Annotated in this window: 47 protein-coding genes and 1 tRNA gene (2 of these 48 running past the window's edge); 20 read left to right on the top strand and 28 right to left on the bottom strand. The window is 34.6% G+C overall.

Annotated features, from left to right (window positions below):
• The 7 genes from PQF96_RS24260 to PQF96_RS24230 all read right to left on the bottom strand — a co-directional run.
• Nucleotides 1-338, bottom strand: partial view of an AAA family ATPase gene (locus PQF96_RS24260; RefSeq protein WP_143916955.1) — the 5' portion only. The gene continues 619 nt to the left of window position 1, outside the view; the window shows 338 of its 957 coding nt (coding positions 1-338); the start codon lies at nt 336-338; its stop codon lies off the left edge, out of view.
• Nucleotides 339-371: 33 nt separating this feature from the next.
• Nucleotides 372-4,652, bottom strand: a complete 4,281-nt coding sequence (locus PQF96_RS24255; RefSeq protein WP_271769116.1) for a strawberry notch C-terminal domain-containing protein — start codon at nt 4,650-4,652, stop codon at nt 372-374.
• A gap of 97 nt (nt 4,653-4,749) precedes the next feature.
• A complete protein-coding gene (locus tag PQF96_RS24250) occupies nt 4,750-5,172 on the bottom strand; it encodes a hypothetical protein (protein ID WP_140591455.1) in 423 nt (140 codons plus the stop codon).
• Nucleotides 5,169-9,641, bottom strand: coding sequence for an Eco57I restriction-modification methylase domain-containing protein (locus tag PQF96_RS24245; protein ID WP_271769113.1), 4,473 nt, complete (start codon nt 9,639-9,641; stop codon nt 5,169-5,171). The genes PQF96_RS24250 and PQF96_RS24245 overlap by 4 nt, the downstream gene beginning before the upstream one ends.
• Nucleotides 9,642-10,641: 1,000 nt before the next feature.
• Nucleotides 10,642-10,854 carry a hypothetical protein gene (locus PQF96_RS24240; RefSeq protein WP_140591462.1) on the bottom strand — a complete coding sequence of 71 codons (213 nt, stop codon included), beginning with the start codon at nt 10,852-10,854 and terminating at the stop codon, nt 10,642-10,644.
• Nucleotides 10,855-10,954: 100 nt separating this feature from the next.
• Complete coding sequence (locus PQF96_RS24235; protein ID WP_271769109.1) at nt 10,955-11,251, bottom strand: hypothetical protein; 297 nt, start codon at nt 11,249-11,251, stop codon at nt 10,955-10,957.
• Nucleotides 11,252-11,333: 82 nt separating this feature from the next.
• Nucleotides 11,334-11,927 (bottom strand): C2H2-type zinc finger protein, encoded by a 594-nt coding sequence (locus tag PQF96_RS24230; protein WP_271769106.1) that lies wholly within the window; start codon nt 11,925-11,927, stop codon nt 11,334-11,336.
• A 372-nt stretch (nt 11,928-12,299) separates the two neighbouring features.
• Here PQF96_RS24230 and PQF96_RS24225 point away from each other — a divergent pair, with 372 nt between their 5' ends.
• Together PQF96_RS24225 and PQF96_RS24220 are read left to right on the top strand one after the other, a co-directional pair.
• Nucleotides 12,300-12,863, top strand: a complete 564-nt coding sequence (locus tag PQF96_RS24225) for a GNAT family N-acetyltransferase (protein WP_271769103.1) — start codon at nt 12,300-12,302, stop codon at nt 12,861-12,863.
• Nucleotides 12,864-12,867: 4 nt separating this feature from the next.
• Nucleotides 12,868-13,956, top strand: a complete 1,089-nt coding sequence (locus tag PQF96_RS24220) for a helix-turn-helix domain-containing protein (protein ID WP_140591476.1) — start codon at nt 12,868-12,870, stop codon at nt 13,954-13,956.
• Between the two features lie 49 nt (nt 13,957-14,005).
• On the opposite strand, the gene PQF96_RS24215 is transcribed toward PQF96_RS24220, so the two are convergent.
• The 5 genes from PQF96_RS24215 to PQF96_RS24195 all read right to left on the bottom strand — a co-directional run bounded on the left by PQF96_RS24215 (nt 14,006) and on the right by PQF96_RS24195 (nt 17,920).
• Nucleotides 14,006-15,163 carry a glycosyltransferase gene (locus PQF96_RS24215; protein ID WP_271769099.1) on the bottom strand — a complete coding sequence of 386 codons (1,158 nt, stop codon included), beginning with the start codon at nt 15,161-15,163 and terminating at the stop codon, nt 14,006-14,008.
• A gap of 36 nt (nt 15,164-15,199) precedes the next feature.
• Complete coding sequence (locus PQF96_RS24210; RefSeq protein ID WP_140591485.1) at nt 15,200-15,499, bottom strand: hypothetical protein; 300 nt, start codon at nt 15,497-15,499, stop codon at nt 15,200-15,202.
• Nucleotides 15,496-15,987, bottom strand: a complete 492-nt coding sequence (locus PQF96_RS24205) for a hypothetical protein (protein ID WP_140591488.1) — start codon at nt 15,985-15,987, stop codon at nt 15,496-15,498. The genes PQF96_RS24210 and PQF96_RS24205 overlap by 4 nt, the downstream gene beginning before the upstream one ends.
• A 20-nt stretch (nt 15,988-16,007) precedes the next feature.
• Nucleotides 16,008-17,444: a hypothetical protein gene (locus tag PQF96_RS24200; RefSeq protein ID WP_271769094.1), complete on the bottom strand. Its 1,437-nt coding sequence runs from the start codon at nt 17,442-17,444 to the stop codon at nt 16,008-16,010.
• Nucleotides 17,445-17,620: 176 nt separating this feature from the next.
• Complete coding sequence (locus PQF96_RS24195) at nt 17,621-17,920, bottom strand: hypothetical protein (RefSeq protein ID WP_140591496.1); 300 nt, start codon at nt 17,918-17,920, stop codon at nt 17,621-17,623.
• 249 nt (nt 17,921-18,169) lie between these two features.
• Between PQF96_RS24195 and PQF96_RS24190 the strand changes: the two genes are divergently transcribed.
• The 4 genes from PQF96_RS24190 to PQF96_RS24175 all read left to right on the top strand — a co-directional run bounded on the left by PQF96_RS24190 (nt 18,170) and on the right by PQF96_RS24175 (nt 21,720).
• Complete coding sequence (locus PQF96_RS24190; protein ID WP_140591499.1) at nt 18,170-18,937, top strand: hypothetical protein; 768 nt, start codon at nt 18,170-18,172, stop codon at nt 18,935-18,937.
• A 166-nt stretch (nt 18,938-19,103) separates the two neighbouring features.
• Nucleotides 19,104-19,871, top strand: coding sequence for a MerR family transcriptional regulator (locus PQF96_RS24185; protein ID WP_271769087.1), 768 nt, complete (start codon nt 19,104-19,106; stop codon nt 19,869-19,871).
• 97 nt (nt 19,872-19,968) lie between these two features.
• Nucleotides 19,969-20,328 carry a hypothetical protein gene (locus PQF96_RS24180; protein WP_271769084.1) on the top strand — a complete coding sequence of 120 codons (360 nt, stop codon included), beginning with the start codon at nt 19,969-19,971 and terminating at the stop codon, nt 20,326-20,328.
• Between the two features lie 69 nt (nt 20,329-20,397).
• On the top strand, nt 20,398-21,720 hold the full coding sequence (locus PQF96_RS24175; RefSeq protein ID WP_271769081.1) for a hypothetical protein: 1,323 nt from the start codon (nt 20,398-20,400) through the stop codon (nt 21,718-21,720).
• Nucleotides 21,721-21,840: 120 nt separating this feature from the next.
• On the opposite strand, the gene PQF96_RS24170 is transcribed toward PQF96_RS24175, so the two are convergent.
• Nucleotides 21,841-21,913: transfer RNA gene (locus PQF96_RS24170), tRNA-Met, on the bottom strand.
• Between the two features lie 393 nt (nt 21,914-22,306).
• Between PQF96_RS24170 and leuC the strand changes: the two genes are divergently transcribed.
• From leuC to leuB, 4 genes are all read left to right on the top strand, one after another.
• On the top strand, nt 22,307-23,704 hold the full coding sequence (gene leuC, locus PQF96_RS24165) for a 3-isopropylmalate dehydratase large subunit (RefSeq protein WP_271769077.1): 1,398 nt from the start codon (nt 22,307-22,309) through the stop codon (nt 23,702-23,704).
• Between the two features lie 20 nt (nt 23,705-23,724).
• The gene (gene leuD / locus PQF96_RS24160; RefSeq protein ID WP_109434094.1) at nt 23,725-24,321 is read left to right on the top strand and encodes a 3-isopropylmalate dehydratase small subunit; all 597 of its coding nucleotides are present in this window, start codon (nt 23,725-23,727) and stop codon (nt 24,319-24,321) included.
• A gap of 221 nt (nt 24,322-24,542) precedes the next feature.
• Nucleotides 24,543-26,066 carry an alpha-isopropylmalate synthase regulatory domain-containing protein gene (locus PQF96_RS24155; protein WP_109434095.1) on the top strand — a complete coding sequence of 508 codons (1,524 nt, stop codon included), beginning with the start codon at nt 24,543-24,545 and terminating at the stop codon, nt 26,064-26,066.
• 15 nt (nt 26,067-26,081) lie between these two features.
• The gene (gene leuB, locus PQF96_RS24150; RefSeq protein WP_143916687.1) at nt 26,082-27,140 is read left to right on the top strand and encodes a 3-isopropylmalate dehydrogenase; all 1,059 of its coding nucleotides are present in this window, start codon (nt 26,082-26,084) and stop codon (nt 27,138-27,140) included.
• A 156-nt stretch (nt 27,141-27,296) separates the two neighbouring features.
• Here leuB and PQF96_RS24145 read toward each other — a convergent pair whose 3' ends face one another.
• From PQF96_RS24145 to PQF96_RS24120, 6 genes are all read right to left on the bottom strand, one after another.
• Nucleotides 27,297-27,479: a CPXCG motif-containing cysteine-rich protein gene (locus PQF96_RS24145; RefSeq protein WP_109434097.1), complete on the bottom strand. Its 183-nt coding sequence runs from the start codon at nt 27,477-27,479 to the stop codon at nt 27,297-27,299.
• Between the two features lie 77 nt (nt 27,480-27,556).
• Nucleotides 27,557-28,891 carry a TolC family protein gene (locus PQF96_RS24140; protein WP_271769074.1) on the bottom strand — a complete coding sequence of 445 codons (1,335 nt, stop codon included), beginning with the start codon at nt 28,889-28,891 and terminating at the stop codon, nt 27,557-27,559.
• Nucleotides 28,892-28,901: 10 nt separating this feature from the next.
• Nucleotides 28,902-32,129, bottom strand: coding sequence for an efflux RND transporter permease subunit (locus tag PQF96_RS24135; protein WP_271769072.1), 3,228 nt, complete (start codon nt 32,127-32,129; stop codon nt 28,902-28,904).
• Between the two features lie 2 nt (nt 32,130-32,131).
• Nucleotides 32,132-33,295: an efflux RND transporter periplasmic adaptor subunit gene (locus PQF96_RS24130; protein ID WP_271769069.1), complete on the bottom strand. Its 1,164-nt coding sequence runs from the start codon at nt 33,293-33,295 to the stop codon at nt 32,132-32,134.
• 164 nt (nt 33,296-33,459) lie between these two features.
• Nucleotides 33,460-33,918: a MarR family winged helix-turn-helix transcriptional regulator gene (locus tag PQF96_RS24125; RefSeq protein WP_109434100.1), complete on the bottom strand. Its 459-nt coding sequence runs from the start codon at nt 33,916-33,918 to the stop codon at nt 33,460-33,462.
• 222 nt (nt 33,919-34,140) lie between these two features.
• Entirely contained in the window at nt 34,141-36,063 is a 1,923-nt protein-coding gene (locus PQF96_RS24120; RefSeq protein ID WP_271769067.1) for an ABC-F family ATP-binding cassette domain-containing protein, read from the bottom strand.
• 57 nt (nt 36,064-36,120) lie between these two features.
• Between PQF96_RS24120 and PQF96_RS24115 the strand changes: the two genes are divergently transcribed.
• Nucleotides 36,121-36,507, top strand: a complete 387-nt coding sequence (locus PQF96_RS24115) for a DUF983 domain-containing protein (protein ID WP_109434102.1) — start codon at nt 36,121-36,123, stop codon at nt 36,505-36,507.
• Here the strand turns inward: PQF96_RS24115 and PQF96_RS24110 are convergent.
• The 8 genes from PQF96_RS24110 to PQF96_RS24075 all read right to left on the bottom strand — a co-directional run bounded on the left by PQF96_RS24110 (nt 36,499) and on the right by PQF96_RS24075 (nt 46,886).
• Complete coding sequence (locus PQF96_RS24110) at nt 36,499-37,545, bottom strand: NAD(P)/FAD-dependent oxidoreductase (protein WP_271769064.1); 1,047 nt, start codon at nt 37,543-37,545, stop codon at nt 36,499-36,501. The genes PQF96_RS24115 and PQF96_RS24110 overlap by 9 nt on opposite strands.
• 70 nt (nt 37,546-37,615) lie before the next feature.
• Complete coding sequence (gene porN, locus PQF96_RS24105) at nt 37,616-38,506, bottom strand: type IX secretion system ring subunit PorN/GldN (protein WP_109434104.1); 891 nt, start codon at nt 38,504-38,506, stop codon at nt 37,616-37,618.
• A gap of 18 nt (nt 38,507-38,524) precedes the next feature.
• On the bottom strand, nt 38,525-40,072 hold the full coding sequence (gene porM, locus PQF96_RS24100) for a type IX secretion system motor protein PorM/GldM (protein ID WP_143916681.1): 1,548 nt from the start codon (nt 40,070-40,072) through the stop codon (nt 38,525-38,527).
• A 51-nt stretch (nt 40,073-40,123) separates the two neighbouring features.
• Nucleotides 40,124-40,750 (bottom strand): type IX secretion system motor protein PorL/GldL, encoded by a 627-nt coding sequence (porL, locus tag PQF96_RS24095; protein ID WP_109434106.1) that lies wholly within the window; start codon nt 40,748-40,750, stop codon nt 40,124-40,126.
• A 79-nt stretch (nt 40,751-40,829) separates the two neighbouring features.
• A complete protein-coding gene (porK, locus tag PQF96_RS24090; RefSeq protein WP_109434107.1) occupies nt 40,830-42,203 on the bottom strand; it encodes a T9SS ring complex lipoprotein PorK/GldK in 1,374 nt (457 codons plus the stop codon).
• 110 nt (nt 42,204-42,313) lie between these two features.
• Nucleotides 42,314-43,477 carry a formimidoylglutamase gene (locus tag PQF96_RS24085; protein ID WP_143916680.1) on the bottom strand — a complete coding sequence of 388 codons (1,164 nt, stop codon included), beginning with the start codon at nt 43,475-43,477 and terminating at the stop codon, nt 42,314-42,316.
• 8 nt (nt 43,478-43,485) lie between these two features.
• Nucleotides 43,486-45,987, bottom strand: a complete 2,502-nt coding sequence (gene topA, locus PQF96_RS24080) for a type I DNA topoisomerase (RefSeq protein WP_109434109.1) — start codon at nt 45,985-45,987, stop codon at nt 43,486-43,488.
• A gap of 107 nt (nt 45,988-46,094) precedes the next feature.
• A complete protein-coding gene (locus PQF96_RS24075) occupies nt 46,095-46,886 on the bottom strand; it encodes a hypothetical protein (RefSeq protein WP_271769061.1) in 792 nt (263 codons plus the stop codon).
• A gap of 132 nt (nt 46,887-47,018) precedes the next feature.
• Here PQF96_RS24075 and miaB point away from each other — a divergent pair, with 132 nt between their 5' ends.
• The 7 genes from miaB to groL all read left to right on the top strand — a co-directional run bounded on the left by miaB (nt 47,019) and on the right by groL (nt 53,753).
• Nucleotides 47,019-48,464: a tRNA (N6-isopentenyl adenosine(37)-C2)-methylthiotransferase MiaB gene (gene miaB, locus PQF96_RS24070; RefSeq protein WP_109434111.1), complete on the top strand. Its 1,446-nt coding sequence runs from the start codon at nt 47,019-47,021 to the stop codon at nt 48,462-48,464.
• A gap of 43 nt (nt 48,465-48,507) precedes the next feature.
• On the top strand, nt 48,508-49,773 hold the full coding sequence (locus tag PQF96_RS24065; protein WP_109434112.1) for a sigma-54 interaction domain-containing protein: 1,266 nt from the start codon (nt 48,508-48,510) through the stop codon (nt 49,771-49,773).
• Nucleotides 49,774-49,777: 4 nt separating this feature from the next.
• Nucleotides 49,778-50,284, top strand: a complete 507-nt coding sequence (locus PQF96_RS24060; protein ID WP_271769058.1) for an LptE family protein — start codon at nt 49,778-49,780, stop codon at nt 50,282-50,284.
• A 21-nt stretch (nt 50,285-50,305) separates the two neighbouring features.
• On the top strand, nt 50,306-51,259 hold the full coding sequence (locus PQF96_RS24055) for a hypothetical protein (RefSeq protein WP_271769055.1): 954 nt from the start codon (nt 50,306-50,308) through the stop codon (nt 51,257-51,259).
• Between the two features lie 15 nt (nt 51,260-51,274).
• Nucleotides 51,275-51,604, top strand: a complete 330-nt coding sequence (gene secG / locus PQF96_RS24050) for a preprotein translocase subunit SecG (RefSeq protein ID WP_109434115.1) — start codon at nt 51,275-51,277, stop codon at nt 51,602-51,604.
• Nucleotides 51,605-51,752: 148 nt separating this feature from the next.
• The gene (locus PQF96_RS24045) at nt 51,753-52,028 is read left to right on the top strand and encodes a co-chaperone GroES (protein ID WP_025663354.1); all 276 of its coding nucleotides are present in this window, start codon (nt 51,753-51,755) and stop codon (nt 52,026-52,028) included.
• An 87-nt stretch (nt 52,029-52,115) separates the two neighbouring features.
• On the top strand, nt 52,116-53,753 hold the full coding sequence (groL, locus tag PQF96_RS24040) for a chaperonin GroEL (protein WP_109434116.1): 1,638 nt from the start codon (nt 52,116-52,118) through the stop codon (nt 53,751-53,753).
• A 131-nt stretch (nt 53,754-53,884) separates the two neighbouring features.
• Here the strand turns inward: groL and PQF96_RS24035 are convergent, their stop codons facing one another.
• Nucleotides 53,885-55,366 (bottom strand): helix-turn-helix domain-containing protein, encoded by a 1,482-nt coding sequence (locus tag PQF96_RS24035; RefSeq protein WP_109434117.1) that lies wholly within the window; start codon nt 55,364-55,366, stop codon nt 53,885-53,887.
• A 121-nt stretch (nt 55,367-55,487) separates the two neighbouring features.
• Here PQF96_RS24035 and aceB point away from each other — a divergent pair, with 121 nt between their 5' ends.
• Both aceB and PQF96_RS24025 read left to right on the top strand, forming a co-directional pair.
• A complete protein-coding gene (aceB, locus tag PQF96_RS24030; protein ID WP_271769053.1) occupies nt 55,488-57,086 on the top strand; it encodes a malate synthase A in 1,599 nt (532 codons plus the stop codon).
• Nucleotides 57,087-57,400: 314 nt separating this feature from the next.
• Nucleotides 57,401-57,671, top strand: partial view of a hypothetical protein gene (locus PQF96_RS24025; protein WP_271769050.1) — the 5' portion only. It continues 1,028 nt past the right edge of the window; 271 of the gene's 1,299 nt are visible here — the first part of the coding sequence; it begins with the start codon at nt 57,401-57,403; its stop codon lies beyond the right edge, outside the window.

The following is a 57,671-nucleotide window of genomic DNA, read 5'->3' as shown; positions in this document are numbered from 1 at the left end:
TCTAATTTTGGCATCTCATCAAGGATTATTATTTTTCCATCCCTCCAAGCTTCAATAAGCGCACCCTCTTTATATCCCGAAATTGTCTGACCGCCCTTAATATCAATTGGTGATGTCCATTGATTACAATTCACTACTACAAAAGGCAATGCTTTCTTATCATTTTCAGTTCTTCCGAATAGGGCATAGGCTACTTTTTCTCCCAACGTGGTTTTACCTGTTCCGGCACTTCCTACCAGAAATACATTGTTTCCGCTACTCAAATCATCCAATACCTTCATAAAATTTGGGATCTGCTTGATCTCTGGAATATCTAAGGTGTATGTTCTTCTTTTCATATCATTTTATTAACTGTTGTTTGCTACTAATCTTTAAGCGGTTTGAAGACTATGATATAGCCTTAACTGATCCAGTACTTCATCAATAGCATTAATTTCCTCTATCATATCTTCATAGGCAGTTCTACCTAAATCCTCCTCGTTATACCTTCCAAAAACAAATTCAGGATTGCCATCTTCGTGGGGATTATTAGTGATAAAGAATCCCAAAGTATCTTTGGCTTCGTAAAGCGCTTGCTTTGATGCTTCTTCTACGATAGTCTCAAATTCTTTCTCTACTGGAGTACCACTAATTGCTTGCTTCCATGCTCTATACGGAATCACCACATTCTTGAAAATGGGAATAAGTGAATAGTTGTATTTCTCTTTATCACTAAGGGGTCGGGTATAGGATACAGTACCAAAAGTATACTTCGTGTCCCCTGGTTCTTTGTACTCTTTGAATCCTGTAATTGGATTGCTTCCTTGCCCGTATGGTCTGCCCAATTCATAGGAATAGTTACCTTCGGATTGTTTTGTATTTCGATCCCAATCTTTTTGATTTTCAACTTCCCAATCTTCTAACTCTTTCGCTTTGCCTAAAAATTGTAAACCATAAGTATTCAATTGTTTTAGAAATGCGCTTAAGTTCTTCAGATGAAGTACTCCCGTCATTTCACCTCCATTTTGAACAAAATCTGGTAATTCATCCTCAGTCTGACCTTCCGCCCTTCGAATTAATTCACGTAGTTTGGGATCTATTGCCATTTTATAATTCTCCCCTTTATGGATATATACCTGTAAATAGTTCTCGCCAATACGTTTGAAGCGAAGCTGATCCTTTTGATCTGAAAAGAACTCATCTGTAGAAAGACCAACGATAATGTTAAACGCTTCTGAAATAGGCAACAAAGCTTTATTCACACCATCTTTACCAAATTCCTTATCCATCAGAATGCCATTTTTAATGACACCTGTTTTCGTATTGTATTTAACTAGTTTGTTTTCTCCTCCAATTGCTTGAGATGCGGCAACAATATTTTCAGTTAGAATGTGCCTTTGTTCTCGTTTGGATGATGCCTTTTTTATCAGTTCATTCCATTCTATTGGAATTTGTTTACGTTCTTCTTCTGAAATATCATTACTCTGTGTATAAATCAAACTTATGTATGCGTGTTCTTCAGGTTGCAATGAATACGAGATAAGTCTACGGGAATCTGCAACTGCAAATCGTAATTGTATGTTGCCGTAGGTGTATGGATTTTTAGCAGATGTACCTAACGAAATTCCTAAAAACATGCCCCAAGAAGGTTCTTTAGTAGGGTTCAGAAATGGTATTTTCAGTACTTGTCCGATATCAAAATACCCCACATACTTTACAATTTGTTTTTTGACATATTCTAACTTTTGTAGGTATTCATTTACTGCACTTAATTTTTCTTCGATCAATTCTTGCAGCTTTTCTCGGTCATTCGCTATTTTTTCATTTTCATCATCATCTTTTCCACTTCCTATATCAGGTAAATCCTTCAATTCTTCCCGAAGCTTATGAACAACTTCCATTCGCTTCTCCCTGCGTTCTTCTATTAGCAATGGGAATTTTTCATTGATGTCATTCACAAGTTCCGCACGTACTTGCTGCGGTTTTCTTCCATCCAATGCTTTGGTGATACGATTTTCTACATCTTGCTTGGTTAAGGGACGTTTTAAATTATTCACAATGCTTACCTCCCGAACGGTATCTTTTCCAAATGGAGTATTCCCACCATTCCCTTGTTTGAATAAGTATCTTTTTTTAATCTCAGCATCTAAAGGAAGAAATTCCGTTTCTAAATCATACGTTCCTTGTTGTTTCTCAAGCTTGATCTGGTGATCATAGCGCTCCAATAAAACATTGTATAGATTATCCTGATCTTCTACTAACAGTAAACCTGCACGTCCTGTAAGCTGTCTTATAGCTCCTTCTTTGCCATCATTACGTTCATAGTATTTTGCGCCTGTTTTTCTATCTGTTACTCTATGATAGGTAGGATGCCCTAATTTTGACATCATTTCAGGGTTTTCATTGATCCATTGCCAAGCAACTTTATCTCCGTATTTATTTAAGAAATCCGCACTTTTAAGGGTATCATCATTGGTATTTTGAGATCCGGTGGTGTTTGCATCCAAAGACTTTAATTTTGCCTTTAGCATCGTCATCAATCTTCGTTCTGTTGGGATATCACTTGTGATATAATAATACTCAGGTAAATTCACCTGACCTGTTCGATTAATACGCCCCCTTTTTTGTACTTCAATATTTATGTCCAACTCAAACTGATGAATAACCATAGAACGCTGTCGTTGATCAGCGAAATCTTCAGAAGCATGAGCAGATTGACCTGTACTTCCACTTTGATTAATTAATAACACATCATACTCACCAGAGTTGAACAATCGAAAAGACTTCTCCGAATCACTTCTAAAAGATGACACCACTACATCGTCACCATTATAGCGTACTTTTTGATTTCTTCCAGTAACTTCCGCCACTTTGAAATACTCATCATCGTGACCTCCTAAATTGGAAGGTTTTTTTTCATTTTCTATTAACTGCACAAGTTGGTCAATAGGGGAAATACTTAGTCCTGAACTTTCTAAAAGCATTGCCTTTTTAATCCTGGTATATTCCTCTTGACCTTTTTTAGATAATTCTTCAATCGCTATTCGTTGCCTGCTTTTTTTACCATCAATATCTGTATAGCTATAGAAAAAAATACTATCCAATCCTTTTATTAAGGTTCTTACAAAATCCAATTCTTCTTTTGGTAAAACATCACCACTTGATAGATTCAGATCCTTTAAAAATGCACCCATTGTGGATTTGAAAGCGATAACTACCTTCTTGTCCTCTCTTAAAAGTGAAAGTGTTTTCTTTGCCACTTCTTCAACTTTCAAAGCGAAAAGCATTTGATCTACGATATTAAATACTCTTGAAAAATAAGGAGCTTGTTTTACACCTAAACCTCTAGGTTTATCTCCCATTCTTTCTCCTTGGGCTTTTGCATCTGCATGAATTAAGCCGAGAATTGGAGCTACATATTCTTCCTCAAATCGAACTACCTCATTCATCAATTTGATAATCCGATTTACACTTGCCCTGTTTTTACTTCGGCTTGGTTCTTCATCCAAAGTGATATACTCCACTTTAATTCCCTCACTTGAGCGTTGCCTTCTAATCAGCTGACCACTTTCTGCAAGATTAGAAGCTACAATTTCCTGAAGCGCCAATCCTCCGCTACGCATAGCCGTAACAAACGCACCATCTTTTAATCCTGTTTCGGAAATAGCCGTTTTCTTGCCGTAAAAAGGCATTACCTCTGGATACTTTGCAAAAGTTGCACTTAAAAAACAACAAGAATGTGTTTTAGGCAGTACCCTACGCATCCAGTTTCCAATGATAGAATCAAATCCACCAGCACTATGAGATTCATCTAAAATGAACACTACTTTTTTATACCGTTTACTGCCAACAATACCACTCTCGCATATACTTTCTATCCAAGCACGTTTGTAATAACTAGCGGATTGGATCTGACTGTAGGTAGTAAATACCATATCATATCCACTTGGTAGGTAATCTATATTCTCATAGATAGTTACTGTTGGTGTGGTTTCAGGATTAGGTAGTTTTTTTCCTATCCTTTTATGCCATTCTATCGACTCTAAACTTTCCGTAGCTAAAGTCTTGGAAGTAGTAAGTAATTCCTCTTGAGCTTTACCTGATAATGGAGTAAAAATCACATTACCATCTGCATCTTTTATTTTAGCTCCTGAATCAGAACTGGAATTGACAATAAAGGGTTGGATATCTTCAAAACCAATTGCCTTTAAATCACGATACATATCCGTAAATAAACTAGGGCTTTTAGTAAAAAAAACAGGTAAATATCCTTGCATTACAGCATGACGAATAACGGCTGCTGCTTGTCTTCCTTTTCCGATTCCCGTTTGATCTCCTATGATAATCCCTTGTTGTCGCTCAAATTGTTTAAGGTATAAGGCTACTGCATCGACTTGCTCCGCAGCAAAAGCTTTCCATAAGGTTGCCGTAGATATATATTTTAATTCATTACGAACGTAGTTATCAATGTTTCCTTTTTCTTTCACAATACGGTTCAGCGCCTTTTGAACTTCGAAAGCCATATTTCTAGGAATAAGGGTATCCATTTTGAAACTTGCATTTGACTTCGGCACATAGGGAACAAGTGCAGTTTGATCTGCTGCCAGTTTTGCTACTTGGGCTGCATCCTGAGCGAACCCGTCTTGTTCTACCTGTAATTCAATATTCTCCATAATTCTCTTATTAATAGCTATCTTTTACTTTTTGTAGCGCCCAGCAAGCGACTTCTCCTTCATCATCATCACCTGCTGTGCAGCTACCTATCTATGATTACACATTTTCAAACCTTGATAGTACTTCTAAGTACCTTCGTAGAGTGGTATCCGCATATATTTGGACAGCTTCTTCCTTTTCCATCCCTCCATACATTAAGGAACTGTCAGGGACGGTATCGTCCAGTTTGCTCCAGTTTTCTTTGAGTGTCCAAATAGCAGTTTGCATTTTATCGTGGTACATCAGGAAATTTGCAATTTCTTCTACCGTTCTACTATCGGTATAGACAGTCTCCAAATATTCTTCAATAAGGGCAATAGGATCATCTCCTTCCTCCATTGACCAAGCTATTAAGTTGTGTAATCGAATAAAGATTCCTGTTTCGTGATCTTCGAAATTTTCAAAGGGTATTGGATTGCTAACCATAAATAAGGTTGCATTGCTATCCGAAGGCATTAATTGATTATTAAAAAATATCATAGTCCTAATTCTATTTTAAGTTGGGTGATAATCACCTCTAGTGTATATTCTTCTGCTTTTATATGGGAATTGATACGTTCCCATAATTCTGGAAAGCTATTCACCATTTGCTCGATTTCTGGGTTTTCACTCTTTGTGGGTGCAACACCTTCCGGTGTTTGTTTTCTTCCATTGATAAGGATCAACATCGTTTTAGTAACAGCTCCCTGTTTATTGTAAAGTTTATAGCTGTTCATATTGATAATATCATCCACACGATAATGGCGATATAACCAATTAAAAAAAGGCTTGTACTTCTCTATATATCCATCCTGACCGAAATACACATGCCCCATAATTATAATAGCTGCTTTTCCCGTATCCTTTAGCGTATGCAAAGCAAGTCCTGCCATAAAATGCTCTAAACGCATATGTTGTGCTACTCCGATTTGATTATTGAAGTATTTTTGCGTCCATCGCTCTTTGTCAAACTTTGAATCGTCCCAACTGGCAAATGGGGGATTGGTAACCATTACATCAAAAGAGTGTGTCAATTCTTCTGGAAAAGGTTCCGCAGCATTCAAATGAGTAATAGTATTGAACCTTTGTAATTCAAGAGAATATCTTCTACTCTTATCAATTTCATTTACGTGTGTTTTTTCTGGATCTGCACCAAGTACCAATAAGCCATTTCCAGCACTAGGCTCAAAAACCCATGTGGCATCAGACATTCGCGTATATTCGGCTACCATTGCTCCAATAGGACAGGGTGTGGAATATTGCTTAAATAATTCCTTACTACTATCCGAATAGGCATAGGTAGGTTGTACAGTATTCCAGAACTGGGTCATTTGAGCTAGGCGTTGTTCAAATGAAATAGGAAGGTTATATATCTGCTTATACCATAAAAGCCAACTGAGTTCAACGGCTTCCCATAAAACACCTAAATTCGGTGCGCCTGCTTCTTCCCTGATATTCTCTATTTTCTTTTTACTTAACCGTTCATTCCTGATATAGTGATCGTGCATAATTGCCACCACTTTATCCAAATAATCAGGATTCCATGATTCTTGTTCTTCTTCATTTTCCGAAGTCGCAAAGAAATCATCAATGAGAACTCTCGCCATTTTACATAAAGGTTCATCGGGATAGTTTTCTGCTATTCGACCTCCAAATAAATTGTTCAGAATAAAGTCACGAAAGTTGGCTATGTCACCCCTATCTATGACATAGCCATAATCTTTCGTCATCATTAAAAACTCAAAAAACAACTCGTCACGAAATACTTTGTCCTCTTTTCCAACTAATTTGTTAAGTTCCCTTGCTTCTTTTTTTAGGGCTAAAATTCGTTCTTCTCTATGCGCTTTACTATTCTTGCTTTTTTTGTCTTCTTTTTCTCCTATCGTGTGAATTTCCTTTTCGAGAATTGAAATCCATTTATTAAATTCTTTTTCTGTCTTCTCGTCCAATTTGATTTTATTAAGCTCATATCTATAGCCCAACTCAAATATTGATACATTGTCTATAAATGCTTGTTTCCCTGTGAAATCTATCGTAAAACCTTGTAAAGCAAACTTTTTTCGTATTTGATCTACTTCACTTGGTTTTATAAAAAAGAATTCTTCTAAAGATGATTTTTCAAGTTGTTCAGGTTCTTCCTCATTTTGAGCTGTTTCCTTTTTTTGCCGTTCTTCTATATACTCTTGTATTAGCTCTTTGGAATTATCAAGATCCTCAATTTTGAATTCAAGATCCCGATATAGTTCTTTGTCTTCTTTTTTGGATTTTGGCTTTCCTGTTTTTGGATTGGTATGTACTAGTTGCTGTTTCTTAAAATCGGCTTTTTCTTCTTCTATAATTCGTAGCGCCTTTTCAAAATCAGCAATAGGTCGATACATAGTAGCAGCGTGCCACCAAGATTGTCTTCCTCTTTCTTCATCTATAATACTTTGTAGCGGATAAACACTCTTGTAACCTCTATTTAGATTTACGAATAGATAATTTGGATCTGTTGGAAAACCTAATTCTTCGAACATTTCTTTACCACGTCTTTCCCATTCACGTAACATTGCAGATCTTGTTACTAAAAATCCATAGTCATTTGGATGCGCCATTTGAACCAATTCAAATAATTCTTTTGCACTCAATCCCGAAAGATTATCATCCGAAGCTTCTAACAAGTACGGAGCGATTTCCTGAATCTTTTTGGCATCTTTGATATATAATCCAGAATTAAATAGCGCTATGACCCTGTGAGGAGTTAAGACATTGGGAATCGTTGTTCCGTATCTTGTAATATCTGTGGTAACAGGATTCTTTTTTTCTATTTCAGTATTCTCTACATTTTCTTCAGGAACTATAATTTTCTCAGCGTTAGAAAGCATATATCGAATTGCCTTCTTAAGCTTGGTCATTGACATGGTACTGCCCCCATATATTACACCTTCGTTGATAGGTTTATGACTGCTTATAGCTATTCGCTTATTCTCAAGAACTTGAAAGCTAATCTCATCTTGATCAGATCTGATCCCATATCCATGTGGTTCTGACTCCTCTGGATAATATTTATGTTCGATAAGATCAGGTCGGGAATTGATAAACTTTTCAAAGTCCTTAACGATTTTAGCATCCAGTTTTGTCCAGGCTTGCTCTAATATATAACCAGAGCTGTGGGGAACTGTGAAAGGTGTGTATCCTAATGCTGCTGCATTTGAAAGGATCAAGTCTAAAAAAGTATTCCTGACAGCTTCTGGTTCTATATCATTAACCCAATCTTTTTGATCTGTAATAGTATTTTTAACTTCATCTAAAAATGTTATCTCATTTTCAACCTGTAATGCTTCTTCTAATGCTAATCGGAAAGTCGCTATTATTGTTTCAGTCTCGCCTTCAGTATCAATCTCTAAGTCGGTAAGTTTTTCAATCATTGATTGAACCGTAGTACGCTTTGAACCCGAATGTTTCGCATTAGTTTCTTCTTCTACTTCTACTGATTTGTCTTTCCCTAATTCTATTTCTTCTATTGAAAGTTCTATTCCTTGCTCCGTAGCAAACTCTTTTAGAGCTAACAAAGCAGATTGAACGGCTTTAAGCTTTTTCTTAGCCTTTATGGTGGTCGCTATAATTAATTCTGCACGTAGGTCTTTAGCAATCAATTCCAATGGACGCTGGATTGCTTCTTTTTTTGAATTGTATCTAGTATTTCCTCTTTTCGGTCTGAATTGATTATTACTTCCCGATCCAATTCGATTAAAAAATTCCAAACCATTCAAATAGTAGTCTTCTTCATCCCGAACTGTGGTAATAGATGCTTCCACTCTTACGGATTCAGGGAATGGAATTTCCAATACTTCTAATCGTTCTCCTGCGGTTTCAGATGTATATACTCCTTCCTCATCTGCGAGGGATCTTGATTCTATGGATTTAGAAAAATCATAATCGTTAAATGAAATGTAGTCTAAACCTAGTTCGCCTTTAGAGTTTGTTTGTCCTTCTATCAAATTAACTAGATCTAATACTTGCTCCCTAAAACCTTCAATTCCTATAAATGATGTCTTTCCTTTACTAACCAATGGATTATTGGCTGTCACTATTTTCAAGTTATCTCCTTCCCACAAAAAACCTGACCTTCCTCCATCAACCATCACACCTTCTATAAAATTACCCGTATTACCTATTCCTTTAAGTAATTCTAAAAATGCATTGCTCGTTTTAAAATCAGTACTATCAAACCCAAACTGGAAGTCCTCGGATTTTAAAAGTTCAGGGTGGTCTTGCAAAACAGGTTCAGGAACTTTCTTACCATTTCTTAAAGCTGTTAATACTGCAATTTTATGGTCGTGTTTTTCTTCTGCTAGAAAATCTGGATCAAGTAGTTGATCGTTAGAAATAGATTTCCCCGAAACCTCAAATAGATATGTAGCTTTTGTTTTAAGCCATACAAATTCCTCTTTTGGTGTATCTGTATTTTTTACTTCTTCTTGATTACTTTCAGAAATTCCTGTGATAATTCTTCCTTCATCAAATGCGTTTCTTGCTCTTTCTTTTAAATTCCTAGCAGTAACTTTAAGCCCTTTAAATTTATCTCCTAACTGAGATTTTAAAAACCGTTTTGCAATGTCCTCGGCTGAAACCCTGAAATCTTCAAAAACAACATAATCTTTATCTTTTATATCCTGATCTTCATTTTCAATCGAAACTGTCACCAAACTAAAAAGTTTGTGATCAATGTTACCTCTTACAACTTCATAAGATGGTTCAATTTTTACGGATATAAGATCTTTACTTTCTTTGTTAGCGTTTTCTAAAACACTTGTATACTTATCAAAAGAAGGACGAACCCCACGTATATACCAAATACCTTTGTTTCGATTTGCATTTTTAAATCCAATTGAAATAAGATATTTTTTTAAATCCGTATTAGATAATTCAGGATCAAATTCAAGCTGAATTCCTTTAGGAGTTTCGTTATATGATTTTGTTATTCTCATTTACTTCTTTTCTTTTCGTTAAATGAGATTATTGAACTTCACGCTTTACTAAAAACTCCGGTATCATCCCTATAGGAAATACTTGGTCATTGCTATAGTAAAAACACACGTGTCATCCTTATAGGAAATACTTAGTCATTGCTATAGTAAAAACTCACGTGTCATCCCTATAGGAAAAACCTAGTCATTGCTATAGTAAAAACTCACGTATCATCCTTATAGGAAATACTTAGTCATTGCTATAGTAAAAACTCACGTATCATCCTTATAGGAAATACTTAGTCATTGCTATAGTAAAAACTCACGTATCATCCTTATAGGAAATACTTAGTCATTGCTATAGTAAAAACTCACGTATCATCCTTATAGGAAATACTTAGTCATTGCTATAGTAAAAACTCACGTGTCATCCCTATAGGAAAAACCTAGTCATTGCTATAGTAAAAACACACGTGTCATCCTTATAGGAAATACTTAGTCATTGCTATAGTAAAAACTCCCGTGTCATCCTTATAGGAAATACTTAGTCATTGCTATAGCAAAAACTCACGTGTCATCCCTATAGGAAAAACCTAGTCATTGCTATAGTAAAAACTCACGTGTCATCCTTATAGGAAATACTTAGTTTTATAATCTCAAAATGTGTACAGAAATCTCCTTGTAGCGGGAGTAAAAATGTAGATAACGTAGTTGATCTATTCGATCATTAAAATAGTTTGGAATTCTCCTTGTAGCGGGAGTCGTTCCTATTTAGGCTTATATCAAAAAAACAAGCACTCAAAATGCCATAAATTGTATAAATCCAATGACTTATATACTCAAATATAGCGAGTCTTTTTTAATTTCTTCTTTACATAACAATGCTATCGTTGCGTAATTAAAAGTTGGAAAAACAGCATAATATAGGTTAGCCCAATAATAATGCTATTTCCCAATTTATACCCCCTATAAATTAAATTACCTAAACCGTAGTAAAAATAATTATTGGGGGTAAAAATAATTAGGCACTAATTGATCGAATCTTATTGATATCGTAACTAAAATCTCCAGCTCTAACCTTTATCGTTATAACTCCTTCTTCATCCTCATATAATTCTAGTATGGATAATATTTCAATAGGAATTACGGTTTCAAGATCGAATAATTCTCCTACTCCTGATTCGACTATTGCATCTTTTGATTCGTCTTTTACCGTATAATTATATAGTGTCATAATTCTAAAATTTCTTATTTTAAATGTTAACTTAAAGGAGTTTTAGTTCTATTTTGGTATACTTTTTTAAAGGGTACAAGAATACCTTGTGCTAAATAACTCAACCTTTATCTCCAACCAAAATATGTAGAAAAGTTGTTCCTTGGTGGTGATCCCATTTCACCATTTCAACTTCCCATCCTGTAGTATTTTCAACCCAATCAAATACATTTAATTCTATGTTGTTGTGCATAAACGTTTCATCCGATTGATAGTTTCCTCCTATGAATTTTGGAATGTTAATAGCTTCGCCTTCTCTTGGGAATCCTTCCCCATTGTTCCAATTGATAGTAAGGTCACGCTTCCCTGCGTTATAAAATCCTGTCTTACTCCAATTAATACTAAAATGTACCTTCATTTGTGATTGTGGTTTATTATGATTGTATTAGTTCCCCCCTGAAACTAAAAAGTAATAGTTCTTTTACTTGACCATTGAGTAATTACAATAGTTGTATTCTTTGATCATTTTCCAATTCCCAAGCTCCATATCTCTCAGGCTCCCATTCCTTACGAGACTTATGTGCTGAAATATGCCCGTTTAATTGTTTAGAATTCGAAAAAGGTTCATTACATTCTGGACATACATAGGGTTGCGGTTTAAAGCGCACACCCGCTTCAATAGCACGATGTATTTTTAAAGCTTCTTCAGAAAGTTGCACACCTACTTCTTCTGTTTTATGATCGACTTTTTTCTTTTTGAAAAAGAGATGACAAAAGCTAAATAGCGTAGCAGATTGAACGATACTAAGCAATACACTACTTACTACTCCTTCTGGCATAAATTGGTACACTAGATTGTGAGCAAGTGTCGCAAAAAGATAAATAAAAGCTGTGCGTAACCACCCTTTAACCGTAAAGATTAAAATAGCGAGATCTACACCAATTGCGTAGCACCACGAAAACCAAGGATGGTCATAGTGGCTATTCGCTTCAAAAACATATAACGTATGTGCAATTTGTGGAATCAATAAGATTGCCATTGCAATGATTCCAAATAAGTCCTTTTCTATTAATTTTTTCATGCTGCGCCCCATTAGCATTAATTAATACTGATTTACTAGTTTGTGTACATAAACAAGAAAAAACAATCCTCTTTATGTTGTTGAGTGTTGGAATTAGTTAGTTGTGAATTATAGTGGGTAGGCAGTTGTAAATTTAAGTGCATTATTCACTTAAAACCAAATAGAATTTCCCGCTTTTCTTGAAAAGCGGTATCGTTTTTCAAGAAAATCGACATATTCTACGCTAAAACCATAAACTTTATATGGTTTTGTGTTAATTTTAACAATAAAATGAAACAATAATTGTTAAAACCTGTTTTCTATGGTAACATAAATATCGACCAGAACACTAATATAGTATATACGTATACACAAACTCAAATTAATCAAAATCATTACTGCTAAATGGGGCTAGCTACTAATGCTGATAAAAAAAGGATAATTGAAATTATCTTAGAATCTTTTAAAGACAATCAATCTGTAAACTACATTGTAAAACAAGACCAAAAACGGGTCAAACGAATTTCAAAATTAATAGAATATTCATTTTTTCAAGGAAATGAATTTGGTGAAATTTTTATTTCTGAAGATCGTAATGCTGCTTGTATTGTCATCTTTCCAGATCAAAAAAAAACTACGTTCTATTCTATTTTATGGGATCTCAAATTAATGGCAGAAGTCATTGGTATCAGAAAAGTGAGAGCAGCACTAAAGCGAGAAGCTTTGCTTAAAAAAAACTATCCTAAAACACCATATGTGCATTTATGGTATATCGGGGTTGATCCACCCCATCAAAAAAAAGGCATCGGAAGTGCATTACTGGAAGAAGTAATCACTTTTTGCGGAGACAAACCTATCTATTTAGAAACCTCTGTGGTTTCAAATTTAGCCTGGTACGAAAAATTTGGTTTCGAATGTCTCAAAATATTAGACTTAGGATATATACTTTACCTGCTTAAAAAAAACTAACCATATGTTTGGAACAGAAATGCACCCTATTACTTTCGTAATATTGGTTTTGCAAGCATTTGTCTTATTTACTCAAATTATGTTTGTAGTAGCTAGACCTCATGACAAAACCAGATTACGTTTTTTAGTACTTACTATTACTTATATCTTCTATAACCTGTCTTCAGGTTTATTTCCTGATGAAAATATTCCTATAAGTATTATACTGCAAAATATCATTGCCTATGGGAGTGGTATTGTGGTAGCTGTTTATTTCATCTCCTATACCTATTGGGAATTTAATATTTACCCCTTCAAATTGTTCGGTGTAAAATCATTGCTATATACTTTGGTTATTTCGTTCATAGTATTGTTTGTACTCCCTTATTACTTTTATGGTAGTTTGGATCTCTCAAGAAAGTTATTTTTAGCTGTTCCTTTGGTTATATCCGTTGCCTTTTTCGTACAAGTAACTAAGGTTTTAAACAAAATATATAAAGATGACAGACAGAAATCTATAATTTTCAAATATAGAGTTCTTACTGGAAATGTAGGATTATTCACTTTGTCTTTAATGCCTGTTGTTGTTGCTTTTGGTGATTACCAAGCAGTCGAACAATCCATTGTAAATTTTGGCTTTATTCTAATGATGGTCGTGTACATTGTAGAATTGAATTCTGAAGCAAAAAAAGAAGCTATTGTCCTTACTCAAATTCATAAAAAAACAAACACACCAACTACCTACGAAATGCAAATAGCGGATAAACTTATTCAAGATGTACTTGAGAAGCTTCAGCAATTTGAGGATGATCGAGACTATTTAAAAGGTAAAATCACCTTAAATATGCTCGCCAAAAGATTTGACACTAATTCTAGATATCTTTCACAAATAGTCAACTCTAATAAAGGGAAATCTTTTACACAATACATTAATCATCTAAGAATAGATTATGTGAAAGTTAGATTAGAAGTAGATGAAAAATTCAGAAATTATACCTTAAAAGCAATTGCAAATGACATTGGTTATACCTCTACTGAAGCTTTTCAGAAAGCATTTTACAAAAAAGAAAATATCAAGCTATCAACATATTTAAAAAAACTAAGGGGCAATTAACAAAATTGCCCCTTATTCTTATAATCAAGTATTTACCTAATTTAGCTTTCTAAATAAAAGCATTTTTAAAATGTATAAGGTTTTTCTGAGTATACGAACGGTTTTTCCAAACCCATTTCTTAGCATTTTCACCTAATTTATTGCGAAATTCTGGTTCCTCAATTAATTGTATCAATGAAGATTCCCATTCTGGCAATTTCCAAGCTAATATCCCATTTTTTTCATGGTCTATAACTTGAGCATAAGAAGAATGTTCCAAAGCAATGACAGGAACTCCAATTGCTGCTGCTTCCAAAAATTGTATGGTATTTGAATATGCGTAATAATTTAAAGATCGCATTGGAATAAGCACCACATCGAAATGTAAATTCTTCAAGGTCTGATAATAATCCAGAAAACTTACAGATTTATGATAGGTAATATCCACCTCTTTTAAAACCTCTACTTCTTTTGCGTTCTTGCCATTCCAACCAAATATCACCAGCTCTACTTTATCTTTGTATTTTTCTTTTATTTTTTTAAACATAGGAAGAAAATACCTATAATCTGCTGCGGATTTAAGTGATCCGATTATACCAACTCTTACTATATTATCATTAGGTTTTACAACTGAAGAAATACCTTCAAACCCAATACTGGAGATCAGTGAAGGAAGCCAAAAGAATTCTATCTCTCTTTGTTCCATTTCACTTCTGTCTAACCACTCCTGGTATAATGTACATAATCGTTTTATTGGAGTGGTAATCATATCCATAAGGATAAGGTTTTGTAACAATTGATCTTGTTCTTCTTTTTTAAATACCTGATGATCCGGATGCGATTTTGGAATGTTATGAATCTGCCGTGTAATATCCATTACTAAATATACATTTGGATTCAAAACTCTGATTGCTTGAAACAAATACGTATAGTTACCCGTAAGCATTGGAAAAATGATGTAATCCGCCCATCGTATTTCTTCTTCTTGTAACGTATCCGTTCCAATTGTAAAGGTTTTTGCAAAATCCCACTTAGTAACCGAGGTTACACGGGTTTCAAAACCGTCTACAGATCCCAATTCTAAATACGGAAGGATCATTCGATAATAACCATCTGAATTTAATAATGGTGATACATACAATAGCCGTACCGTGTCTGTAGATGATTTTTCAATAGCTAAACCTTCCTTTATTTCTGACTTTTTTAATAATTCTCGAACCTTTTTCATTCTTTTTTGTTTTTGTTTCCAACCTTTTTTCACCTCTTAGATTTCAACAGGTTCGCCTTCAAAATACTTTTCGATCAATCTATCTGTAGTACGATCATAGATGAGTATAAAATTTGCTTTGTCTCCATATTCCTGAACTTTTTTATGTAACCCATCCAATCCTTTTTCTGGATCGAGAAATCTGGAGTACCCACTTTTCCAATCAAATGAATAGAAAGTACTGGATTCATCATCTTGGGTAGGATCTATAGCTTCTTTATCTTTAAAATATACTACCATTTTATATCTGGAGTGTTCTTTAGGATTCCACCGTTTTCTTTTTTTCCTAGTTTTCATTGTGTAAAATGTTTAATTAAAACACCCAACGGAATGTCTTTGATAAGGTCTATACCCTTATATCCTTTAACCCATACTTTGTCATGACTTGTGATTATACAAATCTGCAACTGATCAACACCAATGTTATGCGTATCAGAAAACTCTACCATAAAGGCTTCTATTCCCTGTACCACTTTAGCTTCCAGATTGAACAATCCAGAAGGTTCAGAATTTGTAAATAGGGTAATCAATTCTTTTACAGGAATCTTTTTAACTGGTCTTCCCTGATTATGGACTGCAACATTTATAATTGTTCTATCCTTAAAAATTCGTACTACTAATCTATCTTGCGGTAAACCAGTTTCTTTGGATAGTTTTGAAAAATAATTAATGATATTTTTAGTTACTTTGGATTCATATCCAAAAACATCAACATTCAAATTTTGAACAGCTTTTTTCAATTTTTCCGCCAACCTTGGGCTTCTTCTTTTTGTTTTTTGTTCCATTTTTTCACTTTTTTATTTTATTATTCCTTCAATTTTGGGTCTAAAACAGCAGCATAAAATTTGCTCAACAGCTCTGGTATCCCCAATTTACCTATACGCTGTTCGCACTCCCTGAAGACCGTTAAACGGGGTCGTGCTTCTGTTGTATCTTTCTTTTCGTTATTCCTGAATTTTCTAATTTCTTCCCGTAAAACCTTTTTTAATTTTAATCCTTCCTTATGCCTTTTATCAGCTTGATACCAAGGCATTGTACCTGCAAAACCACCTTCAGCTTTCGGGTCAAAGTATTCATAGGGGAGCTTGATAAAACGATGATCAGGGTCACGATCAACATAATCACGGGCAATGTGAATTCGGGATTTGTAGACATTGTGAACATAATCCATTTTTTCATCCGAAACAGGTTCATACCATTGATACAAAAGGGTTAATGCAAGGTTACATTGTCGCTTATTGAGCCAGACATCTTTGTATAAAACCTCTTTTGCTAATCCCCATAACTCTTTGACATATTTCGATAGGAAAGCGTGGCGGGATGCATCACAAGGGGATTCATATCCCTCCTTGCTTTCTCCGATCTCGATGTTTTCCGCGCTGGTTTGCCTACCCTGCTCAGTTTTTTCATCAAGCTCGGTTTTTTCCCGCCAAGCATCTTTCCTTCGTGCATCTTCTTCCAAAAGGTCTTTCCTTCGTGTTTTTTCAGTCTCTTTTTTAGCTTTTTTTTCAGTTACATCATTATCCGTGAGCGAGAGCGAACACCATTCTTCTGTTTTTTCAGCACTTTTATGAGTCTTTTTTTCAGTCAATCCCAAATCTGAATCGAAATTCACTTCCCAACTGTTCTGAAGTTTTTCAACAGCTATTATTCTATTATTTCTTTTATTAGTTTTTTTACTAGTGTATGAATGAGGACATTTTGGAGTATTATTATTTTTAATACTCTGATTTTCAATGTTTAAATTTTGATCATTCTGTCTGTTCTGTTTTACCTTATCAACACTTCCCACCCCTTTTATCCACAGAATTTTAGGGTTTATGAACAGCTCATAACTGGAATGAGAACCATGCCATATCTTTTCGGTTAAAATGCCGCATTCTAACAAACGATCTATGTGCCTTTGGATAGTTCTCCCACTAGCTTGAGTGATCTTAGCTAGTTGCATATTATTTGTCCTTAAAGAAGGTAGGTTACACGGATCAATAGGTGTTACCTTATTTGACTTCACCAATGAAACTCCATAAATTTTAATGACTTCTTTTGCGGTAGCCAGCATTGACTGCCTAATCTTTGTACCAATGGTTTGTTGATCATTGTTGAACCGAAATACAAATTGATCCAACGCCTGAAATGAAATGGAATAATTAATAATCATAGTAATTGTTATCTTTTCAAATTGAAAATCAGGACATAAAAACTCCACAATTGCCCAAAAGCAACTGATGACCGTTGTTCCCAATTTTAATAGAATTTATAATGCTTAATCCTCCCTTTTGATAAGTACCTTTATGTAATGAACAGGTGTGGTACTTGGTCTTCTTCTTGGCTTAAATACCTGGTTTATTTTACTAAGGAGTTCTTTCCTTTGAGATTCTCGAATTGTGACTATCTTCATTGTTTTCCCTTGACTTTAAATTATGCAGATTCACTTTTCTCTATATGCTCCTCGTCAGCTAGTTCTAACTCTAACTGTATAATGCGCTTTCCTCGCTGCTGAAGGGATCTTCTTTTTTCCTGCGCTTCTTCATTCATTTTAATCACAGCTTCAATAAGCTTATCCTGATTATAAGAACGTAACGTGTTTCCTTCTAAAAATTTAGTCACCGTTGGTCTGGTCAATCCAGATCGCTCAACTAGTTTGTGAATAGGCTCTTTGTAGTAGTTGTAGAGCGTTTCCAATTGTTCTTCAAATTCTTTTTTTGTGTACATCCCCAAGTGTTTTAAAAAAATATATAAATTTTATACTAAGTTTATATAAATTTTATATACATTTGCAACGAACAACGAAATAACAAATTGTTTTTGTTTGTTGTATATAAATTTTATACAATTATCATCAAATCTATATAATATTTATATAATAATTACTATGTAATGTAAACAACTCTAATTGATTAAAATACAACTAACTCATTATCAACATATAAAATTTATATAAATTTTATATTTTAACACTCATTTAACATGTCGCAACTCAAAATAATAGATAAACAAACCCTGAAACTAGTGGATTATCTAATAGCTTTACACAAGAAAACAGACACTAATCCCGATCTTGTAACCGACTATTCTTTTGGGGTGAAATTTTACCCTTATAATAAGTACATAGTAACTCACATGAGAGGAAAAGAGGTAGAAGGAGGTAAAGGAAAGCACGCGCCACATCCGCTTATAATTGAAATTGGAAAGCACTTTAATATAGATTTCAATTTCTTTTATGATCAGACTATTGATGTTCAAGATGCCTTCTTATCAAAAGAAAGGGTAGCCTATAACCCTAATAAAGAATTCATTGATGGAATATTTGAAGAAATCGATAAGCGTTTTGAACTTTTTACACAAGAAAACAGGCTTTTAAAGAACAAGGAAGAAAGAGAGATTTGCAAGAACACAGAAAAAGAACTATTTAACATCAAAGTTCACCTAAATAAATCCTTCTCTGGAGCTACTCTTGTTGAAAAAAGAGCAGATATCATAGAAATGTTTGACAGAATGATTTTGCTATGTCGAGAGAAAATAGAAACATCGATATCCAAGATGAGTCTCGAACAGCGTATAGCTAAACTAAATAATGAAGTAGTGCAAGGTGCAGAAGATAAAGTGATAAAACTTGAAAGTACTATTCAGAAACTAACAAGTGACTTGGCAGAATGCAGCAAAACAGCTATTGAAGCTCAGAAAGGACAGAACGAAGCTCTTAAAGAACTGTTAGCTATAAAGAGTAAGAATTGATTAGAATAGATAGACCATCAAAACTTTTGTTGTCTATTAATAAAGGTCAGTAAAGGTCAAATTTGGAAAGAGTAGGGTAAACTTATGTTAATTTAAACCGTCACGTTGTCGTGACGTGACGGTTTTTTTATATATTAGCTCTTATAAAATAATAAAAAGAAAAAGAATGAAATCAAATAAAGAAGATTTTACGCCCCATAGCGAAGCTCTGAATGAACTAATATTCGAGAGTAAAGCAATGGTTGGGATCAACAGAATGACTTTACACACTTGGCGATTAAAGGGCATTCTGGACGACAAAAGAGATACAAACAGCACAAACAGATATAACTACTATAGTGCTTTAGATGTTATTCTCATAGGATTACTAAATGAAATGAAAAGTTTACGATTCTCACACGCTGAAATGAAAGCTTGTAAAGAAGCCATTCTTGCACCTATTTTAGCTAAGGATGGAAAAGAGTATCCTGCCCTTGAGTATTATACATTTTTGGTATTGCTCTACAATCAACCTATATACACAATCATAACTTACAACAAAGGAATTGAAGGTGTCTGGATGCTTGATGAAAAAGATTATTTCTCAAAACTAAAGTCCGGAGAAATCGAAAACCATACAGCACTTTCATTACATAAAGCAATTAAGATCAATCTTGATCCTGTTTACAATATACCTGAATTCTGTAAGCTGGCAGGATTAACAGACGATGAATTAAAGGTTATTGAGATTATACGTATGAAAGAATACAAAACTATTCGTGTTCTCAAGAAAAATGGAAAAATGGATTGTGTTGAAGGCACAGAAAGAATTGAAGATGCAGAAAGAATTGAAAAAATGCTGAGAAATGGAGATTACCAAAACATAGAAATAAAACAAAACAACGACAAAATTACTGTAGCTCACAGACTAGTGAGAACAGATTTTAAAAGATAATTACAATTAACGCAAGATGACCGCTACAAGTCATGCACACTTATCACTACTGTTTTGACCGACGCTACAATTGGAGAAGCAGCAATTAAGTATCAAAATGAATACAAATGAAAAAAATGAAAAGTTTATAGAGATGAATGAATTATGCAAGATCCTAAAAGCTATTGACACAAGAACTGCTGCCAAATGGTGTGAAGACCTAAATATACCCCTAATGAATATTGGAAAAAAAAAGGTTGCATATCGTTTTTTAGTAGAGATGGAATTAGACAAAAAAATCATTCAACAACTAAAAAAACAATATCCGAGTAACTGGGAAGACCTATATCGTCACTATCAAAATAATGATAGGTATGCCTACATAACAGCTACGGAAAAAGAATCAATTGAAAAAACTATCGCTCCAAAAAGAAAAAGAGGAACTTCAAAGTTTGCTCAGGAATTTGCAAGAGAATAATTGAATTATTAATTAAATATAAATACTATGATGAGACGAAAGAAATTACCAACCCAAAAACACAAGGGTATGTATATTTACTGTTCTACGTGCAAAAATCATTTTGCCTGGACGTCAAAAAACACCAAAGATGAAGATGGTAAAATGAAAAAAACTGAACCCAAATGCGGATTCACTAAGTCCAATTTATCCACTTGTAAAAACTTTTACAAGCACAAATACAAGGTAAGAGTTCATATTCCAGATAGCAATGAAAGAGAAATTAGCAAAACCTTAGAAGCTACCACTTACAAAGATGCTGTAATGGAAGCAATAGAATTTGAAGAAGAATTTATTCAAAGCCTAAGAGCAAATTCAGAAATAGTTGTTAAACATCAGGGTACTAGAGGTTATCTTTTTGATGCTCAAATAGCCTACTTAGATTTCTTGGCTAATGTTAATGTTCCAGACCATCAAAAAGTTGTTAGATCAGAAAAACATATAAAGGAACAACAGAAATGTCTTTTCCTTTTTAACGAATCTCTAAAGAAAAATAAGGTTGATAAAAAACTATTAATGATCCATAGAATTACAGACATTCATGTTGGATACTATCACACTTATCTAATTGAGGATCAAAAGTACCAAAGCAAGACTTATAACAATAAAATGAGTTCATTGAAAAGCTTTTTTGAGTGGGCAATTGATGAATATGAATTAAATATAAAAAACCCATTCAATAAAGCTAAGAGAAGAACAGTTATGGTTAAAAAAGACACTATTAGCAAAGAGGAGTTTAATCAGTTACTCAAAATCCTAACCCCTGAAAGAGGATATGCTAAAGGTAGAGCAAAAAACAGAGACTTCTTTAGAAATTTATACAAGCCATATCTTAGGGATGGAATTGAACTAGCTCTGCATACTGGCGGTCGAAGAGAAGAGATTGTAGAACTAAAATGGAATATGATCGAAGAAATCAATGGAAAGCCATCCTATTTTGCTATAAACAATTTCAAAGTTCAACGTCAACTAGGCACAGGTTTCAATGAAAATGTTGCTCCAAAAATCATCCCCATAACCAAGAGCCTTCTAAAGTTATTACTACGATTAGGCTATAAGCAATACAAGAACGAAGAAAGATATCTAATTTGTCCAGATAGATCTGATGTTACAAAAAACACAATAATGGATAATTTATCCAGAGGTTTCAGTCATTACTATAGTCAATTAAATACTGATAGAAACTTACAATTCAAATGCCTAAGAAAGACATATCTAACCTATTTAGATATTGCTACAAATGGAAAGACAAAAACACTATCATCACACACCAGTGATAATGTACTCAAAAAACATTATATCGATGAGAAAATTGTCAGTACAGCGATTGCTAATCTAAACATTCTCGGATAATGATTTCATTCAAAACCCTGCTCCAAAACCCTGCTCCGTGCTTGAAAACCGTGCTTTTGCGGTCACAAAAAACTTTCTTAAACAAAAATAACCCCTTGAAAATCAAGAGGTTATCTGTTGTAGCGGGAACAGGACTCGAACCTGTGACCTTCGGGTTATGAGCCCGACGAGCTGCCTACTGCTCTATCCCGCGATATATGATTAGCAACTTACTTGTCTTTTAAACTTCAGATCATAACTCTGACAAGCTCCTTATCATTCCTTACGGACGGCAAATATACAACCTTTTTTAGTTTCACAAAGCATAATTAATAAAAACTAATCATATTTATTTACATCATTTTCTTACGCATTGACTTTTAACCAGATAACGTAGCACTTAATATTTTAAATTATAAAAACAGGCTTATTTTTTGTCAAATCATTTATAATTTACGCTATTATTGAAATATATTCAAAACTGATCTAAACTTTACACTTTTATTAGCACGTATCTCTGGTATCTTGTAAATTTGTCTGCTTTTTAACATTTTAATAATAAGATGCGAAATGCATCATATCAATTATAGTAGTAAAGATCATAAAAATGAGTAAGACATTATTTGACAAAGTGTGGGATTCGCACGTAGTACGTAAAATAGAAAATGGACCAGATGTATTTTTTATTGATCGCCATTTCATTCATGAAGTAACCAGTCCGGTGGCTTTCTTAGGATTAAAAAATAGAAAAAATAAAGTATTATATCCAGAACGTACTTTTGCAACAGCAGATCATAATACTCCAACAATAAACCAACACCTCCCTGTAGATGATCCATTATCTGCTAATCAGTTAAAAGCATTAGAAGAAAATGCTGCAGAATGGGGTATCTCTCATTGGGGACTGGGACATCAAAAAAATGGTATTGTGCATGTTGTCGGACCAGAGAACGGAATTACACTCCCGGGGGCTACAATAGTATGTGGAGATTCTCATACCTCTACTCACGGAGCTTTTGGTGCCATTGCATTTGGTATTGGTACATCAGAAGTAGAAATGGTACTATCCTCACAATGTATCATGCAGCCTAAGCCAAAAAAGATGCGTATTAATGTTAATGGAGAACTTGGTTTTGGAGTTACACCAAAAGATGTAGCATTATATATCATCTCGCAACTCACCACCTCTGGAGCTACAGGGTATTTTGTAGAATATGCAGGAGACGTATTTAGCAATATGACGATGGAAGGTCGTATGACAGTTTGTAACCTAAGTATAGAAATGGGTGCCCGAGGAGGAATGATCGCTCCAGACGAAAAAACATATGAATACATACAAGGAAGACCTCTTACACCAAAAGGTGATGCCTGGGATAAAGCCATGACCTACTGGAAAACATTGACAACAGATGAAGATGCTGTTTTTGATAAAGAACTTGGCTTTAATGGTGCCGATATCGAACCTATGATTACTTATGGAACTAATCCGGGAATGGGAATCGGGATTACCAATCACATCCCTACTGCAGAAACCATAGAAGGAGGTGTCGCTACCTACAAAAAATCTTTAGGATATATGGATTTTAATGAAGGAGACGCTATGATTGGTAAAAAAGTAGATTATGTATTCTTAGGAAGTTGCACCAATGGACGAATCGAAGATTTTAGAGCGTTTGCTTCTATCGTAAAAGGAAAAAAGAAAGCAGATAATATTACCGCCTGGTTAGTTCCTGGATCACACGAAGTAGAAGGACTAATCAAAGAAGAAGGGATACTAGACGTTATTACAGAAGCTGGATTTACCTTAAGAGAACCCGGATGTTCTGCATGTTTAGCAATGAATGCAGATAAAATTCCTGCCGGGAAATTAGCAGTGAGTACTTCGAATAGAAATTTTGAAGGAAGACAAGGACCTGGATCAAGAACCTTACTTGCAAGTCCTCTGGTTGCTGCAGCAACCGCTGTTACCGGAGTAGTAACTGATCCCAGAACGCTTTTAGTGTAATTATTTAAAAAAAAGAAAAAATGGCATACGATAAATTCGAAATACTAACCTCTACCGCAGTACCATTACCTATAGAAAATGTAGATACAGATCAGATTATTCCTGCACGTTTCCTTAAAGCAACAGAACGTAAAGGATTTGGTGATAACCTTTTTAGAGATTGGAGATATAATAATGATGATACTCCCAAAGAAGATTTTGTACTTAACGATACAACCTACAAAGGCAAAATCCTTGTTGGAGGCAAAAACTTTGGATCTGGGTCCTCTCGTGAACACGCTGCCTGGGCGGTATATGACTACGGATTCAGATGTGTAGTTTCTAGTTTTTTTGCAGACATTTTCAGAGGTAATTGTTTAAATATTGGAGTTTTACCCGTTCAGGTAAGTCCTGAGTTTTTAGAAAAAATATTTAAGGCTGTAGCAACCAATCCTGATACTGAAATTGAAATAAATTTACCAGAACAAACTATTACGATTAAAGCTTCTGGAGCGTCAGAATCCTTTGATATCAATACATACAAAAAGGAAAATATGCTTAACGGATATGATGATATTGATTATCTAACTAAAATGACATCAGAAATTCAGGAATTTGCAGCAGAGCGCCCTTTTTAAATATAATTTGAGCGTTCGAGCGTGCTATTCGCTATAATCTTTTATGACTTCCTTCGGACAACACTTCGACAAGCTCAGTGTGACAGCTTAGGATAACAAAAAAAAGATAAAAGCTTGTTTTGAGCGAAGTCGAAAAGACTACTATCCCTAACGCAAAAAAAAATTCCAAAAAAAAGACCTCACAGGTTTCGAAAACACCTGAGATCTAAGAAATAGAAGAAATGAGCAAACGAACCATAGAAATCATGGATACTACACTTCGGGATGGTGAACAAACTTCCGGAATATCCTTTTCTGCTTCAGAAAAACTAACCATTGCACGCCTTCTTATCGAAGAATTAGAGGTGGATCGAATAGAAGTAGCATCTGCAAGAGTATCAGAAGGAGAGTTTGAAGCGGTAAAAAATATTATTAATTGGGCTAAAGAAAATGAATACCTTAATCGAGTAGAAATATTAACATTTGTTGATGCAGGAAAGTCGATACAATGGATGAAAGATACTGGTGCCAAAGTTCAGAATCTACTCACCAAAGGGTCTTTAAATCATCTCAAATATCAACTTAAGAAAACTCCAGAGCAACATTTTAATGATGTAAAAGAAACTTTCGCGCTAGCGCAAAAAGAAGGGATTATCAATAATATCTACCTGGAAGATTGGAGTAACGGAATGCGTAATTCTCCAGAATATGTATATCAATTTCTTGATTTTCTTTGTACGCAGCCTGTAAAACGGGTTTTATTGCCGGATACTTTAGGTGTTCTAATTCCTTCTGAAACGTACACCTATTTAGCACAACTTAGAAGCAAATATCCCAATCTACACTTCGATTTTCATGCGCACAATGACTACGATCTTGGAGTCGCTAATGCTATCGAAGGACTTAAAGCTGGTGTAAATGGATTACATTTAACCATGAACGGAATGGGAGAACGTGCAGGAAATGCTCCGTTAGCTAGTGTAATAGCTGTAATTAATGACCATCTCCCCGATGTGACCACTCGTGTAAAAGAAGTTGCTTTATATAAAGTAAGTAAACTTGTTGAAACATTTTCTGGATTTAAAATCCCTGCAAATAAGCCTATAGTAGGAGATAATGTATTTACTCAAACTGCAGGTATTCATGCCGATGGAGATAATAAACACAATCTCTATTTTAATGATCTTATGCCAGAACGTTTTGGTAGAAAACGCAAATATGCTTTAGGAAAAACTTCAGGAAAAGCAAACATAGAGAAAAACCTTCAGGAACTAGGGTTAAAACTAAGTCCAGAAGACATTAAAAAGGTTACCCAAAAGATTATTAAACTAGGAGATAAAAAAGAAGTGGTTACCCAGGATGATCTTCCATATATCATTTCTGATGTATTAGACAGTAAATTATATACAAATAAAGTAAAGATTAAATCTTACGTGTTAAATCATGCCAAAGGATTAAGCCCTTCTGCTACTGTAGCGATAAAAATAGAAGATGAGGTTATAGAAGAACATGCCCAGGGAGATGGTCAATACGATGCTTTTATAAATGCCCTTGGAAAAGTTTATAAACAAAAGAACAAAGTATTACCTAAGCTTATAGATTATGCAGTCAGGATTCCTCCGGGAAGTAATTCTGATGCACTTTGCGAAACTGTCATTACCTGGAAAACTGAAGTAAAAGAATTTGTTACCAGAGGACTAGATTCTGATCAAACGGTTTCTGCTATCAAAGCCACAGAAAAAATGCTGAATATCATAGAACAATAATTTTTAGAATAAAAAATGGAATTAAACGTAGCACTGTTACCGGGAGATGGTATCGGACCCGAAGTAATCGATCAAGCTGTAAAAGTTTGTGATGCGATTGCAAAAAAATATAATCATAATATAAAATGGACCACTGCTCTTACTGGTGCAGCCGCCATAGATGCTGTAGGAGAACCCTATCCCGATGAAACTCACGAAATCTGTGTGAATGCCGATGCTGTATTATTTGGGGCCATTGGTCACCCCAGATTTGACAATGACCCATCTGCAAAAGTACGTCCGGAGCAAGGGTTACTTAAGATGCGTCAAAAATTAGGGCTGTTCGCCAATGTACGTCCTACATTTACGTTCCCATCATTAATTGATAAATCACCATTAAAACAAGAACGAATAGAAGGAACAGATCTGATATTTCTTCGTGAACTAACCAGTGGTATTTATTTTGGGAAACGAGGTAGAGAAGATGATGGTAACACAGCTTATGACACTTGTACTTATACAAGAGCAGAAGTACAACGTCTAGCCAAAAAAGGGTTTGAAATGGCAATGACACGTAGTAAAAAATTATGCTGCGTTGATAAAGCTAATGTTCTGGAGTCCTCCAGGCTTTGGAGAGAAACCGTACAGGCTATGGAGAAAGATTATCCAGAAGTCGAAGTAAGTTATGAATTTGTTGATGCAGTAGCCATGCGTTTGGTACAATGGCCTAATTCATATGATGTATTGATTACCGAAAACTTATTTGGTGATATCTTAACAGATGAAGCTTCTGTTATCTCTGGTTCAATGGGACTTATGCCTTCTGCATCTCTGGGAGAAAAAACAGCTTTATTCGAACCTATACACGGATCGTATCCTCAAGCAGCCGGAAAAAACATTGCCAACCCTTTAGCAACTGTGCTTTCTGCAGCAATGATGTTTGAAACAGCGTTTGGGTTAAATGATGAAGCTAAAGCAATTAGAGCGGTAGTTGACAAATCTCTTAATGAAGGAATCGTAACCGAAGATCTTTCTGGAGACAACAAAGCTTATAAAACTACAGAAGTAGGAGATTGGCTGGTAGAGAATATTTAAATTCAGTTATTGATCAAACAACAAACCCAAAGAAAGTTTTCTTTGGGTTTGTTGTTTGATATAACATCTCAGCATTTGATCGGGAATCTAACATATACAATGATGTTTATACATAGATTCCAGCCTACACTGGAATGACAAAAAACACTTATATTACTATTGCTCAATATTTAACACTTCAAAAGCTATTAATTCCTGATCTTCGAACCTGGGATGAAGTTCTATGGGATTACAACACACCTCACAATCTTCAACATATACCTGATATGGTATTGAAGGATCTAATAACATTGATATTTCTTCCCAACAATATGGACATTGAAAAAAATGTTCGAACATGATTCCCTTTTTTTATCGCGTTCCTATTGACAAAACACTTCGACAAGCTCGGTGTGACAATCTAGTCGAAGAGAAACTTAAAATTCTTCGTTAAGCAATTGTCCTGTTAATTGTAATAATTGTAACTCAGCAATCTTAGCATCATATTTCGCAGAATTCTTATTGGTTTCTGCAAGAATTAAATTGATCTGCGCTTGCCTGAATTCTATTGAAGTTACCTGCCCCAACTTAAAACGCTCTTTAGTACGTTCAAAGTTATTTTGATTGGTCAATACATTTTGTTGCTGAATTTTATATACATTCAATCGGTTTTCATAATTCCCAAGAGCATTGGCAATATCTCTCTTAACCTCCTTCTGCACTTGACTTCTTATGATTTCCTGGTTATCTAATGCTATTTTTGCATTTTTCACTCTGGTAATCGTACTACCTCCATCAAAAAGATTCCAGGTAAGACTCACTCCGGCAGCTAGCGTATAGGTATCAGCAACATTACCAGGAAAGAATGCCGACGGTGGATTTCTATTTTCATTCCATCCATACGAACCGGTTAACCCTATTGTTGGCAAATATCCTGACTTACTTACCTTAATATCATAATCAGATATCCTGATATTACTTTCATTTTGTAATAGGGTCACATTATTTTCTGTAGATTTCTCCAAATACTCATCTAATTTGAGTTTAGGGATAAACTGTATAATGGTATCTACTTCAAAATTACGCTCTAATTCATTGTCCAGAATTACATTCAAATCTCTTTTGGTATTGACCAATTGTTGTCTGGTATTCAATAAATTAATACTATCATTAGCTACATCTACCTCTGCATTAAGCACATTGAGTTTTGTATTCTGACCATACTCAAATTGATAATTGGATCGTGAAACACGCTCACGAGAAATTCGAAGCGTTTCTTCTAAAATTCCTTCGTTTTCAGATAATCGGGCGACCTCATAATACACTGTAAATAACTGTAGAATCGTATTCTCGATTGTTTCTCTTGCCTGTAATTCTGTGAGATTATACTCTTCTTTTAACCGTTTATAATTATAAAATCTACCCAAACCATCAAATAAAGTATAATCGAGATCGATTCCTGCATTATATAGTTGGGTTTCTGCATCTTCAATCTCAATATCAGCACGAGGTTCTCCTGTATTGGGATTTAATGCTCCGCCAAAAGACGTTGTACTATTTGCTGATTGATAGTTTGCCCCAGCACTGGTAGACAATCTGGGCAAATATCCCGAGTTAAGAATCCCTTTATTATTTTTGGCCACTTCTATCGAATTGGTGGCTATTAATATTCCAAAATTGTTTTCTAAGGTAAGTCGTATCGCTTCTTGCTTTGTTAATTGCTGAGCTATCACATTACCAGAAATCAAAAATAGCAGACAAAATAATCTCATAATATGGGTATTATACTTGCAATTCATGATGTTCTTCATCCTCTTCTTTTTGTTCTTTAATGGCTCTTTCTACTTCTTCTTTGGTGATCTTATTTCCTGTAGCTAACCATTTTGAGCTTACTTTTACACTATTGCTAAATGATAAAAACAACGGCAATACCAACAATGTCAACACAGTGGCAAAACCAATACCATATGCAATAGAAATGGCCATAGGAATCAGAAATTTTGCCTGACGACTTTCTTCAAAAATCAATGGTGCTAATCCGGCTATAGTAGTCAATGATGTTAGGAAAATAGCACGAAAACGAGATCTACCAGCCTCATAAATAGCTTCATCAAAAGATAATCCCTCCCGAAGGTTACTATTAAACTTACCGATAAGTACCAAGCCGTCATTAACCATAATACCAATAAGTGCAATAATCCCTAACATAGATAAGATATTGATAGGAAAATTATGTGCCCAGTGACCAAGGGCAACCGCAGGTAAACTTAACGGAATAAGTAGTAACAGTAATAATGGCTGACTATAGCTTCTAAACGTGAATGCGATGGTTATATAAATTAATGCCAGTACCGTAAGCCCTACTGGACCTAATGAACCCAGAAGCTTACCTGCCTCGCGATTCTGCCCTTCATAAGAAGGAGTAACGGTTGGATATTTTGAAATTATTTCTGGCATGGTTACCGTACGTATCTCTTGCAAAATATCTGTGGCACTCGTGGTTTCTACATCTTTTAAATCTGCAGAAATTTGTATTTCTCTACGACCATCCAAATGATTAACCGCAACATCTCCCCTTTCTATACTATACACAGCAATCTCATTGAGTGGCACTCGTTCTCCACTTACAGTCGTTATGCGCATATCATCCAGATTAGAAATGGAAGAACGATTATCACGATCATATCGTACCCAAACTCGTATTTCATCTTGTCCTCTTTGAAAACGTTGTGCCTGTACTCCAAAAAATCCAGCACGAACCTGTGCCATCACATCACGAAGATTTAACCCCAGTAAATATGCATTTTCTTTTAATTCTATTCGAATCTCTTTAATTCCTGCAGGGTCATTATCAGTAACATCCTTAAGTAGTGCATTATTGACCAATGCGCCTTTGAGTTCTGCTTTGGCTGCTTTGAGTTCTTGGATATTATTTCCTAATAAAGAAACAGAAACAGGTCTTCCTCCAAAGTTACCACCACTACCATACACCAAACTCTCTACTCCCGTAACTTCTCCCATTTTTTTACTAATTAGATCTGTTACCATAGAGGATGCTACAGCATCAGGACGCTCTTCTCCTGGCAATAGATTAACAACCAGAGAAGCTGTTGCTGATCCCGGACCTATATTAGTGATTACATTTTTAAATAGTACTTTACCCTCGTATTCTTCGCCTTTTAGGTATTCTCTTGTAAGTTCTTCATTCGCCTCCCAGGCTTTTTCTGCTATTAATGAAATAATACTATCTGTTACTTTTTCATTAGTCCCATTGGGCATTGCCAGATTAATCGATAAACGATCACTAGCTATCTGCGGAAAAAAGGATGTTCTAACTATTCCACCACCAACACTACCAAAAGTTAGAATAAGAAGCACAACAAAAAGTGAGAATGTAAAAAGTTTATTTTGTAATGCGAAACGCAATGCCGGGCTATATAATTTATCTCTTAACCAACGCATAATGGCATCTCCAAAAGTATTGATATATCGTAGTTTTGCAAACAATTGACCGATACCTGTTTTTGGCTTAGCGTCTTGTTTCTTAAGTGCTTTGGAATGTGCTAAATGAGCTGGTAAAATTATCAACGCTTCTACCAAAGAAACGGTGAGCGTAAGAATCACCACTACCGAAACTTCTCCAAAAAACTCTCCTATCCGACCATCCAGGAATAAAAAGATTCCAAAGGCGAGTATCGTTGTAATAATTGCAGAAATGATAGGTGGTATTACCTCCATTGTACCATCTATTGCAGCCTGAACAGGGGTTTTTCCTTTTTCATAATGCTGATAAATGTTTTCGGCGATTACAATACCATCATCAACCAAAATCCCTATTACTATAATCATACCAAATAAGGATAACACATTAATGGTTACATCAAAGGTTCCTGCAAAAATGAACATTCCTAAAAATGCCACTGGAAGTCCGAAAGCAACCCAAAAGGCTAGTCTAGTATTAAGGAATAAGGATAAAAAGGTAAGCACCAATAGCATTCCTATGATCGCATTTTCTGTAAGAAGCTCTGTACGTTGAACTAACGTAATAGATCGATCGCTAACCACATTAAGCTGTACGTTATTATACTTCTGATTGAAGTCTTCTATATATTCTTTCGCTTTTTCGGCAGACGAAATCAAGTCTTCGGTATTTGTACTTGTTATTTGGACATTAACCGACAAATCTCCATTAAAATAAGTTGCATTAGCTGTCTCTGAGAAACGATCCCGAATCTCAGCAACATCCTTTAATCGTATGGCTCGACCTGTAGCATCGGCACGCACAATTAAATTAGAGAGTTCATTACCATAATACGAGCGATTATTCGCTCTGATAAGATACTCTTCTGCATCTGTTTTTATGGTCCCTCCCGTTGTAAGAATATTAGCGCGACTTACTGCTTGTGCTACTTCAGTAAAACTAAGATTATATGCCAATAAGTTTTTTTCGTTTATCGCAATTTCAATTTCTTCTGCAGGATATCCTGAAATATTAATCTGAGAAATCCCATCTATACCACGTAAATCATTTTCTACCTGGCGAGCTATCTCTTTGAGAGTTGATAGTGGTATATTATCCCCACTTATAGAAAAATCGATAGTTGGTCGAATTGCTTCTTGTTTTGCAACGACCAAAGGTTCCATCCCCGTCGGAAATGAAGGTACACGATCTACCGCATTCTTCACTTCTAACAACATGAAATCGATATTTTTCCCCTTTTCGATTTCAACATTTATAGTTCCGCTATTCTCTCTTGAAGTAGAAGTCACTCGTTCTACACCATCCAAACCTTTGAGATTATCTTCTATTTTTAATACAATCCCTTCTTCTACTTCCAGAGGTGAAGCACCAGGATATGTAATATTTATATTAATATTTTTGGAATCAATTAATGGAAAAAAGGAGGATTTTAATGAAAGTGCTCCAGCAATACCAAAAGCAAAAAAAGCAAGTACAATCACATTTACGGCAACGTGATATCTAATAAAAAAAGCAATAATTTTACGCATAACTATTGTTTTTTAGTTGTACTCACAGCGGTATCACTAAGCACATTATTGTTTTTCTTTTCCTGATAGATCTTGATCAGCATTCCGGCATATGCTCCCGGAACGCTTTTGGATAGTATGATGGTTTCTTCGGGAATTCCTTTGAGCACCACTTTTTTATCAGAGAAATACACAGGGTTTACATCTATAATATCAAGAATACTATCTCTAACAACAAATAGCTTATCACCTTCCTGAAGTAATCCTCGATCAATCTCTATAGCATTTTCTTCTTTTTTTGCATCAAGATTAGCCTCTAGATACATCCCTTCTCTAAGCGATGGATCAGCAACCTCTATAAAAGTAGTGATGGTTTGAGTAGCTTGATTAACGCTTCCATTAATTCTGGCTACTTTTCCTGTAAATATTTTTGTTTTATTAAGATTAGAAAGTTCTACAGATTCTCCCACTTGAAGTAAATCTCCATATTCTTTCCCGATAGCGACTTGCATTTCGTATGTACTCGTATCGATATACTCTCCTAATTTTTGTCCTTGTCTGATTAAAGTTCCCTCAGTAACCAAAGCCTCTGTTAGTACTCCTTCAAACGGGGCAGAAATAGTATATTTAGCCAGGCGTTGTTCTTGATTTTTTACATTATAATAGGTGGTAAATATATTTCTACCTGTTATAAAGTATTTTTCTTTATCTGAAGTGATTTCTGGTAGTTTTGGTGTCGCTTTACTCATATCAAAAGTATTAAGATACTCTTGCCATTTATCATAAATCTCTGGGTAATCTAATCGTAAATCAGGCATTATTGAAGTAACCAGATTATACAAATTACTTTTCGCCGATTGTACACTTGCATAATACTCTGATGCATCAATTCTTATTAATGCTTGTCCACGTTTGTATTGCTGACCTGTTTTAAAGAGCTGACTTCCTCCTCTAAAAATCCCCTGAACCTCGGAGTATAGCTCCAACCTTCTTTTTGCTGTTAAATTACCATTGGCAGCAATTTGAATGGGGATAGTGGTATTTTTTACAGTGTCTACAAAAACAGTCTTAATTACTTTTGCAGGTTTAGGTTTGGGTCTTCTTTTATTATCAACAATCTTTTTGGCGGCAAATACTGCAACCACAATTAATAATAATCCAAGAATAGAAAGTATAATTTTTCTCATAGCATAATTGTATCCGCACTTAGTGCAAAATCGCATACAAAACTATCAACCATAGCAGTGCGATGCAGTTAAAAAACTCATAAAAGTTAAATCCCTGCGGTTTACCACAAAAAAAGCACCCATTAACACAGGTGCTTTTTATAATAAAATATGATACTTACTCTCTATTCTTCAGCGATTTGCGCAATCTTAGATTTTACCTTTTTCAATACCGCAATCAAGGTTTCGATCTCTTCATCATCCAAGCTTTCCTGAACCGCCGGAATAAGATCATACATAATAGGCTGTACTTTTTCTATAACTTCTTTTCCGTAATCGGTTAAAAAAATACGATTAACCCTTCTGTCATTTTCATCACTTTTTCTAACAACAAGTTTTTTACTTTCCATGGTATTCACTAATCGAGTCATGGATGTTTTATCACGATGTGTAATAAATGCAAGGTCATTTTGAGGCTGTCCATCATCTACATTTAGGCGTTTTAAAACACTCCATTGTTCTTTGGATAAGTCCAATCCATTTTCTCCAAATGCTTTTTGAACTAAAAACCCAAAATCATAGTGTATTTTGCCTACCCAGGATAATGCATGAGCATTTAAATCTATGGCTTTTGTATCATTCATAAATACCGTTCTTTAAATTATCAAACGCAAAAATATCTATAAAATTCTAGTTGTACCTGCTACTCACTATAAAAATATCACAAAAGTAACATACCGTATTCTGTACTACTTTAGGAAGATACGTCTATATTATGCGGTATTCTTAAAAAAACCATATTGAGAATATTAAAAATGTAAATTATACATTTAATTTTATGGATTCTTTAAAATTTAAGAAAAAAATCAAACTGCATTTATAGCATCAATTTCTTCTTGTAATACTTCCCAATCTTCCATCAAAGAAGATAATTTATCTTTTTTTGCCTGATAACTATCAAAAAAATCTGGCTGCGCTATAGTCTGGTCATAATTAATTGCTAATTCGACATCAATCTCCTTGATTTCTCTTTCTAATTTATTGATTTTAGATTCTACATTACTCAACTTATTATTAAGTGATTTGAGCTTTTTCTGATCCTGATAGGATTGTTTGGCAGTTTCTTTTGTATCAGAAACAGATGTTACTTGCTTATCTTTCTTTTCTATTTCTCGCAGATCATTTAGTCTTCGTTCTTCCAAATAGAAGTTTATATCCCCAAGGTATTCTTTAATTTTTTTGTTTTTAAACTCATATACGGTATTGCTTAATCCCTGTAAAAAATCTCTATCATGTGATACCAGGATCAGGGTCCCTTCAAAATTTTTCAGGGCTTCTTTTAATACATTTTTGGATTTAATATCCAGATGATTCGTGGGCTCATCCATTACCAATACATTAAAAGGTTGCAATAACATTTTACATAACGCCAATCGGTTTCGTTCACCTCCAGAAAGTACCTTTACTTTTTTATCTACTTCATCTCCTCTAAATAGGAATGAGCCTAACATATCACGTACTTTACTACGTGTTTTCTCATCTGCAGCATTTATCATGGTATCATGAACGGTTAATTCTCCATCCAAATATTCTGATTGATTCTGAGCAAAATATCCTATTTGTACGTTGTGCCCTAATTTAAACTCCCCGTCATATGTTATTTCATCAATTATAATTTTGGCTAAGGTAGATTTACCTTGTCCGTTTTGACCAACAAAAGCTATTTTTGATCCTCGCTCCACGAGTAAATCAATATCTTTAAGAATTTCTTTATCTCCATAACTTTTACCTACACCATCTGCTTCTATCACTACTTTTCCTGGTTGTATATGTATAGGAAAACTAATATTCATTACTGCATTATCATCTTCATCCACCTCTATTCTATCGATCTTATCTAATTTCTTAATCAGCGATTGTGCCATCGAAGCTTTAGAGGCTTTAGCTCGAAATTTTTCAATCAACTTTTCTGTTTGTTCGATTTGTTTTGATTGATTTTTTTGAGTAGCTAATTGTTGTTCTCTAATTTCTTTACGAAGTATCAGATATTTAGAGTATGGTTTATTATAATCATAGATTCGTCCCAAAGAAATTTCTATCGTTCTATTGGTAACATTATCAAGAAACATTTTATCGTGCGAAACAATAACCACTACCCCTCCATAATTTTTTAAAAAATTCTCCAACCAAATTATAGATTCGATATCCAGGTGATTTGTTGGCTCATCTAACAATAAGATATCATTGTTTTGTAATAAAAGCTTTGCTAATTCAATACGCATCCTCCACCCTCCAGAAAAGGTATCGGTTAGTTTGTCAAAATCTTCTCTTGCAAATCCAAGCCCTTGTAACACTCTTTCTGTCTCTCCTTGATAATTATATCCTCCCAGAACCTCATAGTGCTGTGTATGATCACTTAAATCAGTAATTAATTGATTGTATGCTTCACTTTCATAATCGGTACGTTCTGCCAATTGCGTATTTATATTATCAATATCTCTTTCAATCTTTTTAATCTCAGTAAAAGCCTCATATGCTTCTTCTAAAACTGTACGTCCCAGCACAAAATCTATATCTTGTTTTAGAAATCCTATTTTTATATCCTTATCCATTGCTATCTGACCAGAATCCGGCTCTTGTTCTTTGGATAGGATCTTAAGCATGGTAGATTTACCCGCACCATTTTTACCAATCAACCCTACTCGATCTCCTGCATTTAACCTGAAGCTTATTTCTTCAAAAAGGTACTCTCCCCCAAACGAAATCGATAAGTTATGTATGTTTAACATCAGCTTTTGAATATTTTGTGCAAAGATGATTAATTTTGTGTTAGAATAAAAACGCTTATGAACTTCTTACGCGGAACTAAAATTTATAGCATCTTTACTGGTAGGTGTCCTGTATGCCAGGAAGAAAGTATGTATAAGGAATCTAACCCTTATAAACTAAGTCAAACGCTCAAAATGCAAGATCGATGTAGTCATTGCAATACCAAATATAAAATAGAGCCTTCTTTCTTCTATGGAGCTATGTATGTAAGTTATCCAGTAGGTATAGCTTTTGCTGTTGCAGCCTTTGTTATCAGTAATCTCTTTTTAAAATTAAATTTAGTTGCTACTTTTTTTGTAATTGCGGGAACCATGATTGTCTTTTTACCTATTATCCTGCGGTTATCAAGAAATATTTGGATCAATTTTTTTATGCATTACAAAAAAAAAGAACCCTTATCGTAACGCTTCAAAACGTTTAATATCAATCTCCTGATCTAAAGGAATTCTTTTTTCAATAGACGCATACAGTTCTTTAGCTACAGTTGGACCAATAAGTATACCTCGACTCCCTAATCCGTTTAAAATATGCATATTTTGGTATTTTGGGTGAGTGCCAATTAGTGGTTTTCTATCTATAACAGTTGGCCTTATCCCTGCAACCTGATCAATAACTTCATATTCGACACACATAAAACGTTCTAATTTTTTTTGCAACTCTTCTCTTGCAACACTAGTTATTTCTGGTGATTTGTCCTTATTATTATACGTCGCTCCTACTTTATATACATCTTCACCTAATGGAATAATGAATATCGAAGATTTTACTGCATCTTGTAATTTTAACGCTTTGGATTTGATAACAATGTATTCTCCTTTGTTACCATATAGAGGTAAATAGTTAAAAAATGGATTGTTCTTTACACCAAAACCTTCTGCAAATACAATATTTTTTGCTTTAATGCCATCATATTCAACATGATCTTCTTTTAGAATTACTTTATCATGTTCGAAAGAAGAGTTCTCAAAATTATTATTTGTTTTAAGATACTGTATATATGAAGATAACATGACCTCTATATTAATTCTTCCGGTATGTTTTACTTTTCCGAATTGATAAGAGATCTCTAAAGCTGAATTCGTATTTCGGATTAATTCTGAAGAAAGAAATTCATTTAAAAAAGGTTTATCACTTGCTTCAAACCAGGCATTTTGTTCTTCTACAGCATTAAATCGTCTCAATACGGAAAGTTGTGAGACAAAAGACTGTTGCAATTTGGTTTCTATATGTTTATAAAAAGGCACCGCCTCTTCCATATGCTTATCCCCTTGCCAAGCAAGCGTAAAACGTTTTAGGATAACTGGATTGTAAAGCCCCCCCGCAACACGGGACGATTTCTGAGAATAGTTTTCATAAACTTTGTACGATTTACCAGCAAGATCCAATTGTTCTACAAAGGACAAACCTGATAATCCAAATCCAACTACAATATAATCTAACATAGCTCAAAAATAATAAACGCCCAACTTATAGTTGGGCGTTTTTCTTATAATTTAATAAATACCGAAACTATTAATAGCTCCACATATCCATTTCAAAATTTCGAATACTCTCTTTAATTCTTTCACTTTCCAGAAGTTGCATTAAGGCATTATCTACAATATAATCATCAATAGATCTATCTCCTTGTTCGTTATCTTCCTTATAAATTACAGAATTAAATCGTCTAGCATTTAAAATATGATCTAGCGTAAATGGCATGGAAGTATTCCTCCTATTAAATGCTAATGCATTATGTAGAATTTCTCTTGCATCTGGATACCAAATCCAAAATAATGCTACCATATCAGGCTCATCATCATCAATAAAATTAACATCTGGAGCAACAGGCGCCAATCCTAGCAATCTGTATCTTAATTCTCCTAAACGTTTATCAAAATACCAATATCCTCTTATCTTATATTCTGCTATATCTGCAGAACTGATATCTCTTCTATTGATATATTGAGGATCAACCTCTTCACCAGCATTGTATTGCTCATATCCTAAATCAGTAGTATCTATTTTAGACATTGTAGATTCTAAATCTGAAAATGTACGAGTCTCAGTAAAATATGAATCTGAATAAATATTCTTGATCTTTCCGTTCTTAATATTAGATACTAATACATCATATAGAGATCTACGATTCACACCAATGTTATTGGTATCTATAGGATAATACAAAGGAAAATTAATTCTTTCATCAAGATCAATAGTTTCCCATGTAGTCTTTGCCCAAAGTATATCACGCTTATCTACATAACCATACTCTAAAGGATGGTCATTATCATATGCGATCATTTCTTCAGTTTTCATTCCAATTTCTGCAGGCTCATTAGCATTTAATACATTGATCTGACCGTACGACATCATGGAAACCAATAGAACGGAAACGATTAATAAAAAATTTCTCAAATTCATAACTGCGTAAGTTTATTTTTAATTTGTTAACTCAACAATAACCGGAGATATCTTTTTCAATTTATATCCAGCATTCGTAGTTAATTGCGCTTTTATATCTATAATCTGCACAGAAGAACCTCTTTTAGCCTTACGTAAAGCAGATTTAGCTTTAGAATCCAATCTACCACTACGTACACTAACCGTAGGCTGACCTTCTACTTTAAATTTAAATCCAGTAACTTTTAATTTGATATCAAAATCAAAATCTGGTAAAATAGCTCCGATAGAAGAAATTTCTAATGCATTTCTAGCCATTTTAATAGAACCATCTTCTCCACGAACTGTTCCTACAGGTCTTGGAATATCTTTAATTCTAAATTTCTTACTATCACTTACAGTAGTACCATTTGCAAGTTTACCACTTACTTTAATACTTACTTCACGAGATTTTACCGTAGTAACATTCATCATATACTTACCAGCTCCACCAGCTTTTCTAAGTCCAGGTGCAGAAGCATTTACATTTGGCACTCCAGGAATAGAAATCGTCATTGGATTATTTACCCCACGATATACAACATTCATTTTATCAGCAGAAATTACAGCTGAATTAGGTCTAGGAATTACCGTATAAGAACTCTTAATAGGAATTTTTACTATAGAATCACCTTCTTTAAACTCAAGCTCTCCAGCTACATCTCTTTCTCCAACATTACCTGCAGGGAAATCTAACATAATTTGTCCGTTCTGAACTTCTGTTTGCTCCTTACCATTAACCATTACTTTGGTTGGCTTAAGTGTAGCATCAAAACGTCCAAGAACAATTCTACCTTTAAATTTCTCTCCGCTAAAGAAAGCTGTTTTATCAGCTACTACAATAGCTTCGTAGTTACTAAAAGAAAGTTCAGAAGCTTGTTGTCCTGCTAATAAAGCAGAAAGCACTTTACTTTCAGTAGTTTTTACATCAGCTTGCATTTGTGTCAACTTAGTCAAAGAAGCTACTAAAGGAAATCCTTCAAAATTGTAATTTAACCAATTCTTGGTTACTCCACTTCTATCTTTAACATCATCTGTACTAAATGTTGTTTTAACATCATCTGCAACTTGACCGTCAACTTCTTTAACCGTACTTAACGCTGTAACCACACCATCTCTGTAGGTTTTAATTTTTTCTAAAAATTCTGTAGCCGCCGCAGTAGTTTTTCCTCCTTCAAAGAATTTACTATTTAATGCATCTGGTTTATCCATAGTTTCATAATCGGTTGGATCATCAGCCGTCTCGATTATTTCAGATTTAATCTGCTCTACATATGCATTAAACTCATTAGATAAAACACTAATTTGATCTGCTTTCTCTTTTAAAGGTGTATACTTTTCTGGTTGTTCAGACACTTTATCTGCCAAACCAGCCATAAATGCTGTATTACGTTCTGTTGCTATTGTATTTGACGCTGTCAATTTCTCATTCATGAGACCGAAAGCTGACAATACTTCTTTTGACATATTTAATGCCATCATCGCGATGAAAACCAAATACATCAGGTTAATCATCTTCTGCCTTGGGGATAGTTTTCCTCCTGCCATATTCTTCTTAGATTTTGGTAGTTATTTTATAAAATATTTCTTAAAAAAATGTTAACTTCTATTCATTGCAGTTAACATACCACCATATACTCCATTAAGAGAAGCAAGGTTACCAGATAGACTTTTCATCTGCTCTTGAAGCTGACTAGCAAATTCTGCAGTTTGCGCATTTGCTTCTGCTTGTTTTGAAGCAGCATCTAACTGTACCCTGTATAAACCATTTAGTGATTCCATTGAAGCAGCAGCTTTTGCCATTTCTTCACTATATTTCTGTTGTCCAGCTATAGAATCTGCTGTTGGCTTAATACCTTTTGCAGCTCCTTCAAAATTGCGAATACTATCACCAAGACTACCTATAAGATTAGAATCAACTCTAGCTTCTTTAAGCATCTCGTCTAATTTTTTAGATAATAATCCTTCTGGAGTTTCTTTCTCTTTTTTGTCTTTTTTGTTTCCTCCAGATAATTCTGGGTATACAAGCGACCAATCTAGTTCATCATCTACAGGTTCGAATGCAGAAACAGTAAATACAAGCGCTTCTGTAACCAAACCTACGATTAACATCTCGTTACCAAATGGCCAGTGCATAATTTTAAATAGTGCACCTAATATTACAACGGCTGCTCCGAGACCGTATACCATGTTCATTAACTTCTTGCTTGCTTTTGAATTTGCCATAATAAAAATTGTTTTGTTTTTTTTAAATCTAAAGTTTTAAAAAAGGGTTAGTAATTAAGTTGATAGAAAATTTTGGGACTTATTTTTGATTCTGAGTATTATCTTCTCCAGTAACGTCAGTACCCATATAGTCCTGAACAGTTCTAAATCCGATATAACTTCTCGCAGAATCCGCATATTCGTAATCTCTGGTACTTACCTGTAGGAAATAAGCAACATCTTTCCAAGATCCACCACGCACAACTTTACGTTTGTTTTCATCATCATTGACATTTGGGTTCATTGATGCAACGTATTCATAAGCTGAAGGATCATAGGACGACTGTACCCACTCAGAAACATTACCTGCCATATTATATAAATTATAATCGTTTGGCTCAAATGTTTTGGCTTCTACAGTATATAGAAAGTTATCTGCGGCGTAATTTCCTCTAAGAGGCTTAAAGTTAGCTAAGAAACACCCTCTATCATTTAACGCATATGGGCCTCCCCATGGATACGTTGCTGATTCGAGACCACCTCTAGCTGCATATTCCCATTCTGCCTCTGTAGGCAGTCTGAAATAGTTAACGAATTCTTTACCTTTCTTTTTCTGGAAGGTATTCTTTTCGATAGTTCTCCAACGACAGAAGGCTTTAGCTTGTTCCCAAGAAACTCCTACTACCGGGTAATCATCATATGCACTATGCCAAAAATAATCATTGTGCATAGGCTCATTATATGAATAATTAAAATCTTTTATCCATACCGTAGTATCAGGATATATTTTAATTACTTCTTCTTTTACAAAATCTTTTCTTCCTCCTTTTCGAGCTCGGGCAGCAGCCTGAATATCCATCCAAGTAAATCTAAATTCGAATTTACTCACATCAAGAGTACGTCTACCATTATATGATTCTTCTAGTGGTATATAAAGAGTATCCATTACTTCAGCATAAAACTCATCTGGATAATCCTCGATATCCCATTCGATATCTACATCCTTATTTAGTCTTCTACCTTCGTAACCGGTTTCTCCAGTACCGCTATAATTATCATACATGTATTTTTCGTAAACAGACATGTTTTCGGTATCTGCATCTAAGAATGCATACTCTCCAATACCATCATCACCAGGAGTTTTCCCTAGTTCATCTGCCATGATAGCGAGTTTCATTCTAACTACAGAGTCACGAACCCAGTTTACAAATTGTCGATACTCGCTGTTGGTGACTTCAGTTTCATCCATATAGAAAGAACGAACCGTTACCATCCTCGTTGGCGCATTGGCCAGTGCAGCTTTATCATCATCCGACTTACCCATAATGAATGATCCTCCGGGGATGAGGGCCATGCCATAAGGCTTCTGCGGGTGCCATTTTTTTCCTTGTGCTCCTACCAGTTCTCCACGGTTCCCACCGCCACAACTATAGAGCATTGCTAAAATAGCAAAGAGTGATACAAATTTCTTCATAACGTGTTTTAGGTTAAGATCTTCTAGATTTAAGGACGTAAACCTATTTATTTATTTCCAGAAAAACAATTTTTTTCTAAAAAAAACCTTAAATCTGCCTAATAAAAATGTTAAACTTCGTTTTTTCGTTTTGCCTTATACCATCTTTCAGGTATCTCTTGATTACAAGCACGCTCATAATCACTGTATGTGCAAGGTAATAACGTATGTCTTTTCAATTTATTATTACCAGATGAAATAAAAGGTATTTCAATCCACCATCTTCCTGTCATTGGACTCTTATAAAAAGACAATATTTCATCTTCTACAGGAACATTATAATGCAATGTGCTTTTTAAATTTTTGATATTAAGCTCATTAGACCTAAAATTAACTCCTTCAACAAAATACCATATGATTTGAGCAATTAATAATGAAGATGTTTCTTCATTTTTGAAATTTTTAAATTCATAAATCCCAAAACTTTTTACTTTATCACTAATTCCTGCATATCTGGAGATAGCACAGATTTCTCGACCATCAAAACCATTAGGAGAAACTACCGTACCATTTAGACTTGTAGAATTCATAACCCCTAAATCAATAGATACAATATCTGCATCTCGCATAATAGGTTCTACAATGGTCACATCTGAAATAACCTCTCCTAAACGATAAGCGTCAAAGTATAATTTTTCTATAAGATCTATTTCTTCTTGAGAATTAAAATAGGTTTGATACCCTATATTACTATAATTAAACAAATTATAAGGTTGCTCTACTATAATCTTACCTACAAATGATGTATTTGTTATTGACTCTGAAGAATTTCCTAGATCAAACTTACTGTCCACGTTAGCCAAATTCACCATTCGCTCTAAAATATCAAAAGATCTATATTGAGCATAAACTAAATCCTGACTTCCTCCTATTATAATAGGTATAATATTTTTTTGAAGCAATGTAGACAACACCTCCTGTACCAAATAATAGGTATCACTAACCTCATTTCCTGGTTTAATATCACCCAGGTCCACTATATTAGAATTCCAATTTCCTGGATAGAGCTCATATAGTGCTTTACGGATAGCATCAAAATTTAATTTCTCTCCCAGAAAATTAACATCATTTCTATTCTCCTGAATACCTATAATAGCGAGATCAATTTTACTTAAATCAGGAATCCCATCATTACTTGTATGAATTTTGATCTGTTTCCCTAATGATTGATCTGAAAGTAAATTTGTATGCGCGGCTACTAAATCACTAACTGGCGCAAGAAATTCGAAAGACATATATTGATTTATTTCTTTTTAGTAGTCTTTTTTGTAGTTTTCTTCTTTGCTGCAGCTTTTTTCTTAGGAGCATTTTTCTCAATAAGATCCTTTACCTTGTCAAGAGTCAGTTTTGAAGCATCTACTGTTTTAGGCAGTTCTATTTTAACCTTACCTTTTATAATATTACTTCGACCCCATCTGGCTTTTTCTACTCGAATCCCTTCTTCTTCCCAATTATGAATTACCTTATCAATTTCTTTTTGCTTCTTTTCTTCAATAAGAGTTACAATATCATCATCAGACAGATTATCAAAGTCGTATTTCTTATTCACATTGATAAACATACCATTCCACTTTATAAAAGGACCAAATCTACCTGTACCTTTTTGAACCGGAAGATCTTCATATGTATATATAGGAGCATCTGCTTTTTCTTTTGCATCAATTAATTCGATAGCTCTGTCCAAAGAAGTATTAAGAGGATCTTCTCCTTTTTCTAAGGAAACAAATTTTGCTCCAAACTTCACATATGGACCAAAACGACCATTATTAACTACAATCGTCTCTCCTTTATAATCTCCTAATTCTTTTGGCAACTGAAATAATTCCATTGCCTCTTCAAATGTAATACTACTTAATGTTTGCCCTGGAGGTAAACTAGCAAACTTTGGTTTATCTTCATCATCAACTGTTCCTATCTGAACCATCGGCCCAAATTTCCCTAAACGAACACTTACAGGCTTACCTGTGACAGGATCTTCTCCCAAAACACGTTCTCCGACTTCACGTTCTGCATTCTGAGCCACATCCTCTACTCTCGGATGAAATTCCTGATAAAAAGCTTTCATTACTTGAGTCCAATCTTCTTGACCTTCTGCTATTTCATCAAAATCCTGTTCTACTTTTGCTGTAAAATTATAATCAAGAATTGCAGAAAAATGATTTACCAAGAAATCGTTAACTACCATCCCAACATCAGTTGGAATTAGTTTTCCTTTATCGCTACCTACTTTTTCTGATAGCTTTTTCTCATCAATCACATCTCCAGAAAGCATCATCTGAATATAATCACGCGACTCACCTTCTTTAGAACCTTTCTCTATATATTTTCTATTCTGAATTGTAGAAATTGTAGGAGCGTATGTAGATGGTCGTCCAATCCCTAATTCCTCAAGCTTTTTAACTAATGCAGCTTCTGTATATCGACTTGGCGGACGAGTGAATCTTTCTGTAGCTGAAATATAGTTATTAAACAAGCTTTCTTGAACTTTCATTGCAGGAAGAATTCCTTCTTGTTCTTCATCTTCATCATCATTTCCTTCTAGATACACCTTTAAGAAACCTTCAAATTTTATCACCTCACCATTAGCCGTAAATTGTTCATTATGCGTGTTGGATTCTATCTTTACATTAGTCCTTTCTAATTGTGCATCACTCATTTGCGAAGCAATAGCTCGTTTCCAGATCAACTCATATAATCGCTGTTGATCATACTCCACGTTTACAGTGTGCCTAGAAAAATCAGTTGGTCGAATTGCTTCGTGAGCTTCTTGTGCTCCTTTTGATTTTCCTTTATATTGTCTTGGATTACTATATTCATTACCATAAGCAGAATCAATTTCTGCCTTTGCACTATTTTGTGCTTCTGTTGATAAATTTACACTATCGGTTCTCATGTATGTAATCAAACCAGCTTCATACAATCGTTGAGCCATAGTCATTGTTTTACTCACCGAGAAATACAATTTCCTAGAAGCCTCCTGTTGTAAGGTTGATGTTGTAAAAGGTGGTGCTGGAGATTTTTTAGCCGGTTTTGTAGAGAGGTCTGCCACTTTAAACAACGCTTCGACATTTTGTTTCAAAAATGATTCTGCCTCTTGCTTTGTTTTAAAATTCTTTGGCAATTTAGCTTTGAATGATTTCCCTGCTTGATTAGAGAACTCTGCATCAATCCTATATGAACCTACAGCCTTAAAATCTAATATATTTCGCTCTCTTTCAACTATCAGTCTCACTGAAACCGACTGCACTCTTCCTGCTGATAATCCGCCTTTTACTTTTCTCCATAACACCGGAGATAATTCATACCCTACCAAACGATCCAATACACGTCTTGCTTGCTGAGCATTTACAAGATTATAATCAATAGTACGTGGATTTTCTATGGCTTTAAGAATAGCATTTTTGGTGATCTCATGAAAAACAATACGACGAGTTCTCTCTTTGTCCAACTTTAACGTCTCAGCAAGATGCCAAGCAATAGCCTCTCCTTCTCGATCCTCATCACTAGCCAACCATACCATCTCTGCTTTCTTAGCAAGATCCTTCAGTTTTTTAACAACATCCTTTTTATCTTTGGAGACAATATATTTGGGTTTAAAATCGCCATCAACATCAACTCCCAACTCTTTTGCAGGTAAATCTGCAATATGTCCAAAACTGGATGCAACTGTATAATCTTTCCCAAGAAATTTCTCTATTGTTTTTGCCTTAGCAGGTGACTCCACAATCACTAAATTCTTAGCCATAATCCTATAATTTCTGATGACAAAAGTATATCAATTTTTTGAGATCAAGATTCTTTATTAAAAAATTAGTTTAAAAAAAACCTACTCGTCAGCAGGTTTTTAAATTTTTATTTTACAAATAACATCTCTTTATTTTGTGAATCGTAATCTCCGAAGCCAATAGTGTCTTTATACACATAATAAACCGGAAGCATGGCAAAAGATGCTGTTGCAAACACTCCTACAAAACACATAATATACCCAATGGTTGTTGCTAACATAGAAGAAATCCAAACTAACCCAAAAACTAGCAACCATTTCTTATTACCAAACTTAAAGCTGGTTTTTATTAAATCAGATACACTTAAATCTGGATTAAAAGCAAAAACAACTACTAGTAATTGCAATGGAACGATTACATAAAAAATAGGGAGATAACATAACAATGCAGCCAAAATGGTAATACCGAACTTTGCTATCGCCAAAGTAAAAACTTTTCCAAGATACTTTCCTTTAAGAAACATAAAATATGAAGACGTTTCCGGAAGACCTAAATCTACTTGTTTACAAACTCTGTAAAAATGAGCTGTAATCCCTAATTGGAATGCTGACGCCACCATTGACATCACTAATACCAAAACTATAAAAAGAAGCATGAAGCCTATTGATAATTCTTCACTAGGATATCCGTAATCTCCGTATTCACCATAATTATTTTCAAATCCGGATATTCCTGCAAGAGCAAAAATTGGAACATACATCACAAGAACCAGAGGAATAATTACAACCATTAAAAGTAAAATATGTATCATCCCTTGTAGCCAAACTTTTTTAAAAAGCTCTATACTTTTACCAAAGATTTCACCAAAATCCAAAGGCGTATTATTTTCTATTTTTTCAAGGAGGTTATTTAAAGTCATAGTTATATTTTATTGATTGAAGTGATCAAATATAGATTTTTTACAAAATAAACCCCTGCCACTTTGTCACAAATCGTATTAAAAAGTATCTTTGCACACTATTTGACCCCAATCAGTAAGGAATTATTTTTTATGGAGAAGATTATTGACGAAAGTATACAGGGACAACCACTTGCTCTTGAACAGAACAAAGAAAATCAGCGCAAGCTTTTTATAGAAAGCTACGGTTGTCAGATGAATTTTAGCGATAGTGAGATCGTTGCTTCTATCTTGGCAAAAGAAGGTTTTAACACAACACAAAATCTTGAAGATGCCGATTTGGTCTTGGTAAATACTTGTTCTATACGAGAAAAAGCCGAGCTAACTGTTAGAAAACGATTAGAAAAATATAATGCAGTAAAGAGAATCAATCCAGGAATGAAAGTGGGAGTTCTTGGATGTATGGCAGAACGTCTGAAAAGTAAGTTCCTTGAAGAAGAAAAAATTGTTGATCTTGTTGTTGGACCTGATGCATACAAAGATCTTCCTAATTTAATAGAAGAAGTTGATGCCGGACGTAATGCTGTAAATGTTGTTCTTTCTAAAGAAGAAACCTATGGAGATATTTCTCCTGTAAGACTACAAAGTAATGGCGTATCTGCTTTTGTTTCTATAACCCGAGGTTGTGACAACATGTGTACATTTTGTGTTGTCCCCTTTACAAGAGGTAGAGAACGAAGCCGTGATCCGCAGAGTATTCTTGAAGAAATTGACGATCTAGTTCTTAAAAAATTTAAAGAAATTACATTATTAGGTCAGAACGTAGATAGTTATTTATGGTATGGTGGTGGTCTCAAAAAAGATTTTGAAAAGGCTAGTGATTTTCAGAAAGCGACCTCAGTAGATTTCTCAAAACTTCTTGACATGGTAGCAGAGAAATATCCTAAACTACGTATTCGTTTCTCGACTTCAAATCCGCAGGACATGACTTTAGACGTAATCAAAGTCATGGCAAAACACAAAAATATTTGCAAACACATACATCTTCCTATACAAAGTGGAAGTGATCGTATTTTAAAAGAAATGAATCGCCTCCATACTCGTCAGGAATATATGGATTTAGTTGACAATATTAAGAGAATAATTCCTGATTGTGCCATCACTCAAGATATGATTATCGGTTTTCCTACAGAAACCGAGCAAGACCACCAAGACACTTTGTCCTTATTAGAACATGTAAAATATGAACATGGATACATGTATGCGTATTCTGAAAGACCAGGGACTCTTGCGGCACGCAAATTAGAGGATGATGTCCCAGAAGATGTAAAAAAACGAAGGCTTGCAGAAGTTATCGCATTACAACGAACACACTGTGCTTACAGGCACCAGAGTTATATAGGACAAACTTTTGAAGTATTAATTGAAAAAGAATCTAAAAAATCTGACCTGCATTGGAGTGGGAGAACGACAAAAAATATCGTCGCTATTTTTCCAAAGAAAGATTATAAAATTGGAGATTTTGTAATGGTAAAAATTAACGAATGTACCAGTGCAACTTTACTTGGCGAAGCTATTGGGTATTCAGATAATAACTAATTCTTCAATACAAAAAATTAAAAAAAATAACAGTTTACAATAAATGGAATCAATTCAAGCCATAAAACAACGATTCGGAATTATAGGAAACGACCCTAAACTAAATCGCGCGGTAGAAAAAGCGATTCAAGTGGCTCCTACAGATATTTCTGTTTTAGTTACCGGAGAAAGCGGGGTAGGTAAAGAAAGTATTCCCAAAATCATACATTCTCTTTCTCATCGTAAACACGGCAAATACATTGCCGTAAATTGCGGAGCAATACCAGAAGGGACAATAGACAGTGAACTTTTTGGCCACGAAAAAGGAGCCTTTACAGGAGCTACTCAAACTCGAAATGGGTATTTTGAAGTAGCCGATGGCGGAACCATTTTTTTAGACGAAGTAGGAGAATTGCCTCTTACTACTCAAGTGAGATTACTTAGAGTTTTAGAAAATGGTGAATTTATTAAAGTTGGATCTTCAAAAGTTCAAAAGACAGACGTTCGTATTGTCGCCGCTACCAATGTAAACATGTTTGAAGCTATAAAAAAAGAAAAATTTAGAGAAGATTTATACTATCGCCTTAGCACAGTAGAAATTCTTCTCCCCCCTCTAAGAGATCGCAAAGATGACATCCATTTACTATTTAGAAAATTTGCTTCTGATTTTGCTACCAAATACAAAATGCCCACCATACGCTTAAGTGATGATGCCGTTGTATTATTAGAAAAATATCATTGGAGTGGTAACATTAGGCAATTGCGCAACATTGCAGAACAAATTTCAGTCCTTGAACAAAACAGGGCTATAACCGCAGTTACATTACATAGTTATCTACCTAACATTGGGAGTAATTTACCAGCGGTTATCTCTTCAGAAAAAAAAGACAGTGATTTCAGCAATGAAAGAGAAATTTTATATAAAGTCCTTTTTGACATGAAAGGTGATCTTAATGACCTTAAAAAGTTAACTATGGAGCTGATGCAAAGTGGCAATACACAACAGGTACAAAAGGATAATGAAGGGTTGATTCAAAAAATTTACCGTAAAGAAGAAGAAAAAGAAGACACTCATTTTGAAGCACCTGTACCGGCAACCTCTACAGAGGTATTGCATATAAACGCACCATCAACCCCTGTAAAAGAAGATGATAAATATCATTTTGCTGAAGAAATAGAGGAAGAAGAAACGTTATCACTTCATGACAAAGAACTAGAATTAATAAAAAAATCACTAGAGCGTCATAGAGGAAAACGTAAAGCTGCAGCAGAAGAATTAGGAATAAGCGAACGTACTTTATACCGCAAAATCAAACAATACGATTTATAAAATAATGAGTAAACTAAAATATATCATAGCTACAGTAAGTATATTAATCTTAATACAAGGATGTGGAGTTTATTCTTTTAGCGGAACAAACATCTCTCCAGACACAAAAACCTTTCAGGTTAATTTTTTCCAAAATCAAGCTCCCAGAGTGTTCCCGGGAGCAGATCAAGAATTCACCAATCAATTACAAGATTTAATACTAAACCAAACCAATCTTAGTTTAACAACATCTGGAGGTGATATTGTATATGAAGGCGAAATCGTACAAGATTATGTTGCACCTAATACTGCAACATCAAATATAACAGCAGCTCAAAACCGCCTTACTATTGCAGTAAACGTAAGGTTTTATGATGCAAAAGATCCTGAACAAGATTTAGAACAACGCTTTTCATTCTTCTTTGACTACCCTGCTGCTTCATCAGAAAACACAGTAAGAGCAGAAGCACTACAAATCATCTATGAAAGGATTACACAGGATATATTTAACGCTACTTTAGCGAGGTGGTAAATACATTATAACTAGAAATACTTGAATACTAAAGAACTTACATACTTGCTTCAGAATCCTGCTCAATTAAGCAAAGAGCAGACAAATTCTCTGGAAAAAATCATCAGAGCATTTCCCTATTTCCAATCGGCAAGATCTTTATTTTTAAAAGGTTTAAAAAACCAAGAAAGTTTTAGATATAATCAAGAACTCAAAACAACTGCAGCATACACAACTGATCGCAGTATATTATTTGATTTTATAACTTCTAATCTCTTTAATGAAAATTCAGAAGTGCAAGAAGAGACAAAAAAGAAGGATAGATCTGATATCCATGTTGTAGATGCTCAAGAAATAAAGACATTACCTAGAATTGCGATGGATGATGCTGTGCGAATGAAAATGAAAGAAGCTGAAGATGTATTAGATCCAGCATTATTTGCAAAAAGAAAAGAAAGCAGTACCCTTAAGGAGCTTGAGACTATAGCACCTGAAACACCTTTATCAACAGAAAAAGATCAACAGAAAAACGATAATACCAAGACTCCACAAGAGACATTACAAATTGACAAACCTCTTGACTTCAATACAAAAGAAACACATTCTTTTGCAGAATGGCTTAAACTAACTTCGATACCACCTATTGATAGAAAAACTGAGGAAGAATCTGAAACTCTAACATCCAAAACCGAGGAAAAGAAACCTATTCAAACCCTGGGGCAAAAGGATAAATTTAATCTTATTGATGAGTTTATCGCAAATAATCCAAAAATACAACCTGCCGCAAAAAATACTCCTTCACGCAATTTGGCCAAAGAAAGAACGTTACCTACAGATGAGTTGATGACCGAAACTTTGGCGAGAGTATATCTTGCTCAAAAAAACTTTAAAAAAGCAATTCAAGCATATAACATATTAATTTTGAAAAATCCCGAAAAAAGTGGTTTCTTTGCAGACCAAATTCGAGCCATCAAGAAATTACAAGAAAATAAATAACAATATATAATAGCAATGACAACGTTTTCAATCTTTTTAATATTAATCGTCATAGTATCATTTTTACTCGTTGTAGTAATTATGGTACAAAACCCTAAAGGAGGTGGATTATCTTCTTCTTTTGGAGGCGGAGGAACTCAACAATTAGGTGGGGTAAAGAAAACCACTGACTTTTTAGATAAAAGTACCTGGACTTTAGCAACATTATTATTAGTATTAATCTTATTATCTAATATTGATTTAATGGGTGATAGTGCTATTCAGGATTCAAAAGTAAATACAGATGATGTTCAGGTAGAGACACCTGTAACTCCTCCTGCTACTCAAGATGACAACAAAGAGTAACATCTTAAAAAATAATTAAAAAAAATGCCGACTTGTCATACAGTCGGCATTTTTTGTTTCAATTTGTCAGTAATGCCTTGATGGCATAATTTCTGAAATAAAAGCTTCGAATATTTCATTTTAATTTTAATAATAAAAACTAATCATAATGGGAGTAAATATTAAACCTCTTTCAGATCGCGTAGTTGTAGAACCACTTCCTGCTGAAACACAAACAGCATCTGGATTATTCATTCCTGATTCTGCCCAGGAGAAACAACAAAAAGGTAAAGTAGCTGCTGTAGGTGGTGGAAAAAAAGACCACGACATGACCGTTAAAGTTGGTGACACCGTACTTTATGGTAAATATGCAGGTACAGAATTAAAATTAGATGGAAAAGATTATCTAATTATGCGTGAGGATGATATCCTTGCCATCGTATAAAGAGAAGGTAATTAATCCTTATAAAATAATTTAAACTTTAATTCTAAAGATTTCTGTTTTCACAGAAATAAAAAATAAAATTTCATTATGGCAAAAGACATAAAATTTGACATAGAAGCACGCGATGGTATCAAACGCGGTGTAGATGCATTAGCTAATGCAGTAAAAGTAACATTAGGACCTAAAGGACGTAATGTAATTATCAGTAAATCATTTGGAGCTCCAACCGTAACTAAAGATGGAGTTTCTGTAGCAAAAGAAGTTGAATTAGAAGATGCTCTGGAAAATATGGGAGCACAAATGGTAAAAGAAGTAGCTTCTAAAACAAATGATCTTGCAGGAGACGGTACTACTACCGCAACGGTATTAGCGCAAGCTATCGTTAAAGAAGGTCTTAAAAATGTAGCTGCAGGAGCTAATCCAATGGATTTAAAGCGTGGTATTGACAAAGCCGTACAAGCAATTACAGAAGATCTTTCTAGCCAAACTAAAGAAGTAGGGGACTCTTCTGACAAAATCAAACAAGTAGCTGCTATATCTGCTAATAATGATGGAACTATTGGAGATCTTATCGCTCAAGCTTTCGAAAAAGTTGGTAAAGAAGGAGTAATTACAGTAGAAGAAGCAAAAGGAACAGATACTACTGTAGATATTGTTGAAGGAATGCAATTTGACAGAGGATATCTTTCACCATACTTTGTAACAAACAGTGAAAAAATGACAGCTGATCTTGAGACTCCATATATCTTATTATATGACAAGAAGATCTCTGCTATGAAAGATCTACTTCCGGTTTTAGAGCCTGTTGCACAAACTGGAAAACCACTATTAATTATTGCAGAAGATGTAGATGGTGAAGCGCTAGCTACTCTTGTAGTAAATAAATTACGTGGTGCACTTAAAATCGCAGCTGTAAAAGCTCCTGGTTTTGGTGATAGACGTAAGGCAATGCTAGAGGATATTGCAATTTTAACTGGTGGTACAGTAATTTCTGAAGAACGAGGATTTACATTAGAAAATACAACTATAGAACATCTAGGTACTGCAGAAAAAGTAGCTATCGACAAAGACAATACAACTGTAGTTAACGGTGCTGGTGGTGAAGATTTAATCAAAAACAGAGTAAATCAAATCAAAGCTCAGATAGAAACTACAACCTCTGACTATGATAAAGAAAAATTACAGGAACGTCTAGCAAAATTAGCCGGAGGTGTTGCTGTATTATATGTAGGAGCTGCTTCTGAAGTAGAGATGAAGGAAAAGAAAGACCGTGTTGACGATGCACTTCATGCAACTCGAGCTGCAGTAGAAGAAGGTATTGTTGCTGGTGGTGGTGTTGCCTTAGTTAGAGCTAAAGCTGTCCTTGATAATGTAAAAACTGAAAATGCTGATGAAGCAACAGGTGTACAAATTGTAAACCGTGCTATCGAATCACCACTTAGAACTATTGTAGAAAATGCAGGAGGTGAAGGATCTGTGGTGATTTCTAAAGTTCTTGAAGGGAAAGACAACTTTGGTTATGATGCAAAATCTGAAGCTTACGTAGATATGCTTAAAGCTGGAATCATTGATCCTAAAAAAGTGACTCGTATTGCTCTTGAAAACGCAGCTTCTGTTTCTGGTATGATTCTTACTACCGAATGTGCATTAATAGACATTAAAGAAGATGCTCCTGCTGGAGGCGGAATGCCACCAATGGGTGGAGGTATGCCAGGCATGATGTAATGGCAAATCGCCATAGATAATAATTAAGCCAGTTTGCGAATATAAGCAGCTGCTAGAATAATAGTAAAACCCATCTTGAAAAATCAAGATGGGTTTTCTTTTTTTAGGTAGTAATTATTATACTAAAGTAATCAAGAATATTGTTTCATAATATCAGCAACTAACACTGCAGTTTTCTTATGTTTCTCCTTGGCTATTAAACGTTTTGGCGGTGCCATTCTAACTTCACAATCTAATAATGAACAAGACTCACAGGTGACTCCAACTTTCACTTTAGGAATTTTATTATCATTAACAAAACTGATCTTTTTTTCTAATGCAGAAGAAATCAAAAACCCTATTCCGATACTACGGTAATAATCTTTTCTAAATGGGTCTTTTGTTGCAGAAGTAAACACCAAATATTGCTGATCTGTATCAGCATAATCCGAAATCTGAATATTAAAAGCATAATCGATCCCTTCATTAGCTGTACGCTGCAATGTCTTTATCGCCATCCATCGTCTGCAATAATGTTCATTAACTTCATTCGCGTGTGGTTGTTGCTGATGAGTAATATGGAGTTCTTTAACCAAGTTAAATTTTTCTACACCAAGTTTATGTGTGAACCTAAGAAAGAACACATTCTGCATCCCAAAATCTTTTGGTAAGATGTTAGTCAGACGTTGATAAAAAGATTCAGGAGAAGCATTATATAAGTTTATAATTTTATGAAAAGCTTTTTCAGAAAACCGCTTCATTGCAAAAAGATTTTTGAGATGATCTTTAAGATGAGTTCTGGGAATAATTAGTGCTCCTGCAAAATAAGATGCATAAAAATTATGTAATACCTCTTCAAAATTATCATATCGTATCCATGAAAAAGTATAAGGCCTTTCTTTAATATTAAGATATTGATACCCCAATTCCTTAGCATAGATAAATGTTTTCTGCGCCTCATCTACCCGATCAGACAATAAAAGTGTTTTTGTTGACGGTACAAATACCGACCTTAAGTTATCCAATTCCTCTTCCCTGGGAATACCTTCAACATTAATAGTATACCCGTATTCCTCCTTCAGGATTTCTTCTAACTCTACAGATGATATTTTTCCGGTTAGATCTAATTGATACGAATTAGCACAACGTATAGCTTTATCTTCTAAATCTTTAAAAAAATTGTTATGCGCTTCCTGATATGATCTTAACGAAGCTAGATAAAAGCCTTCACGACTCATATTATAATGTTGAGCAATCTCTATAATTGTACTTATAAAAGCATTTACCTTAGAAGGTGCATTTGCAATGATATCAATCAAATCACTTTGTTGTATCCCAAATAACTCCAAAGGGATTTCATCTAAAATTCCAGATTGTAAAATTTCACCGATTGGAGCCAGATTTTTATCTAATTTTAAAGAAACCAAACTATCATAAGGAACATCTAATGTTTCTGCAAGCTTGATAATTTTATCTGTTTTAGGGTACTTTTTTCCTTTTTCTATCTCGTTTAAATACGACTTAGAAAGTCCACATAACTTAGATAAGCCAAAAAGTGATAAATCCTTATCTGTACGTATCTGCTTGATTTTCAGACCAAAAATCAATCTAATATATTCTTCTGCTATTGCCATAATATCAAAAGTAACAATTTTTGCGTAATTGTTAAAAAAAGGAAAAATTCACATTTAGCGAACGTTCGCTTGTTTTATAAAAAACTTTTTTTTAATATTGTTCACTCAAAACGATATAGTTATGGAAACACAGACAAACCTTAGTCAGAAAATTAGCTTCTCTAAAGAAGTTAGAAATTACCATCCTGAGATTTTAACCGATGGTGCGCTGACCTTTTTAGAAGCTTTGCAAGATCGTTTTAATGAAAAACGATTAACTCTTTTAAAAAATCGCGAGTGTCAGCAACAGTTGTTTGACCTGGGAACGTATCCTTCTTTTCCAGAAAACACAAAAGAAATTCGTAACAGTGAATGGGCCGCAGCTCCAATCCCTTCTGATCTACAAGATCGCAGAGTTGAGATCACAGGTCCTGTAGACAGAAAGATGGTCATTAACGCCTTAAACTCTGGAGCCAAAACGTTCATGGCAGATTTTGAAGACAGTAATGCTCCTCTTTGGGAAAATTGTCTTCAAGGGCAAAAAAACCTTAAAGATGCCGTCAACAAAACTATTTCGTTTTATAACCCAAAAAGGGATAAAACATATCAACTAAAAGAAAAGATTGCTACATTAATTGTACGCCCCAGAGGTCTACATCTTAATGAAAAACACCTTTTAATAAAAGAACAACAAATGAGTGCTTCTCTTTTTGATTTTGCATTGTATTTGTTTCACAATAATGAGCAATTAAGAGAAAACGGCACAGGACCTTATTACTACCTTCCAAAACTAGAGCATTTTACTGAAGCTATCTGGTGGAATGATGTAATAGATTTTTCTGAAGAATATCTTGGCATCGAACATGGAACCGTAAAAGTAACTGTACTCGTAGAGACTATAACAGCAAGTTTTCAATTAGATGAAATCATATACGCACTAAAAGACCACATTGTTGGATTGAATTGTGGAAGATGGGATTACATCTTTAGTTATATTAAAAAACTTAGAAACCACAAAGGTTTTGTGGTTCCTGATCGATCACAGGTAACCATGACCAGCCCTTTTATGGATGCTTATAGCAAACTGGTTATCCAAAGATGTCACAAAAGAAACATTCTTGCTATTGGAGGTATGGCTGCACAAATTCCCATTAAAGATGATGAAGAAAAAAATGCCATCGCTTTTACAAAAGTACGTGCAGACAAAGAACGTGAAGTAAAAAATGGCCATGATGGTACTTGGGTAGCACATCCAGGATTGGTGAAATTAGCTTTAAATGTGTTTGACACACATATGCCTAACCCCAATCAAATGGATGTGAAACGAAATGATGTGAAAATTACAGAAAGTGATCTTTTAGCTATCCCAGAAGGCACAATAACAGAAAAAGGGATTCGCGACAATATCAATGTAGGAATTCACTATATCGCTACTTGGTTAGGCGGAAATGGTGCAGTTGCGCTATACAACCTCATGGAAGATGCTGCCACAGCAGAGATTAGCCGAACACAGATATGGCAATGGCTAAAAAACGAAGTGTTATTGGACGACGGGAGAACATTTGACACCATATTGTTTCAGAAGCTATTTGAAGATGAACTTAATATTATCAAAAACCAGGTGGGTGATTCACTTTTTGAAACAGAAAATTATCAAAATGCAGTGCAGATTTTCGCTAAACTAGTTACTTCAGACGAATTTGAAGAATTTCTAACCACTCAAGCATATCAATATTTATAAAATAATATATTTCAAAATTTAAGTCATAAATACAAGACCTTGCAGAGCTCCTTACTTTGAAACATCAATTTACAAAACTACATTATTTGATGCTGCAAACATGGTAACTGTAGGTAAATCTTCTACTATCACCAGGGAGGGAAGTACAGAAGTAGAACAGTTTTAATTTTTTCCGATTTTATAATTGTGCTCAAGAACGGCATTCACTACGGTGAGTGTCGTTTTTTTTCACATCAGCAATAAGCAAAAATTAGTAAATCATTCCTATATTAGTTTCTTCTTACTTCTTAAAACTATACCATTAATAAGTTTGCATGAAATCCAATCAAAATATCTCTAACACCACTTCCTGGAATCTACCCACCCTGGTCACATTCAGGTTCTTCTTAGTTTATCTTTTTCTAAATATTTTCCCATTTCCTCTATATTATATAGGAAGTATTATTGGGCAAGATGATTTATTTTCATTTTACACTAATTGGACGCAAGAGCTTTCGGTTTGGGTAGGGAAAAATATTTTAGGAATTAAGTATGAGATTATAATAGGGCCTAACGGAAGTGGAGATACTACTGCGGATTATATTT

Source organism: Aquimarina algiphila, assembly GCF_947494415.1.
Classification (GTDB): domain Bacteria; phylum Bacteroidota; class Bacteroidia; order Flavobacteriales; family Flavobacteriaceae; genus Aquimarina; species Aquimarina algiphila.
Note: the sequence above shows the minus strand (reverse complement) of the source record. Positions and strands in the feature narration are given on the sequence as shown.

Excerpts from the sequence above, each read along its gene's own strand:
- PQF96_RS24255 (WP_271769116.1), bottom strand. The coding sequence starts at position 4,652 with ATGGAGAATATTGAATTACAGGTAGAACAAGACGGGTTCGCTCAGGAT.
- PQF96_RS24250 (WP_140591455.1), bottom strand. The coding sequence starts at position 5,172 with ATGATATTTTTTAATAATCAATTAATGCCTTCGGATAGCAATGCAACC.
- PQF96_RS24245 (WP_271769113.1), bottom strand. The coding sequence starts at position 9,641 with ATGAGAATAACAAAATCATATAACGAAACTCCTAAAGGAATTCAGCTT.
- PQF96_RS24240 (WP_140591462.1), bottom strand. The coding sequence starts at position 10,854 with ATGACACTATATAATTATACGGTAAAAGACGAATCAAAAGATGCAATA.
- PQF96_RS24235 (WP_271769109.1), bottom strand. The coding sequence starts at position 11,251 with ATGAAGGTACATTTTAGTATTAATTGGAGTAAGACAGGATTTTATAAC.
- PQF96_RS24230 (WP_271769106.1), bottom strand. The coding sequence starts at position 11,927 with ATGGGGCGCAGCATGAAAAAATTAATAGAAAAGGACTTATTTGGAATC.
- PQF96_RS24225 (WP_271769103.1), top strand. The coding sequence starts at position 12,300 with ATGGGGCTAGCTACTAATGCTGATAAAAAAAGGATAATTGAAATTATC.
- PQF96_RS24220 (WP_140591476.1), top strand. The coding sequence starts at position 12,868 with ATGTTTGGAACAGAAATGCACCCTATTACTTTCGTAATATTGGTTTTG.
- PQF96_RS24215 (WP_271769099.1), bottom strand. The coding sequence starts at position 15,163 with ATGAAAAAGGTTCGAGAATTATTAAAAAAGTCAGAAATAAAGGAAGGT.
- PQF96_RS24210 (WP_140591485.1), bottom strand. The coding sequence starts at position 15,499 with ATGAAAACTAGGAAAAAAAGAAAACGGTGGAATCCTAAAGAACACTCC.
- PQF96_RS24205 (WP_140591488.1), bottom strand. The coding sequence starts at position 15,987 with ATGGAACAAAAAACAAAAAGAAGAAGCCCAAGGTTGGCGGAAAAATTG.
- PQF96_RS24190 (WP_140591499.1), top strand. The coding sequence starts at position 18,170 with ATGTCGCAACTCAAAATAATAGATAAACAAACCCTGAAACTAGTGGAT.
- PQF96_RS24185 (WP_271769087.1), top strand. The coding sequence starts at position 19,104 with ATGAAATCAAATAAAGAAGATTTTACGCCCCATAGCGAAGCTCTGAAT.
- PQF96_RS24180 (WP_271769084.1), top strand. The coding sequence starts at position 19,969 with ATGAATACAAATGAAAAAAATGAAAAGTTTATAGAGATGAATGAATTA.
- PQF96_RS24175 (WP_271769081.1), top strand. The coding sequence starts at position 20,398 with ATGTATATTTACTGTTCTACGTGCAAAAATCATTTTGCCTGGACGTCA.
- leuC (WP_271769077.1), top strand. The coding sequence starts at position 22,307 with ATGAGTAAGACATTATTTGACAAAGTGTGGGATTCGCACGTAGTACGT.
- leuD (WP_109434094.1), top strand. The coding sequence starts at position 23,725 with ATGGCATACGATAAATTCGAAATACTAACCTCTACCGCAGTACCATTA.
- PQF96_RS24155 (WP_109434095.1), top strand. The coding sequence starts at position 24,543 with ATGAGCAAACGAACCATAGAAATCATGGATACTACACTTCGGGATGGT.
- leuB (WP_143916687.1), top strand. The coding sequence starts at position 26,082 with ATGGAATTAAACGTAGCACTGTTACCGGGAGATGGTATCGGACCCGAA.
- PQF96_RS24145 (WP_109434097.1), bottom strand. The coding sequence starts at position 27,479 with ATGTTCGAACATTTTTTTCAATGTCCATATTGTTGGGAAGAAATATCA.
- PQF96_RS24140 (WP_271769074.1), bottom strand. The coding sequence starts at position 28,891 with ATGAGATTATTTTGTCTGCTATTTTTGATTTCTGGTAATGTGATAGCT.
- PQF96_RS24135 (WP_271769072.1), bottom strand. The coding sequence starts at position 32,129 with ATGCGTAAAATTATTGCTTTTTTTATTAGATATCACGTTGCCGTAAAT.
- PQF96_RS24130 (WP_271769069.1), bottom strand. The coding sequence starts at position 33,295 with ATGAGAAAAATTATACTTTCTATTCTTGGATTATTATTAATTGTGGTT.
- PQF96_RS24125 (WP_109434100.1), bottom strand. The coding sequence starts at position 33,918 with ATGAATGATACAAAAGCCATAGATTTAAATGCTCATGCATTATCCTGG.
- PQF96_RS24120 (WP_271769067.1), bottom strand. The coding sequence starts at position 36,063 with ATGTTAAACATACATAACTTATCGATTTCGTTTGGGGGAGAGTACCTT.
- PQF96_RS24115 (WP_109434102.1), top strand. The coding sequence starts at position 36,121 with ATGAACTTCTTACGCGGAACTAAAATTTATAGCATCTTTACTGGTAGG.
- PQF96_RS24110 (WP_271769064.1), bottom strand. The coding sequence starts at position 37,545 with ATGTTAGATTATATTGTAGTTGGATTTGGATTATCAGGTTTGTCCTTT.
- porN (WP_109434104.1), bottom strand. The coding sequence starts at position 38,506 with ATGAATTTGAGAAATTTTTTATTAATCGTTTCCGTTCTATTGGTTTCC.
- porM (WP_143916681.1), bottom strand. The coding sequence starts at position 40,072 with ATGGCAGGAGGAAAACTATCCCCAAGGCAGAAGATGATTAACCTGATG.
- porL (WP_109434106.1), bottom strand. The coding sequence starts at position 40,750 with ATGGCAAATTCAAAAGCAAGCAAGAAGTTAATGAACATGGTATACGGT.
- porK (WP_109434107.1), bottom strand. The coding sequence starts at position 42,203 with ATGAAGAAATTTGTATCACTCTTTGCTATTTTAGCAATGCTCTATAGT.
- PQF96_RS24085 (WP_143916680.1), bottom strand. The coding sequence starts at position 43,477 with ATGTCTTTCGAATTTCTTGCGCCAGTTAGTGATTTAGTAGCCGCGCAT.
- topA (WP_109434109.1), bottom strand. The coding sequence starts at position 45,987 with ATGGCTAAGAATTTAGTGATTGTGGAGTCACCTGCTAAGGCAAAAACA.
- PQF96_RS24075 (WP_271769061.1), bottom strand. The coding sequence starts at position 46,886 with ATGACTTTAAATAACCTCCTTGAAAAAATAGAAAATAATACGCCTTTG.
- miaB (WP_109434111.1), top strand. The coding sequence starts at position 47,019 with ATGGAGAAGATTATTGACGAAAGTATACAGGGACAACCACTTGCTCTT.
- PQF96_RS24065 (WP_109434112.1), top strand. The coding sequence starts at position 48,508 with ATGGAATCAATTCAAGCCATAAAACAACGATTCGGAATTATAGGAAAC.
- PQF96_RS24060 (WP_271769058.1), top strand. The coding sequence starts at position 49,778 with ATGAGTAAACTAAAATATATCATAGCTACAGTAAGTATATTAATCTTA.
- secG (WP_109434115.1), top strand. The coding sequence starts at position 51,275 with ATGACAACGTTTTCAATCTTTTTAATATTAATCGTCATAGTATCATTT.
- PQF96_RS24045 (WP_025663354.1), top strand. The coding sequence starts at position 51,753 with ATGGGAGTAAATATTAAACCTCTTTCAGATCGCGTAGTTGTAGAACCA.
- groL (WP_109434116.1), top strand. The coding sequence starts at position 52,116 with ATGGCAAAAGACATAAAATTTGACATAGAAGCACGCGATGGTATCAAA.
- PQF96_RS24035 (WP_109434117.1), bottom strand. The coding sequence starts at position 55,366 with ATGGCAATAGCAGAAGAATATATTAGATTGATTTTTGGTCTGAAAATC.
- aceB (WP_271769053.1), top strand. The coding sequence starts at position 55,488 with ATGGAAACACAGACAAACCTTAGTCAGAAAATTAGCTTCTCTAAAGAA.